60 protein-coding genes, 2 pseudogenes, 1 riboswitch and 1 other annotated feature (1 of these 64 running past the window's edge) are annotated in these 57,671 nt (G+C 48.0%); all 62 genes and pseudogenes read left to right on the top strand.

Features of this window, described 5'->3' with window-relative positions; all coding sequences use genetic code 11:
* Positions 1 to 464, top strand: partial view of a UDP-N-acetylmuramoyl-L-alanyl-D-glutamate--2,6-diaminopimelate ligase gene (locus BLQ99_RS01555; RefSeq protein ID WP_093687469.1) — the final stretch only. 1,027 nt of this gene lie to the left of the window's left edge; 464 of the gene's 1,491 nt are visible here — the last part of the coding sequence; its start codon lies off the left edge, out of view; the stop codon is at positions 462 to 464.
* The gene (locus tag BLQ99_RS01550) at positions 465 to 1,829 is read left to right on the top strand and encodes a UDP-N-acetylmuramoyl-tripeptide--D-alanyl-D-alanine ligase (protein WP_093687467.1); all 1,365 of its coding nucleotides are present in this window, start codon (positions 465 to 467) and stop codon (positions 1,827 to 1,829) included.
* 17 nt (positions 1,830 to 1,846) lie between these two features.
* Entirely contained in the window at positions 1,847 to 2,827 is a 981-nt protein-coding gene (gene mraY, locus BLQ99_RS01545) for a phospho-N-acetylmuramoyl-pentapeptide-transferase (RefSeq protein ID WP_093687465.1), read from the top strand.
* A complete protein-coding gene (gene murD / locus BLQ99_RS01540) occupies positions 2,824 to 4,173 on the top strand; it encodes a UDP-N-acetylmuramoyl-L-alanine--D-glutamate ligase (protein WP_093687463.1) in 1,350 nt (449 codons plus the stop codon). The genes mraY and murD overlap by 4 nt, the downstream gene beginning before the upstream one ends.
* 14 nt (positions 4,174 to 4,187) lie before the next feature.
* On the top strand, positions 4,188 to 5,288 hold the full coding sequence (gene spoVE / locus BLQ99_RS01535; protein ID WP_245690209.1) for a stage V sporulation protein E: 1,101 nt from the start codon (positions 4,188 to 4,190) through the stop codon (positions 5,286 to 5,288).
* 11 nt (positions 5,289 to 5,299) lie between these two features.
* The gene (gene murG / locus BLQ99_RS01530) at positions 5,300 to 6,421 is read left to right on the top strand and encodes an undecaprenyldiphospho-muramoylpentapeptide beta-N-acetylglucosaminyltransferase (RefSeq protein WP_093687459.1); all 1,122 of its coding nucleotides are present in this window, start codon (positions 5,300 to 5,302) and stop codon (positions 6,419 to 6,421) included.
* A 69-nt stretch (positions 6,422 to 6,490) separates the two neighbouring features.
* Positions 6,491 to 7,873, top strand: a complete 1,383-nt coding sequence (gene murC / locus BLQ99_RS01525; RefSeq protein ID WP_093687457.1) for a UDP-N-acetylmuramate--L-alanine ligase — start codon at positions 6,491 to 6,493, stop codon at positions 7,871 to 7,873.
* A 58-nt stretch (positions 7,874 to 7,931) separates the two neighbouring features.
* The gene (gene murA, locus BLQ99_RS01520; protein ID WP_093687455.1) at positions 7,932 to 9,185 is read left to right on the top strand and encodes a UDP-N-acetylglucosamine 1-carboxyvinyltransferase; all 1,254 of its coding nucleotides are present in this window, start codon (positions 7,932 to 7,934) and stop codon (positions 9,183 to 9,185) included.
* Positions 9,186 to 9,197: 12 nt separating this feature from the next.
* Positions 9,198 to 10,148: a D-alanine--D-alanine ligase gene (locus BLQ99_RS01515; protein WP_093687453.1), complete on the top strand. Its 951-nt coding sequence runs from the start codon at positions 9,198 to 9,200 to the stop codon at positions 10,146 to 10,148.
* Positions 10,149 to 10,244: 96 nt separating this feature from the next.
* A complete protein-coding gene (locus tag BLQ99_RS01510) occupies positions 10,245 to 10,997 on the top strand; it encodes a cell division protein FtsQ/DivIB (protein WP_093687451.1) in 753 nt (250 codons plus the stop codon).
* A 17-nt stretch (positions 10,998 to 11,014) separates the two neighbouring features.
* Positions 11,015 to 11,707 carry a DUF881 domain-containing protein gene (locus tag BLQ99_RS01505; protein WP_093687449.1) on the top strand — a complete coding sequence of 231 codons (693 nt, stop codon included), beginning with the start codon at positions 11,015 to 11,017 and terminating at the stop codon, positions 11,705 to 11,707.
* Positions 11,708 to 12,036 (top strand): annotated as a pseudogene (locus tag BLQ99_RS01500) (small basic family protein).
* A 170-nt stretch (positions 12,037 to 12,206) separates the two neighbouring features.
* Positions 12,207 to 13,394: a cell division protein FtsA gene (gene ftsA, locus BLQ99_RS01495; RefSeq protein WP_093687447.1), complete on the top strand. Its 1,188-nt coding sequence runs from the start codon at positions 12,207 to 12,209 to the stop codon at positions 13,392 to 13,394.
* A 32-nt stretch (positions 13,395 to 13,426) separates the two neighbouring features.
* Entirely contained in the window at positions 13,427 to 14,473 is a 1,047-nt protein-coding gene (ftsZ, locus tag BLQ99_RS01490; RefSeq protein WP_093687445.1) for a cell division protein FtsZ, read from the top strand.
* Between the two features lie 177 nt (positions 14,474 to 14,650).
* Positions 14,651 to 15,559: a sigma-E processing peptidase SpoIIGA gene (locus BLQ99_RS01485; RefSeq protein WP_093687443.1), complete on the top strand. Its 909-nt coding sequence runs from the start codon at positions 14,651 to 14,653 to the stop codon at positions 15,557 to 15,559.
* Positions 15,550 to 16,287 carry an RNA polymerase sporulation sigma factor SigE gene (gene sigE / locus BLQ99_RS01480; protein ID WP_093687442.1) on the top strand — a complete coding sequence of 246 codons (738 nt, stop codon included), beginning with the start codon at positions 15,550 to 15,552 and terminating at the stop codon, positions 16,285 to 16,287. The genes BLQ99_RS01485 and sigE overlap by 10 nt, the downstream gene beginning before the upstream one ends.
* 126 nt (positions 16,288 to 16,413) lie before the next feature.
* Complete coding sequence (gene sigG, locus BLQ99_RS01475) at positions 16,414 to 17,187, top strand: RNA polymerase sporulation sigma factor SigG (protein ID WP_093687440.1); 774 nt, start codon at positions 16,414 to 16,416, stop codon at positions 17,185 to 17,187.
* 26 nt (positions 17,188 to 17,213) lie between these two features.
* Positions 17,214 to 17,819 (top strand): stage II sporulation protein R, encoded by a 606-nt coding sequence (gene spoIIR / locus BLQ99_RS01470; RefSeq protein WP_093687438.1) that lies wholly within the window; start codon positions 17,214 to 17,216, stop codon positions 17,817 to 17,819.
* 58 nt (positions 17,820 to 17,877) lie between these two features.
* Positions 17,878 to 18,141 carry a YlmC/YmxH family sporulation protein gene (locus tag BLQ99_RS01465; protein WP_093687436.1) on the top strand — a complete coding sequence of 88 codons (264 nt, stop codon included), beginning with the start codon at positions 17,878 to 17,880 and terminating at the stop codon, positions 18,139 to 18,141.
* Between the two features lie 222 nt (positions 18,142 to 18,363).
* Positions 18,364 to 18,843, top strand: a complete 480-nt coding sequence (gene nrdR, locus BLQ99_RS01460; protein WP_093687434.1) for a transcriptional regulator NrdR — start codon at positions 18,364 to 18,366, stop codon at positions 18,841 to 18,843.
* A gap of 14 nt (positions 18,844 to 18,857) precedes the next feature.
* A complete protein-coding gene (gene nrdD / locus BLQ99_RS01455) occupies positions 18,858 to 20,873 on the top strand; it encodes an anaerobic ribonucleoside-triphosphate reductase (RefSeq protein WP_093687432.1) in 2,016 nt (671 codons plus the stop codon).
* A gap of 13 nt (positions 20,874 to 20,886) precedes the next feature.
* Entirely contained in the window at positions 20,887 to 21,411 is a 525-nt protein-coding gene (gene nrdG, locus BLQ99_RS01450; protein ID WP_093687430.1) for an anaerobic ribonucleoside-triphosphate reductase activating protein, read from the top strand.
* A gap of 71 nt (positions 21,412 to 21,482) precedes the next feature.
* Complete coding sequence (locus BLQ99_RS01445; RefSeq protein ID WP_093687428.1) at positions 21,483 to 21,683, top strand: hypothetical protein; 201 nt, start codon at positions 21,483 to 21,485, stop codon at positions 21,681 to 21,683.
* A gap of 67 nt (positions 21,684 to 21,750) precedes the next feature.
* Positions 21,751 to 23,505, top strand: coding sequence for a TIGR03960 family B12-binding radical SAM protein (locus tag BLQ99_RS01440; RefSeq protein WP_093687426.1), 1,755 nt, complete (start codon positions 21,751 to 21,753; stop codon positions 23,503 to 23,505).
* Positions 23,502 to 24,317, top strand: coding sequence for a peptidoglycan editing factor PgeF (gene pgeF / locus BLQ99_RS01435; RefSeq protein ID WP_093687425.1), 816 nt, complete (start codon positions 23,502 to 23,504; stop codon positions 24,315 to 24,317). Before BLQ99_RS01440 ends, pgeF begins: the two co-directional genes overlap by 4 nt.
* Before the next feature lie 132 nt (positions 24,318 to 24,449).
* A complete protein-coding gene (locus BLQ99_RS01430) occupies positions 24,450 to 25,172 on the top strand; it encodes a YggS family pyridoxal phosphate-dependent enzyme (protein WP_093687423.1) in 723 nt (240 codons plus the stop codon).
* Positions 25,169 to 25,597: a cell division protein SepF gene (locus BLQ99_RS01425; protein WP_093687421.1), complete on the top strand. Its 429-nt coding sequence runs from the start codon at positions 25,169 to 25,171 to the stop codon at positions 25,595 to 25,597. The genes BLQ99_RS01430 and BLQ99_RS01425 overlap by 4 nt, the downstream gene beginning before the upstream one ends.
* Before the next feature lie 24 nt (positions 25,598 to 25,621).
* On the top strand, positions 25,622 to 26,443 hold the full coding sequence (gene proC / locus BLQ99_RS01420; RefSeq protein WP_093687419.1) for a pyrroline-5-carboxylate reductase: 822 nt from the start codon (positions 25,622 to 25,624) through the stop codon (positions 26,441 to 26,443).
* Entirely contained in the window at positions 26,433 to 27,221 is a 789-nt protein-coding gene (locus tag BLQ99_RS01415) for a YlmH family RNA-binding protein (protein ID WP_093687417.1), read from the top strand. Before proC ends, BLQ99_RS01415 begins: the two co-directional genes overlap by 11 nt.
* Before the next feature lie 18 nt (positions 27,222 to 27,239).
* Entirely contained in the window at positions 27,240 to 27,692 is a 453-nt protein-coding gene (locus BLQ99_RS01410; RefSeq protein ID WP_093687415.1) for a DivIVA domain-containing protein, read from the top strand.
* A 2-nt stretch (positions 27,693 to 27,694) separates the two neighbouring features.
* Positions 27,695 to 27,997 carry a DUF167 domain-containing protein gene (locus BLQ99_RS01405; protein WP_093687413.1) on the top strand — a complete coding sequence of 101 codons (303 nt, stop codon included), beginning with the start codon at positions 27,695 to 27,697 and terminating at the stop codon, positions 27,995 to 27,997.
* 66 nt (positions 27,998 to 28,063) lie between these two features.
* Positions 28,064 to 28,284, top strand: a binding site (T-box leader).
* Between the two features lie 36 nt (positions 28,285 to 28,320).
* Entirely contained in the window at positions 28,321 to 31,113 is a 2,793-nt protein-coding gene (gene ileS, locus BLQ99_RS01400; protein ID WP_093687411.1) for an isoleucine--tRNA ligase, read from the top strand.
* 76 nt (positions 31,114 to 31,189) lie between these two features.
* The gene (locus BLQ99_RS01395) at positions 31,190 to 31,489 is read left to right on the top strand and encodes a DUF5665 domain-containing protein (protein ID WP_093687409.1); all 300 of its coding nucleotides are present in this window, start codon (positions 31,190 to 31,192) and stop codon (positions 31,487 to 31,489) included.
* 45 nt (positions 31,490 to 31,534) lie between these two features.
* Entirely contained in the window at positions 31,535 to 32,062 is a 528-nt protein-coding gene (locus BLQ99_RS01390) for a nitroreductase family protein (protein ID WP_093687407.1), read from the top strand.
* 12 nt (positions 32,063 to 32,074) lie between these two features.
* The gene (locus tag BLQ99_RS01385) at positions 32,075 to 32,758 is read left to right on the top strand and encodes a TraR/DksA C4-type zinc finger protein (RefSeq protein ID WP_093687405.1); all 684 of its coding nucleotides are present in this window, start codon (positions 32,075 to 32,077) and stop codon (positions 32,756 to 32,758) included.
* A gap of 147 nt (positions 32,759 to 32,905) precedes the next feature.
* Positions 32,906 to 33,583 carry a TVP38/TMEM64 family protein gene (locus tag BLQ99_RS01380; protein WP_093687403.1) on the top strand — a complete coding sequence of 226 codons (678 nt, stop codon included), beginning with the start codon at positions 32,906 to 32,908 and terminating at the stop codon, positions 33,581 to 33,583.
* Positions 33,584 to 33,713: 130 nt separating this feature from the next.
* Positions 33,714 to 33,881 (top strand): DUF362 domain-containing protein, encoded by a 168-nt coding sequence (locus BLQ99_RS01375; protein ID WP_093687401.1) that lies wholly within the window; start codon positions 33,714 to 33,716, stop codon positions 33,879 to 33,881.
* 270 nt (positions 33,882 to 34,151) lie between these two features.
* Positions 34,152 to 34,610 (top strand): ribosome maturation factor RimP, encoded by a 459-nt coding sequence (locus tag BLQ99_RS01370; RefSeq protein ID WP_093687399.1) that lies wholly within the window; start codon positions 34,152 to 34,154, stop codon positions 34,608 to 34,610.
* 32 nt (positions 34,611 to 34,642) lie between these two features.
* A complete protein-coding gene (gene nusA, locus BLQ99_RS01365; RefSeq protein WP_093687397.1) occupies positions 34,643 to 35,686 on the top strand; it encodes a transcription termination factor NusA in 1,044 nt (347 codons plus the stop codon).
* An 18-nt stretch (positions 35,687 to 35,704) separates the two neighbouring features.
* Positions 35,705 to 35,974, top strand: coding sequence for an RNase P modulator RnpM (gene rnpM, locus BLQ99_RS01360; RefSeq protein ID WP_093687395.1), 270 nt, complete (start codon positions 35,705 to 35,707; stop codon positions 35,972 to 35,974).
* Positions 35,967 to 36,272, top strand: coding sequence for a L7Ae/L30e/S12e/Gadd45 family ribosomal protein (locus BLQ99_RS01355; protein ID WP_093687393.1), 306 nt, complete (start codon positions 35,967 to 35,969; stop codon positions 36,270 to 36,272). Before rnpM ends, BLQ99_RS01355 begins: the two co-directional genes overlap by 8 nt.
* Before the next feature lie 34 nt (positions 36,273 to 36,306).
* Positions 36,307 to 38,844, top strand: a complete 2,538-nt coding sequence (gene infB, locus BLQ99_RS01350; RefSeq protein WP_093687391.1) for a translation initiation factor IF-2 — start codon at positions 36,307 to 36,309, stop codon at positions 38,842 to 38,844.
* A 23-nt stretch (positions 38,845 to 38,867) separates the two neighbouring features.
* Positions 38,868 to 39,221 carry a 30S ribosome-binding factor RbfA gene (rbfA, locus tag BLQ99_RS01345; RefSeq protein WP_093687389.1) on the top strand — a complete coding sequence of 118 codons (354 nt, stop codon included), beginning with the start codon at positions 38,868 to 38,870 and terminating at the stop codon, positions 39,219 to 39,221.
* Positions 39,222 to 39,223: 2 nt separating this feature from the next.
* Positions 39,224 to 40,165: a DHH family phosphoesterase gene (locus BLQ99_RS01340; RefSeq protein WP_093687387.1), complete on the top strand. Its 942-nt coding sequence runs from the start codon at positions 39,224 to 39,226 to the stop codon at positions 40,163 to 40,165.
* 4 nt (positions 40,166 to 40,169) lie between these two features.
* A complete protein-coding gene (truB, locus tag BLQ99_RS01335; RefSeq protein WP_093687385.1) occupies positions 40,170 to 41,048 on the top strand; it encodes a tRNA pseudouridine(55) synthase TruB in 879 nt (292 codons plus the stop codon).
* Positions 41,049 to 41,084: 36 nt separating this feature from the next.
* Entirely contained in the window at positions 41,085 to 42,020 is a 936-nt protein-coding gene (locus tag BLQ99_RS01330; protein ID WP_093687383.1) for a bifunctional riboflavin kinase/FAD synthetase, read from the top strand.
* Between the two features lie 157 nt (positions 42,021 to 42,177).
* Complete coding sequence (rpsO, locus tag BLQ99_RS01325; RefSeq protein ID WP_007289924.1) at positions 42,178 to 42,444, top strand: 30S ribosomal protein S15; 267 nt, start codon at positions 42,178 to 42,180, stop codon at positions 42,442 to 42,444.
* Positions 42,445 to 42,578: 134 nt separating this feature from the next.
* A complete protein-coding gene (locus tag BLQ99_RS01320) occupies positions 42,579 to 44,678 on the top strand; it encodes a polyribonucleotide nucleotidyltransferase (RefSeq protein WP_093687381.1) in 2,100 nt (699 codons plus the stop codon).
* Between the two features lie 113 nt (positions 44,679 to 44,791).
* Complete coding sequence (locus BLQ99_RS01315; protein ID WP_245690208.1) at positions 44,792 to 45,523, top strand: polysaccharide deacetylase family protein; 732 nt, start codon at positions 44,792 to 44,794, stop codon at positions 45,521 to 45,523.
* Between the two features lie 114 nt (positions 45,524 to 45,637).
* A complete protein-coding gene (locus tag BLQ99_RS01310) occupies positions 45,638 to 46,846 on the top strand; it encodes a glycosyl hydrolase family 18 protein (protein WP_093687379.1) in 1,209 nt (402 codons plus the stop codon).
* Between the two features lie 28 nt (positions 46,847 to 46,874).
* Positions 46,875 to 47,756: an N-acetylmuramoyl-L-alanine amidase family protein gene (locus BLQ99_RS01305; RefSeq protein ID WP_093687377.1), complete on the top strand. Its 882-nt coding sequence runs from the start codon at positions 46,875 to 46,877 to the stop codon at positions 47,754 to 47,756.
* A gap of 135 nt (positions 47,757 to 47,891) precedes the next feature.
* Positions 47,892 to 49,142, top strand: a complete 1,251-nt coding sequence (locus BLQ99_RS01300; RefSeq protein WP_093687375.1) for a M16 family metallopeptidase — start codon at positions 47,892 to 47,894, stop codon at positions 49,140 to 49,142.
* Between the two features lie 10 nt (positions 49,143 to 49,152).
* Entirely contained in the window at positions 49,153 to 49,602 is a 450-nt protein-coding gene (locus tag BLQ99_RS01295) for a dCTP deaminase/dUTPase family protein (protein WP_093687373.1), read from the top strand.
* 88 nt (positions 49,603 to 49,690) lie between these two features.
* Positions 49,691 to 50,008 (top strand): hypothetical protein, encoded by a 318-nt coding sequence (locus BLQ99_RS01290; RefSeq protein WP_093687372.1) that lies wholly within the window; start codon positions 49,691 to 49,693, stop codon positions 50,006 to 50,008.
* 21 nt (positions 50,009 to 50,029) lie between these two features.
* Complete coding sequence (locus BLQ99_RS01285; RefSeq protein WP_093687370.1) at positions 50,030 to 50,326, top strand: YlmC/YmxH family sporulation protein; 297 nt, start codon at positions 50,030 to 50,032, stop codon at positions 50,324 to 50,326.
* 60 nt (positions 50,327 to 50,386) lie between these two features.
* Entirely contained in the window at positions 50,387 to 51,019 is a 633-nt protein-coding gene (locus BLQ99_RS01280; protein WP_093687368.1) for a general stress protein, read from the top strand.
* An 86-nt stretch (positions 51,020 to 51,105) separates the two neighbouring features.
* Positions 51,106 to 51,281, top strand: a riboswitch (Lysine riboswitch).
* 111 nt (positions 51,282 to 51,392) lie between these two features.
* On the top strand, positions 51,393 to 52,187 hold the full coding sequence (dapB, locus tag BLQ99_RS01275; protein ID WP_093687366.1) for a 4-hydroxy-tetrahydrodipicolinate reductase: 795 nt from the start codon (positions 51,393 to 51,395) through the stop codon (positions 52,185 to 52,187).
* A 24-nt stretch (positions 52,188 to 52,211) separates the two neighbouring features.
* Positions 52,212 to 53,240, top strand: a complete 1,029-nt coding sequence (locus BLQ99_RS01270; protein WP_093687364.1) for an aspartate-semialdehyde dehydrogenase — start codon at positions 52,212 to 52,214, stop codon at positions 53,238 to 53,240.
* A gap of 22 nt (positions 53,241 to 53,262) precedes the next feature.
* Positions 53,263 to 54,471, top strand: a complete 1,209-nt coding sequence (gene dapG / locus BLQ99_RS01265; RefSeq protein ID WP_245690207.1) for an aspartate kinase — start codon at positions 53,263 to 53,265, stop codon at positions 54,469 to 54,471.
* 15 nt (positions 54,472 to 54,486) lie between these two features.
* Positions 54,487 to 55,371: a 4-hydroxy-tetrahydrodipicolinate synthase gene (gene dapA / locus BLQ99_RS01260; protein WP_093687360.1), complete on the top strand. Its 885-nt coding sequence runs from the start codon at positions 54,487 to 54,489 to the stop codon at positions 55,369 to 55,371.
* A 224-nt stretch (positions 55,372 to 55,595) separates the two neighbouring features.
* A complete protein-coding gene (locus BLQ99_RS01255) occupies positions 55,596 to 57,260 on the top strand; it encodes a ribonuclease J (RefSeq protein ID WP_093687358.1) in 1,665 nt (554 codons plus the stop codon).
* A gap of 180 nt (positions 57,261 to 57,440) precedes the next feature.
* Positions 57,441 to 57,671, top strand: a pseudogene (locus BLQ99_RS01250) (ISLre2 family transposase); the annotation flags it as partial.

The raw sequence follows: 57,671 nt of genomic DNA, 5'->3' as shown, positions 1-57,671 counted from the left end.
TTGACGTCGGTCAGCCTTTTACCGTTATTGTGGATTATGCCCATACCCCTGATGGTTTGGAAAACATTTTAAAAACAGCGCGGCAATTTGCCCAGCGACGGATAATTGCCGTTTTCGGCTGTGGCGGTGACCGTGACCGGACCAAGCGGCCAATTATGGGGCGTCTTGCAGCCGAGTATGCCGATGTAGTAGTTGCCACTTCTGATAATCCACGCACGGAAGATCCCGTTGCGATTTTAAAGGAGATTGAAGTCGGTATTCGCGAGGGGATTAAACCCGGCAAGAATTATGAAGTAATTGTCGACCGACGGCAAGCCATTGCGCGCGCGCTCAACCTGGCTGAGCCGCAAGACATTGTTATCATTGCCGGCAAAGGTCATGAAACATACCAAATTCTGAAAGACAAGACTATTCCTTTTGATGATCGGGAGGTTGCCCGCGAAATTATCAGGGAGATGAGATAAATGGCGAAGTTTACAGTATCCGAAGTATGCTTGGCAGTACAGGGCAGCCTTATCGGCGGCTTTGCCGATATTACCTTTGCCGGTGTTTCAACTGATACGCGAACTCTTAAGGCTGGCGACTTGTTTATCGCTCTCAGCGGTGAGCGTTTTGACGGCCATGAGTTCCTGCATCAGGCTGCTGCCAAGGGGGCAGCCGGGGTGTTGATAAGTCGGCGTGATATTGCTATACCGTTGGGGCTTACCGTCATCCTAACCGATGATACGCGGAAAGCTTTGCGGGATTTGGCAAGGTTTCATCGGCTGCGCTTTGATATTCCCGTCATTGCCATTACTGGATCAAATGGTAAAACGACGACCAAAGACATGACAGCAGCAGTTTTATCCAGTCGCTTTAAAGTATTGAAGACTGAGGCCAATTTTAATAATGAAATCGGACTGCCGCTTACCTTGCTAAACCTTATGGCCGACCATCAGGTGGCGGTAGTGGAGATGGGGATGAGGGGCAAAGGCGAAATTCGTGAACTGGCGGAAATCGCCCTGCCTAACGTCGGCGTGGTGACAAATGTCGGTGAGACCCATATTGAGCTGTTAGGTTCGCTGGAGAATATTGCCAGCGCCAAGGCGGAACTGGTAGAAGCCGTCAAGGACGGCTTGGTCGTATTAAACGCTGATAATCCCTATGTGTATGCCATGCAATCGAAAAGTAAGGCGGCAGTTACATTATATGGTCTAACCCACCAGGCTGACGTGCGCGCCGAAGACATTCGGTCAGATGGTGAGCAAACTTTTTTTGACTGCCACTATCGGGGTCAGGCGTTTGCGGTAGTGCTTCCGGCTATTGGACGGCATAATGTCTATAATGCCTTGGCGGCGATTGCCATCGGATTGGCGCTAGGCTTGACGCCCGAGGAGATTGCCGCCGGGCTGAAAAAATTTGTGCCAAGCGGCATGCGCCAACATATTGAAAAAAAGGCCGGCTACACCATTATCAACGACGCGTATAACGCCAGCCCGCTTTCTATGCAGTCGGCGATCGAAACCTTGGCCGAAATCGCCGGCGGGCGTAAGATCGCTGTCCTTGGCGATATGCTGGAACTTGGGCAGGTGGCAAAGGAGGCTCACCGGCGAGTAGGCAAACAGCTTGCTGAAATCGGGGTGGACACGGTAATTACCGTAGGAACGTTAGCCCGGGATATTGCGGTAACGGCTAAGGCTTGCGGCGTGGCTTGCGCGATAGCCTGCGATACGCATGAGGAAGCAAAGGATGCCCTTAGGCAGGTAATGCAGGTGGGAGATACTATTTTGGTTAAAGGCTCACGCGGTATGAAAATGGAGAAAGTATTGGACGTATTTGATGCCTTGTAATATCGGGGAGGATTACCATGCAAGAATTGTTGTACGCCGCAGGGATAGCTTTTGTTATAGCGCTGGCAGTTGGACCGCTTGTCATTCCCGTACTGCGACGCTTAAAGTTTGGACAGAGCATTCGGGAAGAAGGGCCGCAGCGTCATTACGCCAAGGCCGGGACGCCAACAATGGGTGGAGTGATTATTCTCGCGGCGCTGATTGTGCCGACCCTGGTCTTCGCCGGAGAAAGCGCTGAAGTATGGTTAGCCCTATTTGTAACGGTAGGGCACGGCGTTATTGGCTTTGTTGACGATTTTATTAAAGTGGTCCGCAAACGGTCACTGGGTCTTAAAGCCCGGCAAAAGCTGTTGGGACAAATCGTTATGGCTATTGCCCTTGCCTATATTGCCAGTACTTATTTCGGGCGGGGGACTGATTTATGGGTGCCGGTAACAGGCATTAATATTGATTTTGGGCCTTTGTATTATGTACTAATTTTTCTGGTACTGGTAGGAACGACAAATGCCGTTAATTTGACGGACGGACTGGACGGTCTGGCCGCCGGTACCACAACGGTAGCAGCTATGGCTTATGCTGTAATCGCGATGGCCTTTGGTAAGTCCGACCTGGCTATTTTCTGCGTTGCCCTGGCTGGAGCCACGTTGGGTTTTCTACGTTATAACATTCACCCCGCCCAAGTATTTATGGGTGATACGGGGTCGCTGGCTCTTGGCGGCGCCTTGGCGGCGGTGGCCGTACTGACGAAAACGGAACTGCTGCTTGTTCTGGTAGGTGGAATTTTTGTCATTGAAGCCCTGTCGGTAATCATTCAAGTCATCTCGTTTAAATCTACGGGAAAACGTGTTTTTAAAATGAGTCCTATTCATCATCATTTTGAACTGTCCGGTTGGTCGGAAACGAAAGTAGTAACTGTTTTTTGGCTGGTAGGAACGCTGTTTGCCGCTCTGGCATTGGTAGTTTTGGCGTTAAGCCGTACAGGAGGAATTAAGCTATGACTTTTGCTGGCATGAACATTGCGGTATTGGGCGCAGGCGTAAGCGGTATATCGGTAGCGCAGGTGCTACGCCGGCTCGGGGCTTATGTTACTTTAAGCGATGCTAAAGCGGCTGAAAAACCAGAGTTTGCGGCATTACGCGCTGCCGGTATTCGGCTCGAGCTGGGACGTCAGGATGAAAGTTTGCTAACAGGAGTCGACTTACTTGTTCTCTCGCCCGGTGTATCTATTTATGACCCTTTGGTGGAAGCCGCTCAAGTTCGAGGCATACCGGTCATGAGTGAAATCGAGGTGGCGTACCGCCTTTGCTCGGCTCCCATAATTGCTATTACCGGCACAAACGGTAAGACTACGACCACGACGCTAGTGGGTGAGATGCTTAAAGCCGCGGGCCGGGAAACAGTAGTAGGCGGCAACATCGGTCTGGCTTTATCGCAAGAGGTTGCGGGAATTTCTGAGCACGGCATTGTGGTTGCGGAAATCTCTAGTTTTCAACTGGAGGGCATTGTTGATTTTAAACCGCATATTGCCGCCGTTTTAAATATTACTCCCGACCATCTTGACCGGCACCGCTCGCTGGAAAATTACAAAGCAATGAAGGAGCGCATCTTTCGGAATCAAAGGCCGGATGACTATCTAGTCCTTAATTACGACGATCCGCTGGTGCGGGATATGGCGGAAAAGGCGCCTTCCCAAGCGGTCTTTTTCAGTCGCAAAGCCAGGTTGAGCACGGGCGCTCGCTTGGAAAACGGGACTATTGTTATGTGTTGGGAAGGAAAAACGGAAGCTATTTGTCCGGTAAAAGAAATGAAACTCTTTGGTGCTCATAATGTGGAAAATGCATTAGCCGCAAGCTGTGTCGCTTTTTTAGCCGGTGCTGATGCCGGCGCGATCGGCGCCGTTCTCCGAACGTTTACAGGGGTAGAACACCGCATTGAGCCTGTGGCGGAGATAAGGGGCGTTCGTTACTATAACGACTCAAAAGCCACTAACCCGGAATCCGCTATCAAGGCGCTTGAGGCGTTTGACGGCCATATTATTCTCATCGCCGGTGGTCGAGACAAAAAAACTGATCTCACGGAGTTTATGGAGCTAGCAAAGCAAAAGGTCGACCATTTAATTTTACTTGGTGAGGCTCAAGAACGCTTTTATCAGGCGGCAGCGGCCCATGGCGTTGCGAATATTCATTTAGTTGATAAATTCGAAGATGCGGTTACACTGGCCCATAGGCTGGCCCAGCCGCCGCAAGTGGTCCTCTTATCGCCGGCCTGTGCCAGTTATGATATGTTTAATAACTATGAGGAGCGGGGGAGAGTCTTTAAGGAGTTGGTTCGCCAGTTGAAATAGGGGGGATTAATTTGGTGGCAAGACCGAAATCGCCGGACTTTGTTCTTTTTTTTGCCGTTATCGGTTTATTAAGTCTGGGCATTGTCATGGTCTACAGCTCTAGCGCTATATCCGCCTATGTCAATTTCAGCGACAGCTACTATTTTCTTAAGCGGCAATTGTTATGGACGACATTGGGGCTTATTTTCATGTTCGCGGCTCTGAACGTGGATTATCATGTTTGGCGAAACCTATCAAAACCTATTCTTGTTTTGACAATTATCCTGTTGGTACTGGTTTTAATTCCCGGCTTGGGCAAAGTTGTCAACGGTGCTCGCCGGTGGTTGGGTTTCGGCTCGTTTTATCTGCAGCCTTCGGAAATTGCTAAACTAAGTATGGTTATGTTCTGCGCCCATAGCTTGTCCAAGTACCAGGATAAAATTACCAGCTTCATGCGCGGCATTAGCCCGCATCTTCTGCTGTTACTGCTTGTTTTTGGTTTAATTTTGAAAGAGCCTGACCTGGGAACAGCCTTGGTAATCGGTGGAACAGTATTTATCCTGCTGTTTGCGGCGGGAGCCAAAATTTCGCATCTCGCATCCCTCGGCATAGCCGGCGTCGTAGGTATTGTGGTTGCGATTATTGTCGAGCCCTATCGGCTCCGGCGACTGCTGGCATTCAGCGACCCTTGGGCCGATCCCCTGAATTCCGGGTACCATATTATCCAGTCGCTTTACGCTTTGGGTTCAGGGGGACTGTTTGGGGTAGGTCTTGGTCGCAGCCGGGAAAAGTTTTTGTATTTACCTGAACCGCATACTGACTTTATCTTTGCCATTTTGGGCGAAGAACTTGGGTTCATTGGTACTGTCACGGTTATAATTCTGTTCTTTTTATTTGCCTGGCGTGGTTTTCGTATTGCGATTTTGGCGCCAGACATCTATGGCAGCATGCTTGCGGCCGGGATTACAACCATGATAGTATTACAAGCGCTAATGAATATCGCTGTTGTTACGGCGTCCATGCCGGTGACAGGCATTCCGCTGCCGTTTATCAGTTTTGGCGGATCAGCCTTAATTTTTACTTTGGCCGGTATAGGCGTGTTATTGAATATTTCACGGCATGTCAATTTGAAATGAGGTGTTTTCATATGCGCATCATTTTATCGGGCGGGGGCACAGGTGGTCACATCTACCCCGCCATTACTATCGCAAGGGCAATTGCCAAGCTCGCACCGGGGAGCGAATTTCTTTTCGTCGGTACTAAGCAGGGGCTGGAAGCCGATATTATTCCCAAGGAAGGTTTTCGGTTAACAACTATCGACGTGAGAGGACTAGAGCGGCGTCTGTCCTGGAATAACGTCAGGACAATTTTTCAGACGGTCGGCAGTCTCTGGCAGGCGCGGCAAATTGTGAAGAGTTTTTGTCCTGATATTGTAATTGGTACTGGCGGATATGTGTGTGGTCCGGTACTGTTGGCGGCAAGCCTGATGCGCATTCCTACTATAATTCAGGAGCAAAATGTCATACCGGGTATCACGAATCGGATTTTAGCCCGTTTTGTAAACAAAATTGCTGTCGGTTATGAGGAAGCGGCCAAGCATTTTTCTCGACCAGACAAAACTGTTTTTACCGGCAACCCGATAAGGCCAGAAGTGATGTCGGCTACACGCAGCGAAGGTCTGACTGCCTTCGGATTTGAAAATAATAAAATTACCGTGCTGGTTGCCGGGGGAAGTCGGGGCGCACGCAGTATAAACACAGCCATGCTGGACGTTTACCGCCGCTTTAGCGGCGACAATAAAATTCAAATCTTGCATGTCACAGGACAAAGCGATTATAATAGCATAGTTGGCAAGATTAAACAGGCTGGTATAGAAATTCCCAAATCTGGAAATATTATCATTAAACCGTATCTTTATAACATGCCACTTGCTTTGGCAGTCGCCGACCTCGTCGTATTCAGGGCAGGGGCAATTGGTCTTGCCGAAGTCACGGCTCGTGGAGTTCCCGCCATCCTTATTCCTTATCCCTATGCGGCTGAAAACCATCAGGAATATAATGCCCGGGTTCTCGAAAAAAATGGGGCAGCAATTGTTATTCGTGACAGTGAACTGACGGGGGAAAAGTTAGTTAATACTATTGCCGATTTAGTTGCTTGTCCAGAAAAACTCCGTGCTATGGGACAGGCCAGCAGAAGGTTAGGCCGTCCACAGGCGGCGGATGATATTGCCAAGTTGGCTTTGTCATTGGTTCGCCCATTACCGGAATAGTCACACCCTAGCCGGGTGGCGCATACAATGAGATACGCTGAAGGGTGAGCGAGAAAGGGGAGAACATATTTGCTCGAGGGTCTAAAAAAAATTCATTTTGTTGGTATTGGTGGCGCGGGCATGAGCGCTATTGCCACCGTGCTGCTTGCCATGAATTATCAAATATCAGGCTCAGATATTAACCAGTCAGAAACTACGCGCAAACTTGAGCAAATGGGGGCCAAAGTTTTTATTGGTCATCGTAGCGAAAACATTAGGGATGTTGAGGCCATCGTGGTCTCCAGCGCTATTCCCGAGAGCAACCCGGAAGTCCGTGCTGCCCGTGAACAGGAACTTAAAATTTTTCATCGGGCTGACATTGTAGCTGCATTGATGGCCGAGCGCGAAGGGATTGCCATAGCCGGCGCCCATGGTAAAACAACCACGACGTCGATGATCGCTCTTGTGCTGGAAAAGGCAGGCCTAGATCCTACAGTATTAATCGGGGGTGAACTTGAGTATTTCGGCGGGAATGCCAAGTACGGCAAAGGCAGATACCTTGTGGCCGAAGCAGATGAAAGCGATGGTTCGTTTTTAAAATTAGCACCGCGACTAGCGGTGGTGACGAATATTGAAAACGACCATATGGATTTTTATGAGACCATGGAAAACATCCTCTTTACGTTTAAGGAATTTCTCCATAAGATCCCCCCTAAGGACGGTCTGGCAGTACTTTGCTTTGACAATTCCTATATACGGGATATTGCTGCTTCCCTGGATCGACCCTACATATCCTACGCTATTAATCATGACGCCGAATTTACGGCGCGTGACATAAGGGTGCAGGGACCTGCCATAATTTATGACGCTTATCGTCATGATGAACTTCTCGGCACCATTCGGTTGAATGTTCCGGGCAGGCATAATGTGGCCAATTCGCTGGCGGCCCTTGCCGTTGGCCTGCATGTAGGGCTTACTTTTTCACAGGTCGCTGATGGGCTTGCCTCATTTTTTGGGGCGAAACGCCGGTTTCAGACTAAGGGTCGTGTTAACGGCATTTGGGTAGTCGATGATTATGCTCACCATCCAACGGAAATTATCACTACTCTTTTGGCTGCCAGGGAAATGCACCCAAAACGTCTGATATGCGTGTTTCAGCCGCACCGTTATTCACGCACTAAATTTTTGCGTAGCGAATTTGGGCGCGCCTTCGAGCCGGCCGATATTTTAGTTCTTACAGATATTTATCCCGCAGGGGAAAAACCCATACCTGGAATTACGGGAGAAGTCATCAAGGAGGAGGTTGAGCGCCAGACCAACCGACTAGTGACGTATATTCCCGATCGCAATAATATTGCACGTTATCTTGCAGAAATTGCCGAACCAGGTGATTTAATTATAACGATGGGCGCAGGAAATATATACAAAATAGGGGAAGAACTAGTAGAAAAATTAAATGCCGCAAATTTATAACCTTAGTACTGTCTGCAATGCTGTGACGGGTGATTGTACTTTTCTGGGAGGGATGACAGTGGAAAAGTTTGTCGTCGAAGGAGAAGTACAACTATGCGGACAGGTTACAATTAGCGGGGCTAAAAACGCCACCTTGCCGATTATGGCAGCGACGCTTCTCTGCTCTGGCGTAAGCGTGGTCCATGGCGTGCCTAATTTGCGTGATATTAAGGTAATGCAAGATATCCTGACTTTATTGGGAGCAAAAATTGTCAGAGAAGGAAACACACTTATAATTGACACAACATCTATCAATCACATGGAAGTTCCTGAACACCTAATGCGGGAAATGCGAGCTTCCGTGTTTCTTATGGGGCCGCTGCTCGGGCGGTTTCGCAAGGTGCGTCTATCCTATCCTGGAGGTTGTACCATTGGGCCGCGGCCTATCAATCTGCACATTAAGGCCTTGGAGAAAATTGGAACAAACATAAAAGAAAGTTTCGGCTTTATTATTGCTGAAGCCGCCGAGCTGGCTGGGGGTGAAATTCACTTTGATTTTCCCAGCGTGGGCGCTACCGAAAACGCCATGATGGCTGCAGCCCTAGCGAAAGGAACGACAGTTATTCGCAATGCGGCCCGTGAACCGGAAATTGTTGATCTACAGAATTTCCTAAATAGAATGGGTGCTAAAATCAGCGGTGCAGGAACAGATACAATCAGGATTGACGGTGTACCAAAACTTACCGCTACCGAGCACACGGTAATTCCGGACCGGATTGAGGCCGGTACATATTTAGTGGCGGGAGCGATGACTCGTGGCGATGTAGTTGTTGATAATATCCTTCCTGAGTTTTTGTTTTCCGTTACCGATAAACTGCAAGAAATTGGCGTCCAAATAGAAATAGGCAGGCGTTATATTCGTGTTAAGCCAGGGGATTTACGCGGTGTCGATATTAAGACGCTGCCGCACCCCGGTTTTCCTACTGACCTGCAGGCGCCTATTTTATCACTACTGACTATTGCCAAAGGAACGAGTATTATTACTGAGACAATTTTTGAAAACCGGTTCAAGCATGTAGATGAATTGACACGCATGGGTGCTAAAATAAAGGTAGAAGGACGGACCGCCATTATCAGAGGCGTGCCCAAACTAACTGGGGCTATCGTTGCTGCCCCCGACCTGCGTGCCGGCGCGGCGCTGGTTATCGCTGCACTGGCGGCGGAAGGAATATCGGAAATCGAACACATATACCACATCGATCGAGGTTATGACGGATTGGAACGAAAGCTCCAGGCTTTAGGCGCACGGATCGTTAGGCAAAACTGCGATTAGGGGGATTGTGTTTTGGAAAGGGAAAAAATTGGCGTGCTGATGGGAGGACCTTCAACTGAACGGGAAGTATCTTTAAATACGGGGAGGGCGATACTGGGCGCTTTACGGGAGAAAGGTTACGATGCAGTGGGCATTGACCTGGATCCTCCGCGGTTTTTGGAGCAATTGCGGGAAAATGGCGTCACGTTTGTTTTTAACGCCATTCATGGTAAATTTGGCGAAGACGGAGCTCTGCAAGGAGCTTTAGATCTTTTAGGCATACCTTATACAGGCTCGGGCGTGCTGGCCAGTGCTCTGGCTATGGATAAAAGCATTTCCAAACGGTTATTTCAGGCGGCCGGTATACCCACACCACGGGCCGAATTTTATACCAAGTCTGATGCTAAACGGAACTTGCCTGTCGAAATCATGCAAAAATTCTCACTTCCTTTGGTTGTAAAAGCTGCCGCCCAGGGGTCGAGCATTGGTGTGGTAATTGTCGAGGAAGAAAGTCAAGTTCAAGCCGCTGTCGCTGAGGCCTTCCGCTACAGCGACTGTATCGTGGTAGAAAATTTTATAAAGGGCACGGAATTGACGGTTGCCATACTGGGCGGAAAACCGCTTGAAGTTTTGCCGATTATCGAGATTGTGCCTCGCTCCGGCCGCTACGACTATCATTCAAAATACACTAAAGGAACGACCGAGTACATAATTCCCGCGCGAATTAATGATAATGCGGCTGAACGGGTGCGGCAGGCGGCCGTTGCCGCTTTTAACCTCCTCGGTTGCCGCGGTGTGGCTCGCGTCGATATTATGCTGGACGATGAAAATAATCCTTATGTACTGGAGGTCAATACAGTCCCGGGAATGACGGCGACCAGTCTTGTACCGAAGGCGGCAGCCGCTGCCGGCATATCTTTCGCTGATTTATGCGAACGGATACTTTTACTAGCCAAAGAGGAAAGGATTTCCAGGCAGCCGTAAGTGCTGCCTTTATTTTTTAGTTTATCTTATGAAATAACATGGTGTATAATTACTTCGGAGACGTTAAAGCCCCAAGAACAAGAGGTGGGTCGAAAATTGCGAACATCGGAAAGGGTCACAGCGGCCCGCGACGCTAAGTCTACGACTGCGCGGGGGTTTATTATTTTGCTGCTGGCGCTATTAGCGCTGCTAACGGCTTTTCTTTTTGTTAACTCCACCTACTTTACCGTTGGTTCTGTAGTTGTACAAGGTAATAAATATGTTGCGGTAGACGACATTTACCGCATTGCCGGTATTCCTGAACGTATTAATATTTTCCGGCTTCATACCGGTGACATTCAGGAACGGTTAAAAAACGACCTCAGGATTGCCGAGGTCGAAGTTACGCGCCAGTTTCCTACTACAATTATTATTAATGTTAAGGAGCGGCTGCCGTTGGCCTATGTAGCCAGTAGCTATGGTTTTGTTCAGATAGACAAGCAGGGCGTAGTGTTGGCTGCGTTTAAAAATCTTCGCCAGGTTAATGTGCCTATTATTACTGGCATACGGCTGGGCAATGTTTATGTTGGCGATCGGGTGGATGCACTACCGCTACAAAACGCTCTCGCTTATCTGGCAGCCCTTGACGAACCGGTCTTGAACCAACTTTCCGAGCTTAATATTCAGTCGCCTGACCAAATGATAGCTTATACGGTGAATTCTGTACGTATCCGGGTGGGCAAAGGCGAGCGTTTAGAAGAAAAGGCCAAACTGACGCGCGACATTCTGGCAGAAATTCAGCAGCGGAACATGCCGGTAGATTATGTGGATCTTAATTTTGCGTCTCCTTTCATCAAATTTAAACAGTAAAAGCAGAGGTGGTTGTTTTGCTTCAAATTAAGCAAGGCCAGGTCGCTATTGCCCTTGTCTGCGTAGTCCTTGGCATTATGCTTGCGGTACAGTTTCGTACAACCCAGGACATTCGGTCAACCATTCCGTTTCAACGGCTTGAGGACTTGTCGCAACGTCTGATCCAGACGGAAAAGGAGAGGGATGCTTTACTGAAGGAAGTTCATCAGCTCCGTCAAGCTACCGGGATGGAGGCCGCTTCCCGCGAAACAGAACTTATTAAGATGGGCGCAGGGGTAGTCGCGCTACACGGTCCTGGCATCATCGTAACTATTGACGATAGCAAGCGTCCGAGTAAACCTAATGAAAACCCGAATCTTTACTTAATTCATGATGACGATATTTTGAAAGTGATCAATGAATTATGGGCAGCGGGGGCCGAGGCCATGTCGATTAATGAACAACGGCTGATTGCCACTTCGGAAATTCGTTGCGCCGGGCCAACCTTATCGGTAAACAATACCCGTTACTCGCCCCCTTATGAAATTCGTGCTATTGGTGATCCCAAAACACTGGAGAATGCTCTTAGAATGCGGGGAGGAGTTGTAGAAACACTGCAATTTTGGGGGATACAGGTTTCGATTAAACGGCAGGATGACATTACTATTCCCGCTTATAAAGGGACTTTTCGCTTCGAATACGCGAAACCGGTAAAGGACGGTGAAAAATAAATGATTCTGCCAGTAGCCGGTTTAGTCATCGGCCTTATTATTGGAATAATGTTCCCGATTAGCGTGCCTGCCGAGTATGCAAAATTTATGTCGGTAGCCCTCCTGGCTTCGCTTGACTCGGTTTTTGGCGGACTGCGGGCCGGTATCGAGGAGAAATTTGATAATACGGTATTTATTACTGGTTTTTTACTAATGCTCTCCTGGCCGCTGGCCTAGTTTATATTGGCGACCGCTTAGGCATTGATTTATATTATGTAGCGTTATTGGCTTTTGGGTTACGGGTGTTTCAGAATTTAGCTATTATCCGACGTTATATCTTAAAAAAATGAACCTTTTTAGGACTTCTGTCCCGGTGACGAAGTCCTATTTTCTTTTAAACGCAAGTTTTTAAGCGCAAGTTTTCGTTAAATAACCGATTTTCTTACCGATAAAAAAAGGGAAATTGATACTTCTGTTGAAACATATGGGAGAAACATAATATGTTGTAAGCGAGGCAATCATGGACAGAAGACGTGTCATGGGGGTTGATTTGGGGACAAACGCCGTTAAAGCGTTTGCTGCCACGATTGATGATTTAGGTCGCGTTGAAATAGCCGGAAGTGGTTTAGCACCCGCAACCGGTTATAAAAAAGGTATCCTAACAGACCCCCACGCGGCAGCGTCAGCTATCCGGCAAGCCGTTGACTGTGCGCTTCTCGCTGCAAACTTCCGTATGCAGCCCATTTGGCTGGGCGTCGGCGGAGTTGGCATACGGTTTTACAATGCACGCGGCATCATCGCACCAGCATCGTCCTCAGGCATAAATTCCAAAGATATTGACCGCGCCTGTCAGGCGGCCAGATTGACCGCTGGATGCGAGGGACAACAGATATTACATGCCTTGCCTAATCTCTATTGGGTTGATGGACGTCAGCAGCGGGAAAGTCCTGTGGGGCAGGCGGGCTGTCGTTTGGAAGTAGAGGTTCATTTTGTGACCGCGTCTAAAGATTTTTTGGACGAACTGCTGGCGCATGTAAAGCAGAACAGCCTCTGTGTAGCCGGAGTGGTTGCTAATCCCGTTGCTGCCGCTATTGCATTGGCGCCGGCCCCTGGTGAACGAGTACTGATTTTGGACATCGGGGCGGGGACTACCGAAATTGCCTTGGTATACGAAGGGCTTACGGTTGTTTCGGCTTCTCTCCCGCTTGGGGGCGATTACATTACCGGGGACATTGCCTACGCGGCCGGCGTAAGCTTTACGCACGCCGAGGAAATTAAACGCTATTATGCCAGACTGGGTGGGCAGCTAATCCGCCAAGACGCTATTGTGGACTTTAGTGATTTTGGTATAACCAATAAGTTTATTTCCTACGGTTTTTTACATAAAATTGTACAAACACGGGTAGATGAAATTTTTTCTTTAGTATATGATTATATCAGGCCTGCTTTACAGGATTATCCTGTCGATGAAATTGCGCTTACCGGCGGTTCGGCTCATTTACCGAGCGTAGTACAGGCAGCCAAAACCATATTTCAGTTACCTGTGCGTATCCGGCAGCCTAAAGGGTTAGCTGCGGAATATAATCATCCGGCCAACACGGTCTGTTTCGGCATTGTCCATTACGCGGCGCGGCAAGCGTCATTTATTGAGACAACTAGGACCTGGTCGTGGCGGGGATTATGGCGGAAAATAGCTGAGCATTTTTGAGGATTATAGCGGGTTAAGGAGGAATTTCTTACATGCTCGAATTTGATATGGATTTAGATAGGTTTGCAGCGATAAAAGTCATTGGTGTTGGCGGCGGCGGCAATAATGCCGTTAACCGAATGATTGCTTCCGGCTTACAAGGCGTCGAGTTTATTGCTATTAACACAGATGCCCAGGCATTGCTCTTGTCACAGGCTTCTTACCGTATCCAAATTGGGGAAAAACTAACAAAAGGGTTGGGGGCAGGCGCCAATCCGGAAATTGGTGAAAAAGCGGCTCAGGAAAGTCGGGAGGAAATTTTGAAAGCTCTGCGCGGCGCCGATATGGTATTCGTTACGGCGGGAATGGGCGGTGGCACAGGTACCGGTGCAGCGCCTGTCGTCGCGGAGTGTGCAAAGGAAGTTGGTGCACTTACCGTTGGTGTCGTTACCAAACCTTTCTCTTTTGAGGGACGCCGGCGCCAGCTTCAGGCGGAAGCCGGAACCGCAAAACTGAAAGAAAAGGTAGATACATTAATAACGATTCCGAATGATCGTTTAATGCAGGTTGTCGATAAACGCACATCGATAGTGGAAGCCTTCCGGATCGCGGACGATGTTTTGCGGCAGGGCGTACAGGGTATTTCTGACCTCATTGCCGTACCTGGGCTAATTAACCTTGACTTTGCCGACGTCAAGACAATTATGATGGATCAAGGCTCTGCTTTGATGGGTATTGGCATTGCTACAGGCGATAACCGTGCCGTGGCGGCCGCTGAAGCGGCAATTAAAAGTCCGCTTTTAGAAACATCTATTGATGGGGCGAAAGGTGTATTATTAAATATTACTGGCGGAACGAGTCTCGGCCTTTTCGAGGTAAATGAGGCGGCAGAAATCATTGCCCGGGCCGCCGATCCCGAAGCCAACATTATTTTTGGCGCCGTAATTGATGAAAAATTTAATGACGAGGTTAGAGTAACTGTCATTGCTACCGGTTTCGATTCCCGACCGGCGAAATTGTCGCCCCACAAGGGTGAATCGCCCATCGAACACATAAAATCCCTAAACTTGGAAATCCCACCTTGGATGCGTACCCGGTAAATATGCGAATACCAAACCAGCCATTGCGGCTGGTTTTTTATTTTATGCTACCATCATTTTACATTTTTTTGAAATTTTGTTTGTTATAATAGGCATATCTCAAGTTTGCAAGCATAGATTTTGTATGTAAAACATATTATGGCAGTATTGCTAAATAACGCCAGGCGGTAGACTGCTATGTATATATATGCTGACGTTGTTATCGCGTTAAATTTAATTATGAATAGCCTCATCCTATGGCTAACAGCTTGGGCGGCCGGTGTTCGCTACCGCTGGTGGCGTGTTATACTGGCGGCGTCGGTGGGCGGCCTGTATTCGCTGATCGGCATTTATCAAGAATTTTATCTGCTATACACTCCTTTGGCCAAACTGCTAATCTCAATATTACTTATCATCTTTTCTTTCGGCTGGCAATCCTTACGGCTCCTGTTCCTGCTGGTCGGTCTATTTTATCTCGTATCATTCTTACTTGGCGGAGCTGTAGTTGGTTGGCTCTTTTTTTCTCAAGCAACATGGTTAAGCGGTTGGCAAATAGCGTGGTACCATCTTGCTTTAGGCAGCCTGGTTGGCACGGGAATGGCAGTATTGTTGTTGCGATACGTATTGCAACGCAGGCGGCAACAGCGGCACCTTTATTCAATCGAGGTAGAGTATGGTGGCAGGAAGGTAAGCCTGACGGCTCTGCTGGATACGGGCAATGGTTTGTTTAGCCCACTAAGTCGCAGACCCGTTATCATCATGGATTGCAGTAAAGTTATGAGTTTACTGAGTCCAGAAGCCGCCGCTTTCCTGCGGACCTATGCCCCAAACGAATGGCTGACAGAATTGACATATTGCTCCGATACGGGCTGGTTGGAACGGGTTGAAGTCATTCCATATCGAGCTGTAAGCGGCATGAGTATGCTGTTAAGTTTTCGTCCTGATAGCGTGACGGTGCGAACAGGAGAGGGAACCACAAGAGCAAGCGGTGTCTTAATCGGTATTTATGGAGGCCGACTGTCTGCTGACGATAAGTATTCCGCTCTATTGCATCCAGCGGTTCTTGATAAGGGAGTTAATGATAGGGAGGCGAGTATATGCGCGTAACTTGGCCGGTTTTAAAACTAATGGTCAAACTGAAAGTTATTGCCATATTGCAGCGACTGGGTTTGCTCAGACCTGATGAGGTCTTTTATGTAGGCAGCACCGAGATTTTACCGCCTCCCCTGACAAGCGACGAGGAAGTTTTTTTGCTCTCCCGTTTGCAAAAGGGTGACAAAGCGGTTAAAAGCATTTTTATTGAACGTAATCTGCGGTTAGTGGTATACATAGCGCGCAAGTTTGAAAATACCGGCGTAGGAATTGAAGACCTTGTCAGTATCGGTACCATTGGGCTGATTAAAGCAGTTAATACTTTCGACCCAATTAAGCGCATCAAGTTAGCGACCTATGCTTCACGCTGTATTGAAAACGAAATCTTAATGTACTTGCGGCGTAATTCGAAAACACGGGCAGAGGTTTCTTTTGATGAACCACTAAATATAGATTGGGATGGAAATGAACTGCTTTTATCTGATGTATTAGGGACGGATAACGATATTATTTATAAATCAGTGGAGGAAGAGGTCGATAAAAACTTGCTTTATGCGGCCATGAATAAACTGTCCGGCCGTGAACGGCGAATCATGGAACTACGGTTTGGTCTTAATGAAGACGGAATGGAGCGTACCCAGAAAGAAGTAGCCGACATGCTCGGGATCTCACAGTCTTACATCTCCCGGCTGGAAAAACGCATCATCAAGCGATTGCGCAAAGAAATCAGCCGCATGGAATAAAATTTAAAGGAAGTGCCTTTCGGTGAGAGGCAGCTTCCTTTATTTTTTGCCATGAATAAAAGTTCCGACCGGTGGCAATAATGCTTTTAGGAATGAAACTTGTGGAAACTTATGGGAGGGTGCTATATGATCGTAAACAAAGTAGAAATTTGCGGTGTAAACACAGCAAAACTCCCGGTGCTTTCCGCCAGCAAAATGCGTGAACTGTTTGAAATAATGCAGCAGGGAAATCGAGAAGCTCGCGAGCAATTGATATATGGAAATCTGCGGCTAGTTTTAAGCGTGATACAGCGTTTCAATAATCGTGGCGAGTATGTAGACGACCTGTTTCAGGTGGGTTGCATTGGTTTAATGAAAGCGATTGATAATTTTGATCTTTCCCAGAATGTTAAGTTTTCTACCTATGCCGTGCCGATGATTATTGGCGAAATACGCCGCTACTTACGGGATAATAATCCCATCAGGGTCAGCCGCTCAATGCGCGATATTGCCTATAAGGCGCTGCAGGTGCGGGATGCGCTTGTCAGTAAATTTTCGCGCGAGCCGTCCATCAATGAAATCGCGGAAGAGCTAAAAATTCCGCGGGAAGAGATTATATTTGCCTTGGACGCCATTCAGGAACCTATTTCCCTGTTTGAGCCGATCTATCACGACGGAGGAGACCCGATTTTCGTCATGGATCAAATCAGTGACGATAAAAACCAGGATATGAACTGGCTGGAGGGCGTTGCCATAAAGGAAGCGCTGCGCAAGCTCAGTGATCGCGAGAAGCACATTCTCACTCTCAGGTTTTTTGAGGGTAAAACGCAAATGGAAGTAGCCGATGAGATTGGCATTTCCCAGGCTCAGGTATCACGTCTGGAAAAGGCCGCATTAGGTCATATGCGTAAATATATTTAGTTTTTTAGCTTTACAGGAGGAACGGGATGAGGAGAAATTTGCTTCACCAATTGGTTATTTTCGCGATGGTGTTTTTCATTGTATCAGGTTGGGCGCTGCTTTTTTGGCAGGGACGCGAGAGCGGAATGATGGCCACTAGCCGTGGCGAATTAATTCGGCTTCATGTTCTGGCCAATAGCGACAGTCCGGCTGATCAGCAGTTAAAGCGCGAAGTCCGGGACGCAGTGCTGGCCTATCTGGCGCCCAAACTTGAGCAGGCAGGCAGTGCGTCAGCGGCCCGCCGGATCATTAATGCCGAGCGCGATAATTTGCGGGAAGCGGCAAAAAAAGTATTAACCGAACATAATAGTGCTGATGCCGTTGAGGTGCAAATTGGGTGGTTTGACTTTCCGGTCAAGTCCTATGGCGACCTTGTGCTGCCAGCCGGAAAATACGAAGCTGTCCGCATATTAATCGGGAAGGCGGAGGGGCAAAACTGGTGGTGCGTGTTATTCCCGCCTTTATGTTTTATTGATATGGCAAATGCCGCGGCCGTTCCCGCGGTAAAAACTCTTTCCGAAGGAAACGAGAAAATTCAGATTCGCTGGAAGGTAGCGGAGTTTTGGCAGCGAAAGGATGAAAGTCGCGAGTAGCACATTTATCCCTTGTCCTTCATATAATGTAGGGAACAAGCAACTAGGGGGCGGGGATATGCTAAAGACAAGCGACCTGAAGTTAAAAGAGGTTATTAATGTTGGTGACGGCAAAAGACTCGGGACAATTACGGATATTGAAATTGATATCGAAACCGGCAGATTGACGGCGATCGTTGTCCCAGGACCAGGTAAGTTTTTAGGATTGTTTGGACGAAACGACGACATTGTGATTCCATGGGAAAAGATACATAAAATAGGCTTGGATGTTATCTTAGTAGAGACGGGTACGGTTCCTTCCCTGAAATTAGCCGATAAATAACGTTATCAAAAGCGAACGAGCGTAACAAGTGGCTGTCCTGTAAAAGCGGCAGCCGCTTTTTTGTATTATCACGCCAAAAAAATGCCAAAAATTTTCTCATCTGGAGAGGATTTATACAAGATATAGCGTATTAATTAAAATAGTCTACAAGATATTGTTTTATAATAACAGGGTTCCGCCCTATTATGGCAAGATTCGGCTGGGGTATAAGGGGGAGTGGATGTGCGTTGTCCCTACTGTGGCCATAGTGAAAGCAAAGTAATCGATTCCCGCGCTACCGAAGAAGGGACTTCTATCCGGCGCCGTCGTGAGTGCCTTAAATGCGCTCGGCGGTTTACCACCTATGAAATAGTGGAAGAACTGCCGCTCATGGTAATAAAAAAAGACGGCCGCCGTGAACTATTTGACCGGTCGAAGCTGATTAACGGCTTACTGCGGGCGTGCGAGAAGCGACCGGTGCCGTTTGCAACAGTAGAAGGCTTAGTCAGTCAAATTGAGAAGGATATCCGAAATAGTACGGAACGGGAAATACCCACGCAGCGGATTGGCGAAATGGTAATGCAGCATCTCCGGGAAATTGACCAAGTGGCCTATGTCCGCTTTGCCTCCGTATACCGCCAGTTTACCGATCTTAATAACTTTATGGCGGAATTGGAAGCCCTGATGAAAGCAAGTCATGGCAAAAAATGCGAATCTGAATAAAGCGAGGGGTTTTGGTGTTTAATAAAATTAAAAAGCGTGACGGGCGAGAAGTTCCCTTTGACGAGACGAAAATCACTGAGGCCATATTTAAGGCCGCTAAGGCCGTGGGCGGCGTGGACAAGCAGTTGGCCATGGAACTGACGATTGAGGTTCTGCGGTATTTAAAACAGCGGTATAATGGCAGCATTTTCGGTGTCGAGGACGTCCAGGACGCGGTCGAGAAGGTCCTTATTGAAAAAGGCCATGCTAAAACGGCTAAGGCTTATATTTTGTATCGGGACAAGCGAACCCGCATGCGGGAAGCCAAATCCGAATTGATGGATGCTGTGGCCGAGATTTTAGTGGAGACGAGCCGTGAAAATGCGAATGTTTCTAACTCGCCTTCGGCCAAAATGCTGCAGATAGCTAGCGCCGCCAGTAAAGCTTACTATCTCAACCGGCTTATTCCAGAACACTTGGCGCAGGCGCACATTCGTGGCGACTACCATATTCATGATTTGGATTTTTACGGCAAGACGCTTACTTGCATCCAAATTCCGCTCGGCCGGCTGTTAGCTAATGGTTTTAATAACGGACACGGCTATATTCGTCCCCCAAAACGGCCGTCTTCCGCTACTGCGCTGGCGGCTATTATCCTGCAAAGCTCGCAGAATGACATGCACGGCGGACAGTCGTTCGCTTTTTTTGACCGTGATATGGCTCCTTTTATGGCCAACAGCAGTGAAGACGAAGTTTATCAGGCTATGGAGGCTTTGATTTACAACCTAAACAGCATGCATTCGCGAGCAGGAGCGCAAGTTCCTTTTTCCAGCATCAACATAGGTACTGACACTACGCCGGCAGGGCGAATGGTGATAAAAAATTTGTTGTTGGCTTACGAAAAAGGGTTGGGCCGCGGTGAAAACCCCATCTTCCCCAATATTATCTTCCGGGTCAAAGAGGGGGTCAATTTAAACCCCGGCGATCCAAACTATGATTTATTCCGGCTGGCCATCCGGGTTGCGGCGCAACGGCTTAATCCTACTTTCAGTTTTATGGATTCTTCATTTAACAAGCCTTATGGCGATCAAGTAGGATATATGGGATGCCGTACCAGAGTGATGGCAAACCGGCGCGGACCGGAAGTAACCGAAGGGCGCGGCAATTTAAGCTTCACGACCATTAATCTCCCCCGATTGGCAATTAAAGCCGAACGCAATTTAATGAAGTTTTATCAAAATTTATCGGAAATGCTGGACTTGGCATGCGAACAGCTTTATCACCGCTATCAAGTTCAGGCGAAATTAAAAGTAAAGGATATGCCGTTTCTGATGGGGCAGGGTCTGTATCTTGACTCGGATAAGCTGTCGCCCGGCGATACGATTGAGGAGGCTATCAAACACGGCACATTGTCCGTTGGTTTTATTGGCCTTGCGGAAACGCTGGTGGCGCTGACAGGTTACCACCATGGGCAGAGCGAGGAGGCCCAGGCGTTGGGCGAAGAAATTGTGGCCTTTATGCGCAATAAAGTGGACAAGGCTGCCGAGCGCTACAACCTTAACTATACGCTTCTGGCTACGCCGGCGGAGGGATTGTCAGGACGCTTTATTAAGATGGACCGGCGGGAATATGGCCTTATTCCCGGTGTAACAGATAAAGAATATTATACAAACTCTTTCCATATTCCGGTAAATTTTTCCATTAGCGCTTATGATAAAATCCGTCTTGAAGGCGTTTACCACAAGTATACAAATGCCGGCCATATCAGTTATGTTGAGTTCAGTGCTCCGCCGGTAAACAACCTTAGCGCCGTTGAAGATATTATTCGCTTTATGCGGGAATGCGACTTCGGGTATGCCGGGATTAATTTCCCTGTGGATTTTTGCGACGGTTGCGGCTATCTTGGCGTAATCAATACCGATGAATGTCCATTCTGCGGGACTTCTGCCATCCGGCGCGTGCGGCGCATTACCGGTTATTTAAGCACGGTTGACCGGTTTAATGATGCCAAATTGTCTGAGCTTAGGCAGCGGGTAGCTCATAGCAGATAAGGGGGGCCCCCAAATGGAACTTAGGATTGCCGGTATTACGAAAGAAAGTGTGGTTGACGGACCAGGACTAAGGATGGTCATTTTTACCCAAGGCTGTCCTCACCGGTGTGAAGGTTGCCACAATCCCCAAACCCATGACCCCTTAGGCGGAACAAGCACTACTACCGACGAAATGATTAAAATGATAAATGAAGCTAAATTGATTCGCGGCATTACTTTTTCCGGCGGCGAGCCCTTTATTCAGGCCAAGCCGCTTTGTGAGATCGCCAGAGCGGCGCGGGCCAGGGGGTTAAACATCGTAACATATACCGGCTTTGTGTTCGAAGAACTGCTGGCCATGGGGCTGCGTGTGCCTACCGTGCGGGAACTATTAAGGCTTACTGACATTTTGGTGGACGGTCCGTACCGTGCTGCCGAACGGGATTTGAACCTGGCCTTTCGCGGTTCCCGAAATCAGCGTCTGATAGACGTGCCTAAATCCCTACGGCTGGGTAGAACGGTGTTGTGGGAAAATCCTGAACAAAAGTTGTGGGCTTAAAGATTCGTCATATCCCTTCTTTTCGCGGCATATAAATAGAGTCTGTAAAAAAGGAAAGAGGGGATGATGAAATGTCGGCGATTGAACTTATCTTGTTGCTGATGGTTGCCGGGCTTGCGGCTCACGTCGTAATTTTACAGCGCCATTACGAGGAGAGACTATCCGACCAGGCAATGGTGCTAAACTGTCTCTTTGATTTGCTGCGCGGTAAAGCGCTGCGGCCTGAGCAGCTAGAGGATGTTCGCAACAAAATTTTTAGCAGCTCACAATGACAGTGGGCTGTTTTTCTTATGCCGGCAGGGGGAATATATGAATATATAGTGTTACAGGAGTGATACCGTGTCCTGGCATTTAAAAGAAAAATTACGGCAAACCCTGGCTATGGAACAAAATGCTATGGTGTTTGCGCCTGGTTCACGCCACGGCTTTGCTCTGGTGTACCCGAACACATATCGGGTCGGGATGTCAAATCTTGGTTTTCACATTATTTATGAGCAAATCAATCAACGGGGCGATACGGCCTGCGAACGTATCTTTCTGCCTGACAAGAAAACAGCGGAAGAATATGCTCGTACCAACACACCGCTTTTGACGCTGGAAACCCAACGCCCCCTGTACGAGTTTCCCCTAATCGGCATCGCTATAACTTTCGAGATGGATTATTTTCATATTCTTGAAATATTGGCGTTGGGAAAAGTCCCGCTTTTGGCCGGCAAGCGATCGGAGAAAGATCCACTGGTTATTATCGGCGGGCCGTGTGCCACTTTCAATCCTGAACCGTTGGCTGACTTTATCGATGCCGCCATTGTTGGCGAAGGCGAGGAAGTTATTCATGAGCTTTTAGATACCTATTATCTTTGTAAACAACGGGGGCTAACCAGAGAAGAAATTTTGCGCCGCTTTGCTCAAATTGAGGGCATATATGTGCCGCGCTTTTATCAACCCGTCTATGATGTTAACGGCGTTATCCGTGAATATCGGCGGACAGCGGATGTTCCTGACCGGGTTAGACGTCGCTGGGTAAAGGATTTAACCCGTTATAAGGCACAGACGGTGATTGTGACGCCGGAAACGGAGTTTAAAGGGATGTTTTTGGTAGAAGTAGGGCGTGGCTGCGGCCGTCATTGCCGGTTTTGCATGGCCGGTTACTGTTTTCGCCGGCCGCGCATGCGACCATTGGCTCAAATCAGTGAGGCGGTAGCAGAGGCCCAGCGCTATGGCCTCAAGGTAGGACTCATGGGCGCAGCCATTTCCGATTATCCCGAAATTGACCGGCTTTGCCAATTGATTTTATCGCGAAACATGGCGTTGTCAGTTGCTTCACTGCGGGCTGATTCATTGACCGACACTCTTGTCCGGGCCTTGGCGGCCAGCGGCCATAAAACCATTACGCTTGCCCCTGAGGCAGGAAGTGAACGGCTGCGCCGGGTTATCAACAAAGGAATTGATGATCAACACTTGTACGAAGCAATTGATATGGCGACAGGAGCCGGCATTCCCCATGTCCGTTTGTATATCATGGTAGGACTGCCGTATGAACAGGATGAGGATGTTGATGCTATCGTAGAAATGGCCCAAAATGTAAAAAAACACATGGAAGGCCGTGGGAGCAAGGGAAAACTGACGCTTAGTATAAATCCGTTCATTCCGAAGCCGTTTACGCCGTTCCAGTGGCTGCCGATGGCGCCGGTAGAAACGGTAGAAGCCAGGCTCAGTCAAATCACAGCGGCGCTTAAAGGCCAAAAAGGTATTGAAATCCTGGTTGAACCCGTCCGCGAAGCATATATTCAGGGTGTCTTGTCGCGTGGCGACCGCCGTTTGGGAGCTGTTCTGCATACCGTCCACCGGCGGGGCGGAGCTAAAGCGTGGAAGAAAGCTCTCAAAGAGCACGGGCTGGACGATGCTTTTTATCTCTACCGGGCCAGGTCGTTAGACGAGGTGCTGCCATGGGACAACCTTGATATGGGCTTAGAAACCGGCTATCTGGTTAAAGAGCTCGGCAACGCGCAAGAGGAGCGTTTTACGGCGCCATGTGTGCCCGGGTGTGTGCGTTGCGGTGTCTGTACATCACCTGCGAAGGAGGGAGTAATATGAAGGACTTTGTGTTATGTCACGGCACCCACGGTGTTTGGTTTGGCGTTTTTTCCCATTTTAATGCCGCCGGCATCAGGCATGGTTTTTCTACACGACTCGGCGGCGTTAGTGAACTACCGTTCAACTCGCTGAACTTAGGGATCAAAACGGCTGATCACCAAGAGCGGGTGGTTGCCAACCGGAAACGATTTTGCGATGCCATTGGCGTAGTTTTTGCACACGTTGTTACGGCGCAGCAGGTCCACGGTGACCGCATTGCTGTCGTTACTGCCGCCGATAGGGGGCGGGGTCATGCGGACTACACCACGGCTATTGCAGGAACTGATGCACTTGTAACCAATGCTCCGGACGTTCCGTTAATGCTTTTTTTTGCCGATTGCGTACCGGTACTAATTGCCGATCCGGTACAAAAGGTCATCGGGGTCAGTCATGCCGGCTGGAAAGGGACGGTGGCGAAGATTGCGCAGAAGACTGTTCTAACGATGCAGGCCCATTTTGGAACACGGCCCCGCGATTGCCTTGTCGGGATTGGTCCGTCGATTGGTCCCTGCTGCTATGAAGTAGACCGGACGGTAATTGCCCCGTTGTCGCAAAATTTTAGCCAGTGGCAGAAACTGGTCAGTCCGCGCAGTGCTGACCATTGGTTATTAGATCTGTGGGAGGCTAACCGTGTACAACTTTTGGAAATCGGCGTTTCGCCGGAAAATATCGTGCTCAGCGGTATCTGCACCGCTTGCAACACGGCTCTCTTTTATTCGCACCGGGCCGAAAAAGGGCAAACGGGGCGAATGGGGGCGCTGATTACTCTTTAAGAATAAAGACAGCCGGATTAGACAAAACGGCTGTTTTTTCTTTCGCTTTTTCAATAATTTTTTATGTTAAGGATACACTACAAGAGGAAAATTTTGTTTATGGGCGAATAAAGCAATGTGGAGGGGTTTACCATGTCCATTGCCGGTAACCTGGAAACTATTGCCCAAAATATTCGCAGCGCTTTAACGCGCCGTAGCTCGCATATTGCCGAGCAATTACAGCCCGTCACAATTATTGCTGTAACGAAAAATCAGGATGTTGCCGCCATGCGGGAAGCTATTGACCATGGCGTTACCGTAGTAGGTGAAAACCGCGTCCAAGAAGCGATGGCTAAATATAACAGCCTTGACAGAACCGTTGAGTGGCATCTCATCGGGCACTTGCAGACGAATAAAGTACGGCAGGCAGTATCTTTATTTGATTTAATTCATTCCGTGGACAGCGAGCGACTGGCGCGGGAGATTGACCGGGCGGCGGCAAAAATCGGTAAACGGCAGGACATCCTGCTGCAGGTTAATGTAGCCGGCGAGGAAACGAAATTTGGGGTTTCGCCGCGTGAAGCACTTGTCCTGGCGCGGCTTGTGGCCGGCTTCGAACATGTCCGTCTGTGTGGACTTATGACTATCGCTCCCTTCTTTGATGATGCAGAAATGACTCGTCCTGTCTTTCGGGAACTCTATCATATTTATTGCGAACTCAAGGCGCTAAATTTGCCGGGCAGTGATATCAAATGGTTATCAATGGGGATGACCAACGATTATACGGTCGCCGTAGAAGAAGGCGCGAACTTAGTGCGGATTGGAACAGGAATTTTTGGACCGCGCCAATATCGAGGGGGAGGTAAACAAATATGAAATTCATGGAGAAAGTCTGGGGGAGTCTGGGATTGTTCGAACCGGTAGAAGCGGAAGAAGAGCGGCCTAGGCAGGATGAGCCGGCAGCAAAAAGCAAAAAAGGCGGTAATCTAGTCAGTTTGCCAACGACGACCCAGCAAAAGCAGATTAAGGTCATGGTCGTAGAACCGTTTACCTTTGATGACGCGCAGCACGTTGCCGACCACCTCAAAAACCGTAAGCCGGTAGTGGTCAACTTTGAAAATACGGACAAAGAAGTGGCTAAGCGCATGATTGATTTCATCAGTGGTACTACTTACGCCCTAGGCGGCGTGATTCAAAAAATTGGTCACAACATTTTCCTGTGCGCCCCCAATAATGTAGACGTCAGCTATACTCCGCGCGAGGAAGGGGCCGATAAAGCTTTTCTCCCCTGGAACAAGTAACCGTAAATATTAGAAGGAGGTTCTATGTTACACCAGAAACAGCTGGCTTTTATCGGCGGCGGTGCCATGGCTGAAGCGCTGTTGAAAGGCTTATTGACAGCCAAGCTGGTAGAGCCGCAACAAATAATGGTGTGCGATGTGGCGCAATCCCGCCTCGATTATTTAAGGCACACCTATAATGTTCTTACTACGGTTAACGGGTGTGACGCGGCGGGACAAGCCGATATCGTTTTTTTGACCGTCAAACCGCAAGTGATTGACGATGTATTAGTAACGATCGCCCCTGTTATGACGCCGGCCAAAGTCGTAATTTCAGTAGCGGCAGGGATTACCATTGACCGGATTGAGGCAAAACTAGGCAAGGCGCCAATCATTCGCGTTATGCCAAATACCCCGGTGGCGGTGGGCGCAGGTGTATCGGCGTTTGCTCTCGGGCAAAACGCCAGACCGGAACACGGGGAACTGGCAACGCTCATTTTTGACGCAGTGGGCAAAGCCGTAGCCGTAGATGAAAAGGCGATGGATGCGGTGACAGGCCTGTCCGGGAGCGGTCCCGCTTATACATTTTTATTTATTGAGGCATTGGCTGATGCCGGTGTGCGCGTTGGTCTTTCCCGGCAGACAGCGTTGCTTTTGGCGGCCCAAACAATACTTGGGGCAGCTAAAATGGTGGTCGAAACAGGCGAACATCCTGCAAAACTGCGTGATGCGGTGACTTCGCCCGCAGGGACGACGATTGCTGGACTTCATGTGCTGGAACAAAAAGGCGTGCGGGGCACGGTTATTGATGCCGTTGTCGCGGCAACCGAGCGTTCCCGCGAAATGGGGCAGCTTCATGGCAAGTGAACGGGAAAAAATTCTCCGGTATTACCGGGCGAGCGGCGATGGTGAACTTGCCGCCCGTTTGCTTGACTATGCCGAAACGGTGCTGCGTACTCGTAAATACCGGGCCAGTCATTTTCTGGATCCTTATGGATTTAGCGTTGCTGAAACAATAGTTGCCCATTTTACGTCGCTCCGGCTCGAGAGCAGCGGTGGCTATGAGGGAGCCGAACGGTTAAAAGCCGTTTTTGTTCATGAAGATTTTTTAGGTTCTATCGATTTTGGCATTACCGCGGTGGGGATTGCCTGGGATGCCCGATATTATGAGCTTTCGCATCGTGACATGCTCGGTGCCCTGATGGGCCTGGGAATCGACCGGGACGTAGTCGGCGATATAATTATGACCGGCAGCGGTGCCCGGGTGGTTGTTGATACGGCAATGGCCGGCTTTATTGAAAACAACTTATTGAAGGTCGGTGCCGCGCCCGTAACAGTCAAGATTATACCGCTGAGCGATATTACACCGCGTATCGTGCAAGTCAAAGAGATTCGGGCAACCGTGCCTTCCTTGCGTTTAGATGTTGTCGCCGCGGCAGGGTTTGGTCTGTCGCGAACCAAGATGGCTGCAGAGATAGCGGCTGATAAGATAAAAGTGAATTGGCAGGAGGCCAAGAATGCCGCTCAAACCGTAAAACCAGGTGACATAATTTCTATGCGCGGACGGGGCCGGGTAGAGATTTGCGAGGTTTTGGGACAAACCAAGAAAGGCCGCACTAGTATCTTTCTAAAACGCTTTGTGTAATTGTGTGGAGGTGTCAACATGCTAACTCCCTTGGACATACATAACAAGGAGTTCAAACGGTGTTTTCGCGGCTACAACGAAGAAGAAGTTGACGAGTTTCTTGACCGTGTCATAAAAGATTACGAAAAACTGTACCGCGAGAATATTGAGCTCAAGGAGACGCTGGAACGGGTTAACAGCAAACTAGAGCATTATCAGCACATGGAAAACACCCTGCACAATACTCTGGTAATTGCCCAGGAGACGGCGGAAGAAGTCAAGCTCAATGCCAAGAAGGAAACAGAGCTGATGAAAAAGGAAGCCGAGATTAGGGCGCAAAAACTGGTAGAAGAGGCGATGGCCAAAGTGCGGCGGTTAAACAGTGAGTACGAGGAACTGAAAAAACAGATTCACGTTTACCGGACGCGGATGACTAGTTTGCTGCAGGCGCAATTAGAACTATTAAAATCGAGCGAAGAGGATGAAGGATAGGATTGGACTGGCGCGGTTTAGACTTTAAAGTTGCGCCGGACGGCATATCGTTCAAAATAAGGGTACAGCCGCGCGCCGGCCGTAATGCCGTGATAGGCCTTGCCGGCGATAGTTTGAAAGTTTGCGTTGCTTCGCCGCCGGTGGAAGGGGAAGCCAATCAAGCCTGTATTGCTTTTTTCGCCTCATTGTTTGACGTTGCCAAGACCAGGATTGCTTTAGTTAGCGGACAGAAGAGCCGCAGTAAGGTCATCAAGATTATGGGCATTGACCCAGAGCAGTTTACGACGATACTAGACAAGCTGTAGGCGGCCAAATTTGCATAATTTGACTCTTTGGCGAGTTGTTTGTATAATATTGCTATCAACAATACCGTTACGGCAATGACGGAGAGAGTAACTTTAAGACCGTTCCCAGCGAGCCGGGGATGGTGTGAGCCCGGTGAACGCTCTTTTGGTGAAAATCACTCCTGAGCTGCGGACCGAACCATTCTGTAGGCTCCGCCGTGTGACGAGCGTTATTTCGTCAGTGAGCGGCTGCCCAACCGGGCAGTAATTAGGGTGGTACCACGGGAATTCAACCTCTCGTCCCTTGCGGGATGGGAGGTTTAACTTTTTCGGAGGTGTTATTGTTGGACTACAGTAAAACACTGAATTTGCCGCAAACGGACTTTCCCATGCGCGCGAATTTGCCAGAACGGGAACCACAGTTTTTGGAATACTGGACAAAAAACAGGATTTATGAAAAAAAAATCAGTAAAGCTAAAGGGAAACCTAAGTTTGTGCTCCATGACGGGCCACCTTATGCGAACGGGAACATCCATATCGGCACGGCTCTCAACAAGATTCTCAAAGACATAATTGTTAAGTATAAGTCGCTGCGGGGCTATGATGCTCCCTATGTTCCGGGATGGGACACGCATGGGTTGCCTATTGAGCACGCGGCGATTAAAATATTAGGTCTTAACCGTCATGAACTTAACCCGTTGGACTTGCGCCGGCAATGCAAAGAATATGCTCTCAAATGTCTGGATATGCAACGGGAAGATTTTAAACGCCTTGGTGTCAGTGGCGACTGGGATAATCCTTATATTACGCTTACTCCCGAATATGAGGCCAAACAGATTGAAGTTTTTGGCGAAATGGCTAAAAAAGGGTATATCTATAAAGGATTAAAATCGGTATATTGGTGTACGTCCTGTGAGACGGCACTGGCCGAAGCAGAAATTGAATATGCTGAGAAAAAATCCCATGCCATTTACGTCAAATTTCCGCTCGTCGACGATAAAGGATGCTTGCCGGTCGGAATTAAGCCTGAAGGCGTCTATGCCGTCATTTGGACGACCACGCCCTGGACAATTCCGGCAAACGTGGCTATTGCCGTAAACCCTGAATTCGAATATGCATGGGTACAAGTAAATAATGAGATTTACCTTCTTGCGTCAGAGCTCATCGACGCGGTGATGAAGGCTAACGGTCTTAGTGACTATACGGTATTGGCGACCGTAAAAGGTGAAGCACTGGAAGGCATGGTATTTGGCCATCCGTTTTTTGACCGCGAATCGGTTGTTGTGCTCGGTGATCACGTCACGCTTGAACAAGGTACGGGCTGTGTTCACACTGCTCCTGGTCATGGTCAGGAAGACTTTGAGATTGGCATGAAATACAATTTACCGGTTATTAACCCTGTTGACCATAGCGGCCGCTTTACGGCCGAAGGCGGCAAGTTTGCGGGAATGCTGGTTCATGATGCCAACGTACCTATCATAAAAGAACTCGCAGAGCGTAATATGCTCTTGGGAAAAGGAACAATCCGCCACCAGTATGCCCATTGCTGGCGCTGCAAAAATCCAATTATTTATCGGGCGACCGAGCAGTGGTTTGCTTCGGTTGAGGGTTTCCGACAAATGGCGCTTGAAGCAATAAAAGGAGTAGAGTGGGTCCCGTCTTGGGGTGAAGAACGCATCCATAATATGGTCGCTGACCGTCAGGACTGGTGCATCTCCCGACAGCGCGTATGGGGTGTTCCTATCCCGATCTTTTACTGCAACCAGTGCAATGAACATATTGTTAATGACACTACTATCAGCGCTGTTGCCGAATTGTTCCGCAGGGAGGGCTCTGACGCATGGTGGGCTAAATCGGCGGCAGAAATTCTGCCGCAAGGCTTTGTCTGTCCACACTGTGGGCATGGTACTTTCCGCAAGGAAACGGATATTATGGATGTTTGGTTTGACAGTGGTTCCAGTCATGCCGCAGTCTTAGAGGAGCGGCCAGAACTCCAGTGGCCGGCTGATATGTATCTGGAAGGCAGCGACCAACACCGCGGCTGGTTCCAGTCCTCACTGCTCACAGCCGTGGCCAGTCGGGGCCGCGCTCCTTACAAGACGGTTCTGACGCATGGCTTTGTCGTTGATGGCGAAGGCCGAAAAATGTCCAAGTCTATCGGTAACGTCATTTATCCCCAGGAGGTCATCAAACAGTACGGTGCCGATATTCTGCGTCTTTGGGTTGCTTCTGCCGATTATAAGGCCGACATCCGAATTTCCAATGATATTTTAAAACAGATGGCGGAGGTCTACCGTAAAATCCGCAATACTTTCCGTTATCTTATCGGCAACTTAGCAGATTTTGACCCCGATAGGGACCGGGTAGGGTATGATCAGCTGACAGAACTTGATCGCTGGGCATTGCTGCGGTTGGAGAGAGTACGGGAACGAGTTACCAAAGCTTATGATGAATATGAATTTCACCTGTTGTATCACACCGTTCATAATTTTTGTGCGGTCGATTTAAGCGCCATTTATCTTGACATTCTCAAAGACCGCCTGTACACAGCCGTTCCCCATGCGGTTGAGCGGCGAGCTGCCCAAACGGCGATGTACGAAATTTTGCAGACGCTGGTTGTGATGTTAGCGCCTATCCTAACGTTTACCGCGGAGGAAGTATGGCAATACATGCCTAAACGGGCAGGAATGGCGGAAAGCGTTCACTTGGCAGAATGGCCCGCTGCTCGGCCGGACTATCTTGACGTCGGGCTTGAGGCCAAATGGGATAGAATTCTTGAGATCAGAGGCGAAATTACCAAGGCATTGGAGAATGCTCGCCGGAGCAAGGTTATCGGCCATTCCCTTGATGCGGCGGTAGATATTTACGCTGGCGGTAAAGAGTTGGCAAGCCTTAAAGAAGTCGCCGATTTGGCAGCTGTCTTGATTGTTTCTCGCGTAAATCTGATTGCGGGCGTGGAAAACGCGCCACCTGAAGCATTCCGCTCGGCTGATATGGAACTTGCTATCGTGGTTACTCCCGCGCAGGGTGACAAATGCGAACGTTGCTGGATTTACAGTGAAACCGTGGGGCAAGATGCCGAACACGCGACCTTATGTCAGCGTTGCGCCGATGTTATGCGGCAGCTCGCAAAATAAAGCAGTCTATACCGGGCTTGGCCCGGTTTTTTTTTGTCGTCGGGGGGATACTAGTTTTTGTGGAGGACGACGGTCGATGCAAAGAAAAACAAATGATGCGGAATTCATGCAAGTGCAACTGGAGAAACTGGTACGCCACCTTGAAGCGCTCAGGATCGCTGATTACATTGAATTACTCCAGAAACCGACAAGACTGATTTTCCTCAATTTTGTGGCCGGCATTGCCCGTGGCTTGGGAATTGCTATCGGTGCAACAATTATTTTTGCTATGATGCTTGAACTGTTACGGCGGTTGATTTTGCTCAATATTCCTGGAATTGGCAGTTTTGTCGCGGAAGTCGTCCGTATAGTCGAAATGAAAAATGGTAAATTTTAATTAAAATGTCGTATACAGCAAAAGATTAGCGAGGAGGTAACCATTGTGACCAAAGATGTTTTTGACTGTATGCGCGATAGCCATAGTGTACGCAGTTTTAAACCCGACCCCATTCCGGAACCTACCCTTACCCGGGTTTTTGAAGCGGCTTGCTGGGCACCCAGTGCCGGCAATCTCCAACCATGGTATTTTTTTGCTGTAAAAAATAGCAAGGTAAAGCAACAATTAGCGCAAGCCTGTTTTGAACAGCAGTATGTGGCCGAAGCACCGGTAGTAGTTGTTGTCTTGGCCGATCCTGCCCGTTCAAGCGAACGCTATGGCGAACGGGGAGCACAGCTCTACTGCTTGCAAGATACAGCTGCTGCGGCGCAAAATATATTGTTAGCCGCTAACGCCCTCGGGTTGGGTGCTTGTTGGGTAGGGGCTTTCGATGAAGTGAAAGTGCAGCAGATTGTGGAAGCGCCGCCAAGACTGAGAGCAGTAGCCATTATTTGTTTGGGCTATAGCAATGAGCAGACGCCTGTCATAAAAGAACGATTAAGGGTGGCAGAAGTAGTTAAGATTATTGACTAGGGAGGGGCTAGCTTGGATCAGGAGGCTCTAAAACCCTTGGTGCAATGGCTGAAAAAGGAAAAAGCGCGTTTGCTCAGCCAGCTTTCCCGGTTGGAAGAGAGCGGAATCGGCGATACCATGTCCGATTCTATCGGTGAATTATCGGTTTATGATAATCACCCGGCCGATATCGGTGACGAATTATTCGAGCGCAGTAAAGATTTAGCGCTCCGTGACAATGCCCATCTCCTCTTAGGGCAGGTCGAACATGCCTTAGAGAAGGTTGCGGCAGGAAATTACGGCATATGCGATAACTGCGGGCGCGAAATTGGCATTGAGCGGCTTCAAGCTATTCCTTATGCAACAAGGTGCATTGTTTGCGAAAAAAAATACGGGGATAAAGATACCGCTTCTCCCCGACCATTGGAAGAGGATGTGTTACAGCCTCCTTTTCATCGTACTTTCCTGGATACGGCTAAGTATGATTTTGTTGGATTTGATGGCGAAGATGCTCTTCAGGCTGTCCTGCGGTACGGCAGTTCTGATTCGCCGCAAGATATCCCCGGGTCTTACGATTATAAAGCTCTATTCCCCAACAGCAATGAGCATCAGGGTATTGTAGAACGGACGGATGCCATACCGCATGAATTTTATCATACCAAACCTATTGCCCCCCAAGGGCAGCACGAGCAGGATGACCCAGCCGAGCAGCGCTGACACGCTCGGCTTTTTTATTGTTTTGCCAGGCAGGATTTTTGCAAATTTACGTATAATGTATCAGTGGTCATTTATGGATATGTTTAGCAGGCAAAGGATTAATGTAGTAGGGAGGTGGTTGACATCGCTGATTCGGGATCCATAAAGATGGCTTTAATTAAATTTGGCGTACTAGGATCAGCTGTTGTCGCCTACTACTATATGCCTGGGTTGCAAGAGTTCATTGATGCCGGAATATTCTACCTGCGCTGTCGGGATTTTGATGGTCTGCGACAGTTTATCCTTTCTTATGGCATGTGGGCGCCGCTTACGACAATTGCGTTGATGACAATCCAGTCCATGCTGCCGCTAGTTCCCGGGCTGGCGATTACGATTACTAACGCCTGGATTTTCGGGTGGCAATATGGCGCTTTATATTCTTGGATTGGCGCTTTGCTAGGCGCCACTTTGGACTTCGGCATTGCCCGCTGGTATGGGCGTCCGGTGGTGGAGCGGTTTGTTAAACCCCAATATCTTGACCTTATGGATACTTTTTTCAAAAAGCATGGTGTACTTGCGGTTTTTATTACCCGTCTGACACCGGTTGTTCCGTTTAAAGTTGTTAGTTACGGCACAGGACTTACGGCAATATCGCTGTGGCATTTTATTGTTGCCACCGGTATCGGTCAGATCCCTGCTATTGTGCTTTATTCAATTCTCGGACAGAATTTGACACGAAGTATTCGCGCAACAGTTGCCGTTACTTCTCTTCTCATTGTGATAGGGGTGGTCATTTATTACTATCGTGAGCAAATTGAAAGATATTTTTTTACAGACAAAGAATAGCAGTATTTAGGGCATAAGAATATGACAAAGCTGTAATATTAATATTAGCTGTTCAAAGTGATTTTCGTCACTGCAGTTACCCGCGTATATGTTATAATTAGATTAGCAATATATGGGAGGTGAAAAGGCAATGTATAAAATTAGCAGTGAATGTATTAAATGCGGTGCTTGTGCATCTGTTTGTCCGGTTGGCGCCATCTCGGAAGGCGAAACGCAATACGTTATTGATGAAAAATGTATTGATTGTGGTTCTTGCGCAGCAGTTTGTCCGGTAGGAGCTATCAGCCCCGGTGAGTAAAATAAAAATGTCCAGGAAACAGTATCCTGGGCATTTTTATTTTATGGGTATGGCGTTAATATAAAAATTGTAGGGATTATGGTTGTATGTTGTAAAATGTAACCGCCCGTGGTATAATAAATCTGGTATGTTAAATTCTGTCTAAAGAGTGGGTGTACTGCCCACTCTTTCATCTTACTCCGCAAACTCAGCCCTGCCAAATAAAGGGTATAAAGGCTTGCACTGTTAGGCAACACTAACAGTAATGACAATTACGGAGGTAATATTTCAATGTCCAGGCAACAGGTGGAAAAACTGGTGGAGCGGCTTGTTCAAGATATTATCACTGACACAAATATGGAATTAGTCGATGTGGAATATGTGAAGGAGAAAGACTGGTATTTGCGCGTCTTTCTGGACAAACCCGGCGGTATCGAGGTTGAGGACTGCCAATGGGTTAGTGAACAGTTAGAAGCTAAACTGGACGAGTTGGATCCTATTAAAGAAAGTTATTACCTGGAAGTTTCGTCGCCCGGCCTCGACCGACCGTTGAAAAAAGACCGTGACTTTATCCGGCATATTGGTGAAAAAGTGGAGGTTCATACCTTTGCCCCGTTTAACGGCAGTAAACTGATCATCGGGACTTTAACGGGAATATCCGAAACAGACATTCACTTGGACGTAAACGGTACGGCTGTTAGTGTGCCGCGGGACAAAACAGCTCAGGTAAGATTGTACCTCGAATTTTAGTCCAGGTGGAAAATTGAATAGGGGGAGTTATGGTGAATGCGGAATTTATGCAAGCTTTTGAACAGCTAGGGAAGGAAAAAGGAATTGCGCCCGAAATTTTGTTTGACGCTATTGAGGCAGCCCTTATTTCGGCTTATAAACGGAACTTCGGTTCGGCACAGAACGTGCGGGTTTCTCTTGACCGTACAACAGGCGAAATTCATGTTTATGCCCGTAAGACAGTGGTAGAAGTTGTCAAAGACCCCAGGCTTGAGATGTCGCTGGAAGAGGCGAGGGCCATTGATGTACGGTATGAGCTGGATGATGTTGTGGAAATTGAGGTAACACCCAAAGATTTCGGACGAATAGCCGCCCAGACGGCTAAGCAGGTGGTCGTACAGCGGATTCGGGAAGCGGAGCGCGGCATTATTTACGAGGAATTTTCTAACCGGGAAAGCGATATCGTGACAGGCATTGTCCAGCGTATTGAACAGAAAAACGTTTATATTGATTTGGGCAAGGCCGAGGCTATTTTGACGCCTTCGGAGCAAATCCCCGGGGAAGTGTATAAGCACGGGGATCGGTTAAAAACATACATAATAGAAGTAAAGAAAACGACAAAAGGGCCGCAGATCTTGGTTTCCCGCACCCATCCCGGGCTGTTGAAGCGGTTGTTTGAACTGGAAGTACCGGAAATTCACGATGGTGTTGTTGAACTTAAGTCAGTAGCCCGCGAACCGGGTATGCGTTCTAAAATCGCTGTTCATTCCCGGGATGAAAACGTGGATGCGGTTGGTGCGTGTGTTGGTCATAAGGGCATGAGGGTTCAGACTATTGTTAACGAGCTGAGGGGCGAAAAAATTGATATTGTAAAATGGAACAGCGATCCGGCTAAATTTATTGCCAACGCCCTAAGCCCGGCTAAAGTTATTTCGGTGGAAGTAAATGAAACAGAAAAAGTTTCTAAGGTAGTAGTCCCGGATTATCAATTATCCTTGGCAATCGGCAAAGAAGGTCAAAATGCCCGGCTGGCCGCTAAATTAACAGGCTGGAAAATTGATATTAAGAGTGAGTCGCAAGTCCAGTCGACCACGTGATAGTGGAGGAAACAAAAAATGAAACAAAAAAAAGTTCCACAACGCGTTTGTGTTGGCTGCCAAGAGATGAAAAACAAAAAGGAACTAATCAGGGTGGTTCGCACGCCAACCGGGGAGGTTCTCATTGATACTACCGGGAAAAAGGCAGGTCGGGGCGCCTATCTTTGCAATAATGAGCAATGCTTTACCAAGGCTTTTAAAGAAAAACGGCTGGAACGGGCATTGAAACACTCAATCGAACCGCTTATTTACGAAGAATTACGAGCACGCTTTAATAGCCATGAATGAACAAAAGATTATTTCACTATTAGGTTTAGCGCAAAGAGCCAAAAAGGTTATATCCGGAGAATTTGCTGTGGAAAAGGCAGTCCGGTCCCGTCAGGTTAAGCTACTGCTGGTGGCGGAAGATGCGTCATACGGAACTCAAAAAAAGTACCGGGACATGGCAACCTATTATCAGGTGCCGCTTTCGGTTAAATTGTCAAAGGAAAAACTTGGTTTCGCACTTGGCAAAAGTGCGCGCGCTGCCGTGGCTGTGACTGATGATGGCTTCAGCAAGGCTCTGCTTGAGTTATTGTCGGACTAATATTCCGGGAGAGAAAGAAAATGGGGGTGGATCAATGTCCAAATACAGGATATATGAACTTGCCAAGGAATATAACACAACTAGCAAGGTCATCATAGATATTTTAGCTCGCAATAATATTACGGCAAAAAATCATATGAGCAGCGTCGACGACGCTGCTAAGGCTGTTATCGACCGGACATTTGCACGTAAGGCCGGCGTAGCGCCGGCAGCGGAAAAAAATAATGGTTCCAAACCGGCCGATGGCGAAAGGATATCTCAGATAGACGCGGGAGAAGCACCGGGGCGGAATGGTTTGACAAGACAGTCCCGCTCGGGCATTGAAAAACGGCATAGTAGTGAACCGCATCGTTCCCAAGTTGGTGAAGCCGACCAGCGTACCCCGGAAGCAAGGAGCGGGCAGTCTAGTTCCAAGCAGCAAACCAAGCCTGCTGGTCATACCGGGCAGCAGTCGCGCCCGAAACAGCAAAATCAACAAAACCAGTCAAATCAGCAAAATCGTCAAACTCAGTATAACCAGCACAATCAGCAGCGTAATCAGCAGCATAGCCCCCAACGTTCGAAGCAGATGCCGCAGCAGAATTTGCGGGGACAACAGTCACCTCAACCACAGCGCCCGCAGCAAACACCCGGTCAGCGGCCAACCGGTTCGCATCAGGATAGTGGCACGCGGTATAACGAGGGGGCACGGCGACCAGTTCAGGCCAACAATAATAAAAAGCGGGGCGCCAACGGCCCCAAACAACAGCAGGGTAAAGACCAACATGCCGCAGGGAGTACCAACACTAAGCCGTCAGCACCGGTATCTACCGTGAAAGCCGAACCGCCGAAACCGAAGATAATTAAGCTCGGAGAGCCGCTGACTGTTAAAGAACTGGCCGGCAAGTTAGGCCGTGAGGTCAGCGAAGTTATTAAAAAACTAATGATGCTTGGCGTCATGGCTACTATCAACCAAGAAGTTGATTTAGATACGGCTACGATTTTGGCGGAAGAGTTTGGCGTAAAAGTTGAGGAACTACCGCCAGAAGAAGATCCTACGGAAATTCCCGAAATTGAAGACGACCCCGATAGCCTGTTGCCGCGGCCGCCGGTAGTTACGATTATGGGGCATGTCGATCATGGTAAAACATCACTTCTGGATGCAATACGTCAGACCCATGTGACGGCCACTGAAGCCGGGGGAATTACGCAACATATTGGCGCTTATCAGGTCAACTATCAAGGGAAAAAAATTGTCTTTTTAGATACGCCAGGCCATGAGGCGTTCACGGCCATGCGGGCCCGCGGCGCGCAGGTGACCGATATTGCCATCCTTGTTGTGGCCGCTGACGATGGGGTAATGCCGCAGACGATTGAAGCGATTAATCATGCCAAAGCCGCTAAGGTGCCAATAATTGTAGCGATTAACAAAATAGACCGCCCGGGAGCTAACCCTGACCGCGTCAAACAGCAATTGGCCGAACACGGGCTTATCGCCGAAGATTGGGGCGGCGATACGATCATGGTACCTGTCTCGGCGTTGAAAAAGACGGGTCTTGCCGACCTGCTGGAAATGATTTTGCTGGTTGCCGAAATGCAGGAACTTAAGGCTAATCCTAACCGTCCTGCTTACGGTACTATTATCGAAGCACAACTGGACAAAGGCAGGGGGCCGGTGGCTACCGTTCTCGTTCAAAAAGGCACGCTTCGCGTCGGCGATATTATCATTGCCGGAACGGCTTATGGTAAGGTGCGGGCAATGGTGAACGATCGGGGCGACAAGGTCAAGAAAGCCGAGCCTGCTACTCCGGTTGAAGTGCTTGGTCTGTCCGATGTTCCCCAAGCCGGGGATATATTGGTAGCCGTCGATGATGAAAAGAAAGCGCGGAGCGTTGCGGAAAAGCGTCTTGCCAAAAAGCGCTCCGAAGAACTTCAGCAAGCGCAGAAAGTTTCCCTTGACGATTTGTTCAAACAAATTCAAGAAGGCAATATTAAAGATCTCAATATTGTCATAAAGGCTGATGTGCAGGGATCAGTTGAGGCTTTGCGCCAGGCGTTGGTCAATCTGAAGAACAAAGAGGTACGTGTTAATATTGTTCACGGCGGTGTTGGCGCCATTAATGAATCAGATGTTATGCTTGCTTCGGCATCAAATGCCCTGATTATTGGTTTTAATGTTCGTCCTGATGCCAACGCGCGAAAAGCGGCTGAAACCGAGAAGGTAGATATTCGCACCTATCGCGTTATTTACGATGCTATCAATGACGTCGAAGCTGCCATGACAGGTATGCTTGCCCCGGAATACAAGGAAGTTCTCCAGGGCCGGGTAGAGGTGCGGCAAGTCATTTCCATTCCGAAAGGCCTTGTTGCCGGTTCTTATGTATTGGAGGGGAAAATTACCAATTCCTCGCAAGTACGCGTTATTCGGAACGGAATTGTCGTACATGAAGGAAAGGTTGAGTCGCTGCGTCGTTTTAAGGATGATGTTAAGGAAGTAGCCGCCGGTTTTGAGTGTGGTATTACTATCGAAAGGTATCGCGATATTAAGGTTGGCGATATTATTGAAGCCTTTACCATGGAAGTGGTTAAATAGTCTGCCCCTGGGAGTGGTTAAACATGGGACAGTTGCGCGTCGAAAAGATGCAGGAATTTATAAAACAGGAAGTCAGTAAAATCATTCTGACAGAACTTAAAGACCCACGCATTGGTTTCGTTACGGTTACCGGTGTCGAGGTATCCGGCGATTTACGCTATGCTAAAATTTTTCTCAGCCTCATGGGTTCCGATGAAGAAAAAGCGGAAACATGGGCCGGACTCCACAGAGCCTTGGGATACATTAGAACAGAGATTGGCAGACATCTTGGCATTCGGCACGTTCCCGAATTATCCTTGCACTTGGATGAATCGCTGCAGTACAGTGCGCGGATACAAGAATTGTTAAACAAAATCAAACAAGAAGAGAGTCAGTGAATATGGAAATCTCGCTCTACGATGCTGCTGTCAAAATAAGCCAGGCTGGGCGTCTGGTGCTGACGGCCCATATTCATCCCGATGGCGATTGCTTGGGTTCAATGTTGGCGCTTTATTCCTGTTTGCGTCGGACAGGTAAAGAAGTTACTATGCTGCTCGATGATGCTGTGCCAGCAATGTACCAATTTTTACCTGGATATGATGAAATACGTCGGCCGGTAACGTTTTATGACGGCGTTGAACTGTTAGTTGTCCTCGATGCTAGCGATGAAGAACGGATTGGGCGAGTCAAAGAAGTTGTAAAGGCGCCAATTTTAAATATTGATCATCATATTTCCAATACGAAGTTTGCTGATTACTGGTATGTGGACAGTCAGGCGGCGGCAACAGGAGAAATCGTTTTTGAACTGCTCAAAATGCTAAATTTACCGGTTGACGCCGTCGTGGCTTGCTGTCTTTTTACGGCTATTGCTACCGATTGTGGATTTTTCCGTTATGCAAATACAACGGCAACGACGCTGCGTTATGCTGCTGAGCTTGTAGAAAAAGGCGCTCAACCCCATATTATTTCTGAGAACCTGGAGACAAAGCCGCTAGATAGTATTGTTGCCCTTACGAAAGCGTTGGACACCCTAGAACTACATCATGACGGGCGAATTGCCGCGATAACCGTTGATACTTATGCTGACGGGGCGGAAAATACTGAGGGTTTTATCAACTACCCCCGCAACATTGAAGGCGTAGAGCTTGCTGTAATGTTTAAAGTTATTGATGAGGAGACAGTACGCGTTAGCTTCCGTTCCCGCAAGACCGATGTAAGCAAACTGGCCTTGTTATTTGGCGGAGGCGGTCACGCTCGTGCGGCTGGTTGCACGATACGGGGTTCTTTAACAGTTGTTAAAGACAAGGTTTTTCAAGCAGCCATCCGCGCCTTACAGGAGTGAGAATATGGCCGAAGGCATTCTCAATATTTTGAAACCGCCTGGAATGACTTCGCATGATGCTGTTGCTTTCGTTCGTCGTCTTTACGGTGTAAAACGCGTGGGCCACGCCGGTACGCTTGACCCAGCCGCGGCAGGTGTACTTCCTGTATTTGTCGGTGCCGCGACGCGACTCATAGAGTATACCGCTGACGCTGACAAAAGTTACCGGGTAGAAATGACTGTCGGCCGTGAAACCGATACGGGCGATGATACGGGGAATATTATCCGTACTGCTCCATGTGTCTTGCCGCCTAATAGCGATCTTGATGCTCTCTTGCAAGAATTTACAGGCGAAATTGAGCAAGTTCCGCCCATGTACTCGGCAATCAAAATCGGGGGCAAAAAACTTTATGATTTGGCGCGCCAAGGCATTACTGTCGAGCGTCAACCGCGCCGGATCAAAATTAACAAAATTCAGCTTATTACTGTCCAGGAATCAAGAATATATTTCGATGTAGACTGCTCCAAAGGCACCTATATCCGGACGCTCTGCACTGATATAGGCCGTCGTCTCGGCTGTCCGGCGGTGATGTCCTTTTTGGTCCGTACCCGGGTTGGCAATTTTCAACTAACTGAGGCCTTAACGCTCGAAGAAATTACTGAGAAAAAAGAACGGGCCTTACAGGCGCCCGATTCGGCCGTTGCTTATCTTCCGCCTGTTTTTCTGACGGCGGCGCAAGCCAAAGCTGTTGTCCAAGGCCAGGCAGTCCGGATAGATTGCTGTAATCAGGGAATGATGCGATTATATAATGACCAGAAGCAGTTTATCGGCATAGGCGAAAAAAAAGGACCTGGGGCGCCGCTGCGACCTGTTAAAATCGTGTGCACTAATTCCGGTGACTAACTTAGTCATATTAGGGTTAAACACGGGGAGATTACTATGAAAATTGTTACCCAAATCGGCGACTTGGGTCGAGTTTACTCAAAAACGGCTATTGCGCTTGGCACGTTTGACGGAATCCATATTGGCCATCAGCGGATCATTCGCAGCGCCGTGGAATTGGCCAGAGTCGCAGGCGGCAGCAGTGTGGTATTTACTTTCAGCAACCATCCGTTATCAATTGTAGCTCCTGAGCGGTGTCCACCCTTCTTACTAACGCAGGAAGACAAGGCTCGGTTGATTGAAGAACTAGGTGTTGATCTTCTTGTTAGTATTCCATTTACAGCTACGTTTTTAAAATTATCGCCCTATGAGTTCGTAAACTTATTAGTGAAGCATTTATCTCCTGTTCACATAGTCGTAGGACCGAATTATACTTTTGGCTATAAAAGCGCCGGTACTCCGGAAACACTCAAAGAAATTGGTGCTAAGGCAGGTTTTTCCGTTCAAATTGAACAAGCCGTGTGCATAGATGATAAACTTGTTAGCAGTACTTACATTCGTAGCCTTATTGCCGCCGGAAAAGTGGCTGAAGCCAGGAAGTTTCTTGGCCGTCCACCGCTTCTTTCGGGAGAAGTGGTGCATGGAGAAGCCCGCGGACGTATTCTAGGCTACCCCACAGCAAATATTAAAACGGCCGAAGGCATGTTGCTGCCCGCCGACGGGGTTTATGCCGTACGACTTTTGGTTGGGGATATATATTATGATGGCGTGGCCAACGTAGGGCGCAACCCAACTTTTAACGGCCAACATCGGCGTGTAGAGGTATTTCTTTTTGGTTTTGAAGGAAGCTTATATGGCAAAACCGTAACGGTTACATTTTGGGAACGTTTACGCGGTGAAATGGTTTTTGCCAACGCCGACGAATTAAAACGCCAGATCAGCCAGGATATTCAAATGGCACGCACCTACCATCAAGCCTTTCCTGGTGTTTAGCCTTTACAGGGATCTCACTTTATGGTAAAATTTTATTAACTTATGTATGCGAGAGCTTATCTCTTTGGTGTACATAGGAGTAGAACCTTAGCGAGGATAGTCGAAGCTCCGACGATTGTCTTGGCTATGGGGATAGCGAAATAAAGGAGGTGACTATATGTTGACGCCGGAACAAAAACAGCAGATTATTCAGAAGTACCGTCTTCACGAAGCCGATACAGGCTCACCTGAGGTGCAGATTGCTATTCTCACCGAGCGAATTAACTACCTGACCGAGCATCTCAAAGAGCACAAAAAAGACCATCATTCGCGCCGTGGCCTTCTAAAGATGGTTGGTCAACGTAGAGGCTTGCTGAATTATCTGCGGGACAACGACATTGAGCGTTATCGTTCCATCATTGAAAAACTCAACCTCAGAAAATAAACAAAAGCGGGTTTTTCCCGCTTTTTTGCTTATTTTTTAAGTTTAGCGGCTTATAAAAGAGGGAATAATAAAAAAAATGTCGAACAGTTAAACTTTGGTAAAGAGAAAAGGGGTTCAGAGGAGGAAAACCGAATATGCAAACTTTTCAGATGCAGCTTGCGGGAAGGGCGCTGGTTGTAGAAACGGGCAAAATGGCAAAACAGGCAAATGGCGCCGTCCTAATTCGCTATGGCGACACGGCCGTTCTAGTGACAGCTACCGCTTCTGCAGAGCCCAGGCAAGGCATCGACTTTTTTCCTTTGACGGTAGACTACGAGGAAAGACTATATTCTGTCGGCAAAATACCGGGCGGATTTATTAAGCGTGAAGGACGTCCCAGCGAAGCAGCCATCCTCGCCGGTCGTTTGATTGACCGGCCAATTCGACCGTTATTCGCTGAAGGATTCCGGAATGATGTCCATGTAGTTGCTACCGTGCTTTCCGTGGATCAGGACAACCCACCGGATATTCCGGCCATGATTGGGGCTTCGTGCGCGCTTTCCATTTCCGATATTCCCTTTAACGGCCCAATTGGCGGCGTACGGGTAGGCAGGGTTGACGGGCAGTTTGTTATCAACCCTACGGTGGAACAACAAGATCGTAGCGACCTCAACCTCGTCGTTGCCGGCACCAAGGATGCAGTACTGATGGTCGAAGCCGGTGCCAACGAAGTGCCGGAAAAAGTTATATTGGACGCGATAGCTTTTGGCCATGATATTATCCGGGAGATTGTTGCTTTTCAGGAAAAAATAGTTGCCGAGGTCGGCAAACCTAAGCGGGAAATTCCTCTCTATGAAGTACCGCCTGAAATCGATGCCGCCGTGCGCGAATATGTTACCGAAAAACTAAAAAATGCCGTTACCAATCCCGACAAATTAGCGCGGGAAGAGCAAATCAAACAGGTGAAGGCCGAAGCGACCGAGCACTTTTTACTGTTATATCCGGACAACGCCAAGGATATTGCCTACGTTATGCAAAAAGTTCTCAAAGAAATCGTCCGGAAAATGATTACCATCGACAAAGTAAGACCGGACGGTCGGCAGCTAGATGAAATTCGGCCAATAAGCTGTGAAGTAGGCTTGCTGCGGCGGACACATGGCTCAGGTTTGTTTACACGCGGCCAAACGCAGGTGTTGACGGTAACAACTCTAGGGGCTATTGGCGACGAACAGATTTTGGATGGGCTTGGTGTCGAAGAGTCTAAACGCTATATGCATCATTACAACTTTCCGGCATTTAGTGTAGGGGAAACGAGACCTGCCCGCGGGCCTGGACGGCGGGAAATCGGGCATGGGGCGCTGGCAGAACGGGCACTGCTACCGGTAATTCCCCCGGAAACGGAATTCCCGTATACTATCCGGCTGGTGTCGGAAGTCTTGGAATCTAACGGTTCAACTTCGATGGGGAGCGTATGTGGCAGCACTTTGTCCCTCATGGATGCCGGGGTGCCGATCAAGGCTCCTGTATCCGGCGTAGCCATGGGGCTCGTGAAGGAAGGCGATCATTACACCATTCTTACCGATATCCAGGGAATTGAAGATGCTCTCGGCGACATGGACTTCAAAGTAGCCGGTACAGCCAAGGGTGTAACTGCTATTCAAATGGATATTAAAATTTCTGGCATCACGAAAGAAATTTTGGCTGACGCTCTGGAACAGGCTCGCCGCGGCCGGTTGTTTATCTTAGATAAGATGTTGGAAGTTATCAAAGAACCTAGACCCGAACTATCGCCTTATGCTCCCAGAATTATTACCATGGAAATTGATCCCGACAAGATTCGTGATGTTATCGGTCCGGGTGGAAAAACGATCAAGAAGATTATTGATGAAACCGGTGTTACGATTGACATCGAGGATGATGGCAAGGTCTTTATCGCCGCTGTTGATGTGGAAGCCGGCAAAAAGGCAGTTCGTATCATCGAGAACCTTGTACGCGACGTAGAAGTGGGTGGCGTTTACATGGGGAAGGTTACCCGCCTGATGAATTTCGGGGCCTTTGTTGAGATTTTGCCAGGCAAGGAAGGGTTGGTGCACATCTCGCAACTAGCGCGCGAGCGTGTTAACAAGGTAGAGGATGTTGTGAAAGTAGGCGATGAGATTCTCGTAAAGGTTACCGAAATTGACCGGCAGGGACGGATAAATCTATCTCGTAAAGAACTTCTCAAGGCTGAGCGCGATAGCAAAAATAATGATTAGATCGGCAAAATGCAGCAAAAAATATATCACCCAGAAAGAACATAAACCTCTTCGGGTTTATGTTTTTTATTTTCATTAATTGAGGTGTTGGATAATACACTTGTAAGGAAGAGGTGATACCGTTGAAATGGCGATGGATTATTATTAAACGCTTGCCCAATTGGTATATGTTTTTGGCAACGAGTGTCTTTCTTACTGTCGCCATGCTGGCAGGCGCCTTGCAACCTTTGCTTATCAACACGATAAGTGCTTCGAAGCCGCAGCCAATATTTCATGGCAACCTAAACCAACCAAAAGTCGCCTTTGCTTGCAACGTTTTTTGGGGCGAAGAATTCCTTCCAGCCATGCTGGATACCTTTGATCAGCATAATATAAAAATAACCTTTTTTATTGGGGGAAGTTGGGGTAAGCGATATCCGGATATGCTCAAAGAACTGGCTAAACGCGGTCATGAATTGGGCAACCATTCCTTCAGCCACCCCCATCCCAACAGTTTGTCTAAACGGCAAAATCAGGAACAGATTTTGCGGACTGAAAACCTTATTCAAGAAGTGACAGGTATAAAAACCACGCTCTATGCCCCTCCTTACGGAGAATATAATGATACTGTGTTAAGTGCGGCAGCCGAGCTGGGATATACGACAATAATGTGGAGTGTTGATACTATTGACTGGAAAAAACCATCAGAAGAAGTAATCAGGAATAGGGTAATGAAAAAAATACATAATGGAGCCATTGTCCTTATGCACCCTACGGAAGTAACGGCCAAGGCTTTACCCGTTCTTATTAAAGAAATTACTGCTAAGGGATATATAATTACTACGGTTTCAGATATAATCAAATAAGTTAAACAGGCAGAATTAGGCCTGTTTTTTTTATTGCTATAATGGCGTAAATATGGTAGTATGTTTACATAAAAAGTTATCATAATATCCAGGTAAACAAAGGGAGGTCGAGAAATGTTCAAATATAAAGTTCAGATAACTTGGTTGATGCTTGCCAGTTTTGTATTTGCCATGTTAGTACCACTGGCTCCTGTACAAGCTGCTTCTATTGCCGATTTATTAGGGCAGACGTCCTCTTCCGGACAAGGTCTGGTTGACCTTCTCCTCGGTCTCTTTTTGGGTAAGTTCCTGGACAAATTGTTTAACGGTGCTTCTCGGGCCGCCGATAAAATCGGTCTGCCAAGCGGGTTGATACACCCCGGCGCAAAAGAGATTGTCGGTTTTTACGCTGAATGGTGGAGTGGCGATAAGGCTTCCTTTAACTCCCTTTCCGCCAATACCGATGCCGTGAAAACTATTGCCCCTTTCTGGGCCACGCTGCAAGCGGACGGTTCGGTAACCGACCGGGGCGGTCGCGACCATGCAGCGGTGGTTGACTTTGCTCACCGTCATAATATTTCGGTTCTGCTTCTCGTCAATAATGCCAAACAAGATAACTCCGTTAACTCTCCCATACACACCGTTTTATCCGATCCAAGTTTGCGTAGCAAAGCCATTGATAGCCTAGAGGCATACATCAAAAAATTTAACCTTGACGGTGTAAATATAGATTTTGAAATGGTTCCGCCCGAAGACCGTGAAAATTTGACTGCTTTTATGAAGGAGTTGTCGGCTCGGTTAAAACCGCAGGGCTATCTTGTTACCATTGACGTTTTTCCCAAACAGGATGAACAGAAAGACGTGGCTTACGCTTATGACTATACAGCTCTCAGTAAGTATGCTGACAAAATTATGATTATGACCTATGACAACCATGGTATGTGGAGTGATGCTGGTCCCATTGCCGATATCCGCTGGGTGGAACAGAGCATTCAATACGCTTTACAGTTTATCCCCAAACACAAGTTATATCTTGGCATCGCTACCTACGGCTACGACTGGTCGAACAAGGGCGTTAAAAGCTTGACTTACGCTAATGTTATGGATCTGGTAAAGCGATATAATGTCGTGTTGCAGTGGGACGAACCTTCTAAATCGCCACATTTTACTTACACCGGCGCGGACGGACTCGCTCATCAGGTCTGGTTTGAAAACAGCCGGAGCCTGCATTACAAACTAGACTTAATTAACAAGTATGACCTGGCCGGTGCTGCCCTATGGAAACTGGGCGATGAAGATCCCAATTACTGGTCGGTCTTAAAAGCAAAGTTATTAAAACAATAGACACTAAAACATATTTAGGAGGTTTTACGTGAATTATCTAAAGATAATATCATACTGCTTACTGTGTGTTCTGGTAGTAGGTCTTTTGGCTCCTGTTCAAAGTGCGCATGCCGCTCCGGTTGATGATGTATTGAAAACGCTAACTGCCTCTACGGCGCCTACTGACGGTAAAGGCGTTAACCTGTTTGAAAAATTGTTTGACCTATTATTTAACAAAATCTTGGGACCGATCTTAAATATTTTCAATGGTGGAAAAGCGGAAGCACCCGCCTCGACTTCGCCAATAAAAGTTACTCCTCTGCCGCCGTCTTCTTCCGGTCCGATACAGGATACAGGCGTGCTGCGCGGCAAGGTAATTGTCGTCGACCCCGGCCACGGCGGTAGCAATCCTGGTGCTGTTGCTTTTAATACCCGTGAAGCGGATAATAACCTGGCTGTGGCCTTAAAACTTCGGGATAAACTTGCTCGTGCCGGGGCCAAAGTCATCATGACTCGCAGTACAGACCGTACGGTAGCACCGGAAGGTAGCTCTTTAGGCGAAGAATTGCAAGCAAGAGTGGATATTGCCGAAGCAAATCATGCTGATATTTTTGTAAGTGTTCATTCAAACTCCAATCCCGACCCTCGTATCGCCGGCGCGATGACCTTCTATCCCAGCGGCCGTTCGCAGTCATTGGCCTTAGAAGTGCAAAGCGCGCTAATTGAGTCCACAAACGCCGTAGACAAGGGCGTGGCGCCTGCCACCTTCTATGTACTGCGCAATACCTCGATGCCCAGTATTTTGGTTGAAATGGGCTTTGTCACCAATGAACAGGAAGCTAAAAAGCTCCAGGATGATTCCTATCGCAACAGCATTGCTCAAGGAATTTATAACGGGATTGTCCGCTATTTTAATAAGAATAGCAAATAAAGTGCCAACAGAGATGTCGCTAGTTGGACATCTCTGTTTTTTCTTGCCTAAGGGAAATATAATAATGGCAACCGGAAGGATTTTTCCCGAAACGGCAGAATTTAACTGAGATACTATATGGAGAAGGAGCTATATATGTACCGTAAGACATTGTTAGACAACGGCATCAGGGTCATATCAGAGTCGATTCCTTACGTAAAGTCTGTTACGCTCGGTATCTGGGTGGGTACCGGCTCACGCAATGAACAAGATGATAACCATGGTATTTCTCATTTTATTGAACACTTAATGTTTAAAGGTACCCATCAACGTTCAGCCAAAGAAATCGCTGAAATGGTAGACGCAGTAGGCGGCCAGCTTAACGCCTTTACCGCCAAAGAATATACTTGTTATTATATCAAAGTCATTGACAGTCATCTTGACTTGGCTATTGACATTCTGAGCGACATGCTGCTCGCATCTAAATTCGACCCAGAAGATATTAAGCGCGAACGCGAAGTAGTCTTGGAAGAAGTTAAGATGTACGAGGACTCACCCGACGAACTAGTGCATGATTTGCATCTTGATCACGTTTGGCCTGGTCATCCCTTAGGGCGTAATATCTTGGGCACATTGTCTTCTATTAGTAGATTTGACCAGCGACGGGTACTTGACTATTATGATGATTTTTACCGTCCAGATAACATCGTCGTTACTGCGGCCGGTAACCTGGCTCATGACGAACTGGTCGAATTAGCAGAGCGTTATCTTGGACACTTGACGGGAACAAAACGACAACTTATTTTGGATAAGCCTACATTTACACCTGTGAGTAAGGTGTGTCCCAAGGAAACGGAACAGGTTCACCTTTGTCTTAGTGCGGCAAGTGTTCCGCAAGACGCCCCGGAAATATATGCTGTTCATGTTTTAAATAACATTTTGGGTGGCGGGATTAGCTCAAGACTCTTTCAAACAATTCGCGAGGAGCGCGGTCTTGCTTACTCTGTCTATTCCTATCAAACTAATTACAGTGATGCCGGGTTATTTACTGTTTACGCGGGCACCCGTCCGGCCAATGCGCCGCAAGTTCTGGAAATCATTTTGCAAAATCTGGCAGATTTAAAGGCTAACGGGGTTTCGGACGAAGAATTGGTTAGGGCCAAAGAACAGCTTAAAGGCAACCTGCTTTTAGGTCTAGAGAGTTCCAGTAGCCGCATGTCGCGAATTGGTAAAATGGAAATTACGCTTGGCAAATATATAACCCTGGATGAAGTGGTTGAAAAGATTGACCAAGTTACGGCGGACGATCTGCGAAACATCATTAATAGGTTGTTTGGTTCCGGCGCGTTGTCGCTGACTACCTTGGGGCCTGTAAAAGAAATGGCATTGCCGGAATTAAAAATTTAGGAGTAAGTTCATGCGCCAAAGAGGTTTTGAAATAGTATCGAGCTATATTGACAAAGGCATTGTGCTTCCGCGGCGGCAGACAGCGGCCAGTGCCGGTTATGATTTCGCAGCCGCGGAGGATGTCGTTGCTGCGCCTCAGACGGTTACGCTTATTCCGACCGGGTTAAAAGCCTATATGCTGCCAGATGAGTATTTGAGCATTCATATCCGGTCAAGCCTGGCCGTCAAGCACGGTTTAAGTCTGATTAATGGTCAAGGTATTATTGACGCCGATTATTATAATAATCCAACCAACGAAGGACATATTATCCTCGCAGTATTCAATCATGGGACGCAAGCGGTGCAAATTGCGAAAGGAACGCGTATTGCGCAGGGCATTTTTAATAAATACATGTTGGTTGACAACGACCGTATAGCAGGAGCTACCAGGATAGGAGGAATAGGAAGCACGGGAACATAGACAGCGGCCATTTGGCCGTTTTTTCTTTTTGACATAAATTTTGTCTCTCTGCATATCCATTTGTTAGAAGTATGTAGGGGGGGACTACATGTATGCCATTGGCCTTATTATCCTTCTTACGCTGCTAATAGCATGGTCATTGTGGCTTAGGGCGTGCCGTTTCCGGCAAATGCTTGATGAAAACAAGACCAAACCGTCGCCGGTTTCGCTTGCCGTACAGGAACTGGTGGCGACCGCAGGCGGAATATATCTTTCACTGATTATGCTTGTGTCTTTTTTAAAATTGGAAATACCTTCAACGGTGGGACTTTTGACTGTCGCTATCGACCCGTTGGCGCTAATTTCCTTGGGCGTAGCCATTATTCAGCCGCTGTTTCTAAAACTCTACCTTCTTTTACATAAATAGAACTTATAGAGGGAGGATACTATGCGTCTAAGTGAACTATCAGGGAAAGAAGTAATTAATCTTGGTGACGGTACCCGTCTCGGCATAATTGATGAATGTGAATTAACTTTTGATAGTAAAACCGGGCGGATAAACGCTCTAATATTACCTACCCGTGGCGGGTTATTCAGTTTCTTCAGTGACAACCGGAGTTCGACAATTCCGTGGCATGCCATTAAACGGATTGGCGATGAGGTCGTTATTGTCGACTTGAACAACGCCATTGACCGCCTGTACGCTGGTAGTATGCGACGCGAGCGTTACGAAGACGAATATTAAAAGCGATGGTGGGAAGACTAACATTAAATTGTAATACAATTAATGTTAGGAGGGCATACCATGGCACCAAACAATACAAATCAACAAAATCAAGGTACAACAAACAATGTTGTTACAAGTTATGCCAAGACTCAAACTACATCCATGCAGTCGCAGGCAGTGACACAATCGGCTGTTCAAGGTCAAGCCGCTAAAACTGGCACCGGTGGTCAGAATGTAAAAATGGTTATCGGGGTCTTTGATTCCCACCAACAGGCTGAAAAAGCGGTAAGCGAACTGCGTAACCAGGGGTTTTCTACGGAAGAAATCAATGTTGTCTCCAAAGAACGTAAAAGGCAAAATAACACTGAATTTGTTGATGACGATATTACCGATGGCGCTCTTACCGGCGGAACATTGGGTGGGATCGGCGGTCTCATGGTAGGGGCAGGAGCGCTTGCTATTCCTGGTATTGGACCGATCGTTGCTGCCGGACCTATTGCCGCGGCATTGAGCGGCGCGGTAGCAGGGGGTATTGCCGGAGGGTTGATCGACTGGGGTATTCCGGCAGAGGTGAGCCGGCGCTATGAGCAGCATGTTGCTGAAGGCGGAATTTTAGCGGTAATCCGGTCTGATGCGACGAAAGTACAGCAAGCGGCCCAAGTTCTCCGGCAAAATGGTGCTCGGGACGTAGAAAGTCATAATGCCCGGTAGGAAAAATAATAAATTTTTTTAAATATGTTTGACACTGGTGTAACCATTATTATACAATGAACGTAAAATGAATAATAAACCTGCGCAGGGTGAGTAGAGGTGCGGTCCTCAAGAGTACTTTCAGGGAGAGTGGCGTCCAGGATCTGAAAGGAAAGGGATGACCGCCGAAGTACGAAAGAGTGCCAAGCTTTCGTGCTGGTGTTGCGCCGAACAGGTGTAACACTGTCACCAAAGTTAATTTTGGTGGAGCGCTATCTCAACTAAGGGCGGGGAAACACCAGTGTTTCTTGTTCCCTTTAAGGCTGTCTGCTAGTGGCAGCCGGTGAGATAGCGTTCACCGGCTGCTTCTTATTTTTATAGGAGGTGAAAGGTAATGATTCGGGTAATGGTGTGTGGAGCTTATGGGAAGATGGGTCGCGAAGTTTTGAAGGCAGTACATAGGGACGAACAACTCAGCATTGTAGGTGCGGTAGACATCAAGTCCAATTTTGATGATGTCGGTGAACTGATCGGTGCAGGCAAAATAGGTGTAACCGTTGGCAACGACCTGCAAACGGTCATTAACGAAACCAAACCCCAGGTTATGGTTGATTTTACAAACCCCGATACGGTAATGAACAATATCCGTATCGCAATTAAAAACGGTGTTTGTCCCGTAGTCGGCACTACCGGTCTTAGCGAGGCCGATGTGTCTGAAGTAAGGGAATTATGCAAGCAAAGTCGTGTAAATGCGATTATTTCCCCGAATTTTTCCGTGGGCGCAGTGCTTATGATGCAACTGGCGCAGGAAGCTGCGAAATATTTCCCCCATGTGGAAATTATTGAGCTGCACCACGACCAAAAACTGGATGCACCGTCAGGAACAGCGCTGCGAACGGCCGAGCTAATCATGCAGAACCGTGGCAGTATGCATCAGGGACATCCTGCCGAGGTGGAAAAACTGGCTGGTTCCCGTGGCGGCAATTTTGAAGGCATTCGTATCCATAGTGTGCGACTGCCCGGATATGTGGCTCATCAAGAGGTTATCTTCGGTGGTCTTGGGCAGACGTTAACGATTCGCCATGATTCCATTTCCCGTGAGTCTTTCATGCCGGGTGTGTTGTTGGCGTGCAAGCGGGTTTTAACCGTCGACGGACTTGTCTACGGACTGGAAAACATTATGAAGTGAACTGAGTAATAGGAGGCGAGAGTTATGAAATACAATGTTGCAATCTTGGGAGCGACCGGTGCGGTAGGACAGGAATTTATTAAGCTAATTGAAGAGCGTAAGTTTCCGGTGGGGAAGTTAAAATTACTTGCTTCCGAAAGGTCTGCCGGCAAACAGATGCAAGTTTTGGGCGAAACATATACTGTCGAAGAAGCAAAAGCCGAATCGTTCAAAGACGTGCAAATTGCTCTTTTTGCCGGGGGACCGGCCAGCAAGGTTTTTGCTCCGGAAGCCGTTAAAGCTGGCGCCGTCGTGATAGACAATTCCAGCACTTTCCGGATGGATCCCGATGTACCGCTTGTTGTCCCGGAAGTAAATCCGGAAGCAATTAAAAATCACAGAGGCATTATTGCCAACCCAAACTGCTCGACGATTATTATGGCTATGGCCTTAAAACCGATTTACGACCGAGTAAAAATCAAACGGGTTGTTGTTTCTACTTATCAGGCTGTTTCCGGAGCCGGCAAAGAGGCTATCGACGAATTAACCGACCAGGTAAAGGCAATAATGGAAGACCGCCCGGTCGAGGCTCGTATCCTGCCTAGCGCTAGCCTGCCCAAACACTACCAGATTGCTTTTAACCTGATACCGCAGATTGATGTTTTCGTTGAAGACGGTTACACTAAAGAAGAAATGAAAATGGTTCATGAAACCCATAAAATTTTCAACGATTATAGCATTGCCATTACGGCTACAACGGTTCGCGTACCTGTTTACCGCAGTCATTCCGAAGCCATTAACCTAGAATTAGCGGGGCCGCTCTCGGTTGAGGAAGCACGCAGTGCCCTTGCCGCTTTTCCCGGTGTTATCGTGCAGGATGACCCCGCCGAAATGCTCTATCCAATGCCACTTTATACATCTAATCGCGATGAAGTGTTTGTCGGCAGGCTTCGCCCCGATAAGTCGGTCACTTATGGGCTCAACATGTGGGTAGTGGGGGATCAAATCCGCAAAGGAGCGGCCCTAAATGCCTTGCAAATTGCTGAGTACATGATTGACCATAAATTAGTATGAGGTGTGACGGATGCGTATAATTGTGCAAAAATTTGGAGGGACTTCGGTCGCATCCTCCCAGGTTAGAGAACTTGTTGTCCAAAAAATTCACAGCGCAATGGAGCAAGGGTTTAGTCCTGTCGTAGTGGTTTCCGCTATGGGGCGGAAAGGGGACCATTATGCTACCGATACCCTGATTGACCTTGCCCGCTCCGCATACAAACATATTGCTGCCCGCGAACTAGATCTGATTATGTATTGCGGTGAAATCATCTCCGCGGTAGTCATGACAGGCACGCTGCAAGCAGCTGGTATTGATGCGGTCATGCTGACCGGCGGTCAGGCCGGTGTTATTACCGATAATAATTTCAATAACAGTCGAATTTTAAAAGTTGATCCTTCACGATTGATGGGCTTGCTCAGGATGGGCAAAACGCCAGTGGTTTGCGGCTTTCAGGGCGTTACTGTCGACGGTGAATTCACGACGCTTGGGCGGGGAGGAAGTGATACTACGGCGGCGGCTTTGGGAGCGGCTCTCAATGCCGAAATGGTTGAGATATACACAGATGTCGACGGAATCATGACTGCTGATCCGCGCATAGTGACCAACGCTAAAATTTTAGATTCCATTACTTACGCCGAAGTGTGCCAGTTAGCGCATCAGGGAGCAAAAGTCATTCATCCGCGGGCCGTGGAAATCGCAATGCAAAAAAACATACCGTTAGTGGTTAAATCTACTTTTTCTAACGCTCCCGGCACCTTAATAACGAGCACAGCAAAAGGCGACACGCAGGAAACAGCCGTTGCAGATAAAGTGGCTACCGGCGTAACGTACCTGCCGAATATTGCGCAGATCAAAATTACTTTGGATGCAGCCACCACCCACAATGAGAGCTTCAAAGTGTTTAAGGCCATGGCCGACAGTGGCATCAGTGTTGACCTAATCAATGTCCATCCTGGGCAAATTATGTTTACGGTTATGGAAGATGTGGCAGAAAAAGCAGCTGCCAAGTTGCGCAGTCTGGGTTATGCCGTGGAGATGGTCGGTGACTGTGCCAAAGTTTCGGTGGTCGGCGGTGGTATGCGGGAAGTACCGGGGGTAATGGCCAGCTTTGTCGAAGCCTTGTCCAGGAATAATATACCTATTTTACAAACCGTTGATTCGCATACATCTATTTCCGTTTTAGTTAAAAAGGCGGATGTTAATAAAGCCGTAGTGGCGCTTCACGAAAAATTCGGTCTGGCGAATTGAAGAGGAGGGAATTTTATGAAAAACTTCGGGCGGGTACTCACGGCGATGGTGACGCCGTTTAATGATGACTACAGCGTAAACTATAAGGCGGCGGCCGAGCTGGCCAAATATCTTGTAGCCAACGGTTCTGACGGGTTGGTCGTGGCCGGCAGCACCGGGGAATCGGCAACATTAAGCAAAGAAGAAAAAATCAAGCTGTACGCAACTGTTCTGGAAGCTGTCGGCGACAAAGCTACCGTTATTGCCGGTACGGGCTCCAATGATACGCGCGCGTCCATTGCCCTGACAAAAGAGGCGGAAAAACTTGGTGTTCATGGCGCAATGCTGGTCGGCCCATATTACAACAAACCGCCGCAAGAGGGATATTACCAGCACTTTAAGGCCATTGCCGAAGAAACGGCGTTGCCGCTGATTGTCTACAATGTTCCCGGACGTACCGGTTCGAATATCTTACCGGCTACCATTGCCAGGCTGGCCGAAATCAAAAACATTGTAGCCGTAAAAGAGGCAAGCGGCAGTTTAGATCAAGTATCAGAAATTGTCCGCATTACTCCTAGTGATTTCTTAGTGTACAGCGGCGATGACAGCCTTACTTTGCCCATACTGGCCGTTGGCGGCGCTGGCATTATCAGTGTAGCTTCTCACATCGTAGGCACTCGCATGCAGGAGATGATTGCCGCTTTCTTTAGTGGCAATCTGGCGAAGGCACAGGCCATTCATCTCGAATTGATGCCTTTCTTTAAGGTAATTTTTGTAACGACCAATCCGATTCCTATTAAAACAGCCGTCAACCTTATCGGGCTAAACGCCGGTCCGCTCCGGCTGCCTTTGGTTCCACCGACGGTAGCGGAACGGGAACAAATCCAAAAGGCCATGCGGGATTTAGGCGTTCTGGTATAAATACGGATGGTAAAAACATTGACCGCTCATCTCTTTGAGATGAGCGGTTTGTATTGCTGAGGGGGATTTGCGTATAATAACCGTAGGCACAAGGTTTTCTACTTGTTATATGCTAGCAAATATTGTATAATGAAAACCAAGTGGATGGAACGGGCGTATTTTTATTTTTACTTAGTGGGCGGCGGATAATAATTGATTGGAATATCTTGGAGGTGTAGCTTTTTTTGGCCAAACAACCGCAGAAAATTCAAATTATTCCGCTTGGCGGTTTAGGGGAAATCGGCAAAAACATGACAGTCATCCGCTATGGTGACGATATTCTGGTGATAGATTCTGGGCTGGCGTTTCCCGAAGACGATATGCTGGGTATTGATCTGGTCATTCCAGACATTACCTACCTTTTGGAAAACAAGGATTTTGTCCGGGCTATCGTTCTGACTCATGGGCACGAAGACCATATTGGGGCTCTTCCGTATGTCCTTAAGCAGCTAAATGTCCCGGTATACGGCACGCCATTAACGCTGGGCATTTTGGAAGGACGGCTACGAGAAAACAATGTAGCCGGAGAAAAATTAATACCGGTAAAGCCAGGCGACCAAATCGATATCGGTATCTTTAAAGTTGGTTTCATCCGCGTGAGTCACAGTATCGCCGACGCTGTGGCACTATCCATCAAAACACCTATCGGTACTATCGTCCACACGGGCGACTTTAAGCTAGACCAAACGCCAGTGGATGGTAAAGTTACAGATTTTCACAAGTTTGCCGAATTAGGGGATCAGGGGGTACTAGTCCTGCTGGCCGACAGTACCAATGCTGAAAGACCCGGTTACACGCCTAGTGAGCGCTCGGTAGGCATGACTTTTGACGAAACGTTTCGTACCACTCGCGAGCGTATTATTATTGCAACCTTTTCTTCCAATGTTCACCGTATCCAGCAAGCTATTGACACGGCCTGTAAGTATAAGCGTAAAGTAGCGATTCTGGGACGAAGCATGATCAATGTGGTCAATATTGCGTTGGAATTAGGCTATTTGCGCGTTCCCGAAGGAGTACTTATTGATATTGATGAAATAAATAATTATCCGCCCTCAAGTATTGTCATCATAACTACCGGCAGCCAGGGTGAACCGATGTCCGCTCTCACCCGTATGGCCATGTCTGATCATAAAAAAGTAGAAATTATGCCGGGAGATACGGTTATTATATCGGCTACGCCCATTCCCGGAAACGAAAAATTGGTGGCCAGAACTGTTGATTATTTATTCCGCCAGGGAGCAGATGTAGTATATGAAGCGACATCTGGCATTCACGTTTCCGGTCATGCCAGTCAAGAAGAACTGAAACTTATGCACAACCTAATCCGGCCGAAGTTTTTTGTACCTGTACATGGAGAATATCGCCATCTTATTAAACACGCTAAGCTGGCTCAGGAATTGGGGATACCTAAAGAGAATATTTTTGTTACCGAAAACGGCAGTGTATTGGAGTTTACTCGTGAGAAGGGCTGCATTGCCGGTAAAATTACAGCCGGAAAAGTACTGGTCGATGGTCTCGGTGTTGGCGACGTGGGTAATATTGTCCTCAGAGACCGTCGGCAGTTATCGCAGGACGGAATTCTTGTCATGGTTGTTACCATGGATAAACAACGCGGCTCGATTTTGGCCGGTCCAGACATTGTTTCCAGAGGTTTTGTGTACGTGCGTGAGTCAGAACAGTTGATGGATGAAGCTAAAGAAAAAGTTCGCCAAACCTTGGAAAGGTGCGAGCTCAATGGCGTGACCGAATGGGCCAGTATCAAGTCCAATGTACGTGATGTCCTTGGTAAATTTCTTTATGAACGCACGCGGCGTCGTCCGATGATTTTGCCGATTATTATGGAAGTTTAAAGCACCATACGGTAATTTAGTTCTGGTTCGGTTTTGTATAGCATAAACTTCGCTTATAGAATCCATAAAAATGTTAGTGTAAAATTACTGTAGGATTTTTGAGGAAGAAAAAAGAAGAAGACATCACCATCCTTCGACGGGATGAGTAATCCAAAAAGATTACCCAGGGGTGATGTCTTCATGACAGTATTTATTCGATATATCAAAGAGGTTATCCTTTCGAAGTTGGGAGAAGACGAGAAAGAATTTGAGCGTTTATTGTATGAGATGGATTTTCAGAAATTTGAGCGGCTGTTACAAAATAAACTACATGACGTAGGGCGCACGATCGTCAAGGCGGTTTTAGAAAAAATGGACCAGCTGATCAAACAAGATAAGATGCTTCGTCCTGGCTGGGTAGTTTGCCGAAAA

It is taken from the genome of Sporolituus thermophilus DSM 23256 (assembly GCF_900102435.1).
GTDB classification, from domain to species: Bacteria; Bacillota; Negativicutes; order Sporomusales; family Thermosinaceae; genus Thermosinus; species Thermosinus thermophilus.
This window is presented reverse-complemented; position numbering and strand designations above follow the sequence as displayed.

Bases quoted from the DNA above. Each gene is read 5' to 3' on its own strand.
- spoIIR (WP_093687438.1), top strand. From the start codon at position 17,214: ATGAGGAGAAATTTGCTTCACCAATTGGTTATTTTCGCGATGGTGTTT.
- BLQ99_RS01425 (WP_093687421.1), top strand. From the start codon at position 25,169: ATGAAATTCATGGAGAAAGTCTGGGGGAGTCTGGGATTGTTCGAACCG.
- rpsO (WP_007289924.1), top strand. From the start codon at position 42,178: ATGTTGACGCCGGAACAAAAACAGCAGATTATTCAGAAGTACCGTCTT.
- BLQ99_RS01445 (WP_093687428.1), top strand. From the start codon at position 21,483: ATGTCGGCGATTGAACTTATCTTGTTGCTGATGGTTGCCGGGCTTGCG.
- BLQ99_RS01270 (WP_093687364.1), top strand. From the start codon at position 52,212: ATGAAATACAATGTTGCAATCTTGGGAGCGACCGGTGCGGTAGGACAG.
- BLQ99_RS01285 (WP_093687370.1), top strand. From the start codon at position 50,030: ATGCGTCTAAGTGAACTATCAGGGAAAGAAGTAATTAATCTTGGTGAC.
- ftsZ (WP_093687445.1), top strand. From the start codon at position 13,427: ATGCTCGAATTTGATATGGATTTAGATAGGTTTGCAGCGATAAAAGTC.
- BLQ99_RS01550 (WP_093687467.1), top strand. From the start codon at position 465: ATGGCGAAGTTTACAGTATCCGAAGTATGCTTGGCAGTACAGGGCAGC.
- infB (WP_093687391.1), top strand. From the start codon at position 36,307: ATGTCCAAATACAGGATATATGAACTTGCCAAGGAATATAACACAACT.
- truB (WP_093687385.1), top strand. From the start codon at position 40,170: ATGGCCGAAGGCATTCTCAATATTTTGAAACCGCCTGGAATGACTTCG.
- dapB (WP_093687366.1), top strand. From the start codon at position 51,393: ATGATTCGGGTAATGGTGTGTGGAGCTTATGGGAAGATGGGTCGCGAA.
- BLQ99_RS01485 (WP_093687443.1), top strand. From the start codon at position 14,651: ATGTATATATATGCTGACGTTGTTATCGCGTTAAATTTAATTATGAAT.
- BLQ99_RS01370 (WP_093687399.1), top strand. From the start codon at position 34,152: ATGTCCAGGCAACAGGTGGAAAAACTGGTGGAGCGGCTTGTTCAAGAT.
- sigG (WP_093687440.1), top strand. From the start codon at position 16,414: ATGATCGTAAACAAAGTAGAAATTTGCGGTGTAAACACAGCAAAACTC.
- rnpM (WP_093687395.1), top strand. From the start codon at position 35,705: ATGAAACAAAAAAAAGTTCCACAACGCGTTTGTGTTGGCTGCCAAGAG.
- BLQ99_RS01320 (WP_093687381.1), top strand. From the start codon at position 42,579: ATGCAAACTTTTCAGATGCAGCTTGCGGGAAGGGCGCTGGTTGTAGAA.
- pgeF (WP_093687425.1), top strand. From the start codon at position 23,502: ATGAAGGACTTTGTGTTATGTCACGGCACCCACGGTGTTTGGTTTGGC.
- mraY (WP_093687465.1), top strand. From the start codon at position 1,847: ATGCAAGAATTGTTGTACGCCGCAGGGATAGCTTTTGTTATAGCGCTG.
- BLQ99_RS01465 (WP_093687436.1), top strand. From the start codon at position 17,878: ATGCTAAAGACAAGCGACCTGAAGTTAAAAGAGGTTATTAATGTTGGT.
- murD (WP_093687463.1), top strand. From the start codon at position 2,824: ATGACTTTTGCTGGCATGAACATTGCGGTATTGGGCGCAGGCGTAAGC.
- BLQ99_RS01375 (WP_093687401.1), top strand. From the start codon at position 33,714: ATGTATAAAATTAGCAGTGAATGTATTAAATGCGGTGCTTGTGCATCT.
- BLQ99_RS01430 (WP_093687423.1), top strand. From the start codon at position 24,450: ATGTCCATTGCCGGTAACCTGGAAACTATTGCCCAAAATATTCGCAGC.
- dapA (WP_093687360.1), top strand. From the start codon at position 54,487: ATGAAAAACTTCGGGCGGGTACTCACGGCGATGGTGACGCCGTTTAAT.
- BLQ99_RS01280 (WP_093687368.1), top strand. From the start codon at position 50,387: ATGGCACCAAACAATACAAATCAACAAAATCAAGGTACAACAAACAAT.
- BLQ99_RS01380 (WP_093687403.1), top strand. From the start codon at position 32,906: ATGGCTTTAATTAAATTTGGCGTACTAGGATCAGCTGTTGTCGCCTAC.
- ftsA (WP_093687447.1), top strand. From the start codon at position 12,207: ATGGACAGAAGACGTGTCATGGGGGTTGATTTGGGGACAAACGCCGTT.
- nrdG (WP_093687430.1), top strand. From the start codon at position 20,887: ATGGAACTTAGGATTGCCGGTATTACGAAAGAAAGTGTGGTTGACGGA.
- BLQ99_RS01310 (WP_093687379.1), top strand. From the start codon at position 45,638: ATGTTCAAATATAAAGTTCAGATAACTTGGTTGATGCTTGCCAGTTTT.
- proC (WP_093687419.1), top strand. From the start codon at position 25,622: ATGTTACACCAGAAACAGCTGGCTTTTATCGGCGGCGGTGCCATGGCT.
- BLQ99_RS01300 (WP_093687375.1), top strand. From the start codon at position 47,892: ATGTACCGTAAGACATTGTTAGACAACGGCATCAGGGTCATATCAGAG.
- BLQ99_RS01410 (WP_093687415.1), top strand. From the start codon at position 27,240: ATGCTAACTCCCTTGGACATACATAACAAGGAGTTCAAACGGTGTTTT.
- BLQ99_RS01355 (WP_093687393.1), top strand. From the start codon at position 35,967: ATGAATGAACAAAAGATTATTTCACTATTAGGTTTAGCGCAAAGAGCC.
- murG (WP_093687459.1), top strand. From the start codon at position 5,300: ATGCGCATCATTTTATCGGGCGGGGGCACAGGTGGTCACATCTACCCC.
- BLQ99_RS01395 (WP_093687409.1), top strand. From the start codon at position 31,190: ATGCAAAGAAAAACAAATGATGCGGAATTCATGCAAGTGCAACTGGAG.
- BLQ99_RS01340 (WP_093687387.1), top strand. From the start codon at position 39,224: ATGGAAATCTCGCTCTACGATGCTGCTGTCAAAATAAGCCAGGCTGGG.
- BLQ99_RS01295 (WP_093687373.1), top strand. From the start codon at position 49,153: ATGCGCCAAAGAGGTTTTGAAATAGTATCGAGCTATATTGACAAAGGC.
- rbfA (WP_093687389.1), top strand. From the start codon at position 38,868: ATGGGACAGTTGCGCGTCGAAAAGATGCAGGAATTTATAAAACAGGAA.
- BLQ99_RS01415 (WP_093687417.1), top strand. From the start codon at position 26,433: ATGGCAAGTGAACGGGAAAAAATTCTCCGGTATTACCGGGCGAGCGGC.
- BLQ99_RS01290 (WP_093687372.1), top strand. From the start codon at position 49,691: ATGTATGCCATTGGCCTTATTATCCTTCTTACGCTGCTAATAGCATGG.
- sigE (WP_093687442.1), top strand. From the start codon at position 15,550: ATGCGCGTAACTTGGCCGGTTTTAAAACTAATGGTCAAACTGAAAGTT.
- BLQ99_RS01330 (WP_093687383.1), top strand. From the start codon at position 41,085: ATGAAAATTGTTACCCAAATCGGCGACTTGGGTCGAGTTTACTCAAAA.